At 61.8% G+C, this 57,671-nt stretch carries 46 protein-coding genes and 5 pseudogenes (1 of these 51 running past the window's edge); 32 read left to right on the top strand and 19 right to left on the bottom strand.

All coding sequences use genetic code 11. The features are described from left to right. Together AC1D14_RS19115 and AC1D14_RS19110 are read right to left on the bottom strand one after the other, a co-directional pair. Window positions 1-588 carry the 5' portion of an MBL fold metallo-hydrolase gene (locus tag AC1D14_RS19115; protein WP_476969016.1) on the bottom strand. The gene continues 462 nt to the left of window position 1, outside the view, so the window shows 588 of its 1,050 coding nt (coding positions 1-588); it begins with the start codon at window positions 586-588; its stop codon lies beyond the left edge, outside the window. A 213-nt stretch (window positions 589-801) separates the two neighbouring features. Further along, window positions 802-2,001 carry an acyl-CoA dehydrogenase family protein gene (locus tag AC1D14_RS19110; protein ID WP_476969015.1) on the bottom strand — a complete coding sequence of 400 codons (1,200 nt, stop codon included), beginning with the start codon at window positions 1,999-2,001 and terminating at the stop codon, window positions 802-804. A gap of 459 nt (window positions 2,002-2,460) precedes the next feature. Between AC1D14_RS19110 and AC1D14_RS19105 the strand changes: the two genes are divergently transcribed. The 3 genes from AC1D14_RS19105 to AC1D14_RS19095 are packed head-to-tail and all read left to right on the top strand — an operon-like array spanning window position 2,461 to window position 5,128. After that, a complete protein-coding gene (locus tag AC1D14_RS19105; protein WP_476969014.1) occupies window positions 2,461-2,868 on the top strand; it encodes a hypothetical protein in 408 nt (135 codons plus the stop codon). 11 nt (window positions 2,869-2,879) lie between these two features. Next, window positions 2,880-3,737: an enoyl-CoA hydratase/isomerase family protein gene (locus AC1D14_RS19100; RefSeq protein WP_476969013.1), complete on the top strand. Its 858-nt coding sequence runs from the start codon at window positions 2,880-2,882 to the stop codon at window positions 3,735-3,737. Beyond that, the gene (locus AC1D14_RS19095; RefSeq protein WP_476969012.1) at window positions 3,734-5,128 is read left to right on the top strand and encodes an acetate--CoA ligase family protein; all 1,395 of its coding nucleotides are present in this window, start codon (window positions 3,734-3,736) and stop codon (window positions 5,126-5,128) included. Before AC1D14_RS19100 ends, AC1D14_RS19095 begins: the two co-directional genes overlap by 4 nt. An 83-nt stretch (window positions 5,129-5,211) precedes the next feature. Here AC1D14_RS19095 and AC1D14_RS19090 read toward each other — a convergent pair whose 3' ends face one another. From AC1D14_RS19090 to AC1D14_RS19080, 3 genes are read right to left on the bottom strand one after another with little or no spacing between them, the layout of a single operon-like run. Further along, window positions 5,212-6,177, bottom strand: a complete 966-nt coding sequence (locus AC1D14_RS19090) for a MaoC family dehydratase (RefSeq protein ID WP_476969011.1) — start codon at window positions 6,175-6,177, stop codon at window positions 5,212-5,214. Further along, complete coding sequence (locus AC1D14_RS19085; protein ID WP_476969010.1) at window positions 6,174-7,019, bottom strand: HpcH/HpaI aldolase/citrate lyase family protein; 846 nt, start codon at window positions 7,017-7,019, stop codon at window positions 6,174-6,176. Before AC1D14_RS19085 ends, AC1D14_RS19090 begins: the two co-directional genes overlap by 4 nt. Next, window positions 7,016-8,242 (bottom strand): CoA transferase, encoded by a 1,227-nt coding sequence (locus AC1D14_RS19080; RefSeq protein WP_476969009.1) that lies wholly within the window; start codon window positions 8,240-8,242, stop codon window positions 7,016-7,018. The genes AC1D14_RS19085 and AC1D14_RS19080 overlap by 4 nt, the downstream gene beginning before the upstream one ends. 934 nt (window positions 8,243-9,176) lie before the next feature. Here AC1D14_RS19080 and AC1D14_RS19075 point away from each other — a divergent pair. From AC1D14_RS19075 to AC1D14_RS19045, 7 genes are all read left to right on the top strand, one after another. Further along, on the top strand, window positions 9,177-11,042 hold the full coding sequence (locus AC1D14_RS19075; protein WP_476969008.1) for an AMP-binding protein: 1,866 nt from the start codon (window positions 9,177-9,179) through the stop codon (window positions 11,040-11,042). After that, window positions 11,039-11,191, top strand: coding sequence for a hypothetical protein (locus AC1D14_RS19070; protein WP_476969007.1), 153 nt, complete (start codon window positions 11,039-11,041; stop codon window positions 11,189-11,191). Before AC1D14_RS19075 ends, AC1D14_RS19070 begins: the two co-directional genes overlap by 4 nt. Further along, window positions 11,188-11,955 carry a 3-oxoacyl-ACP reductase FabG gene (gene fabG, locus AC1D14_RS19065; RefSeq protein ID WP_476969006.1) on the top strand — a complete coding sequence of 256 codons (768 nt, stop codon included), beginning with the start codon at window positions 11,188-11,190 and terminating at the stop codon, window positions 11,953-11,955. The genes AC1D14_RS19070 and fabG overlap by 4 nt, the downstream gene beginning before the upstream one ends. A 61-nt stretch (window positions 11,956-12,016) precedes the next feature. Beyond that, window positions 12,017-13,228, top strand: a complete 1,212-nt coding sequence (locus AC1D14_RS19060) for an acetyl-CoA C-acetyltransferase (RefSeq protein WP_476969005.1) — start codon at window positions 12,017-12,019, stop codon at window positions 13,226-13,228. 373 nt (window positions 13,229-13,601) lie between these two features. Then, window positions 13,602-14,531: an HpcH/HpaI aldolase/citrate lyase family protein gene (locus AC1D14_RS19055; RefSeq protein WP_476969004.1), complete on the top strand. Its 930-nt coding sequence runs from the start codon at window positions 13,602-13,604 to the stop codon at window positions 14,529-14,531. Between the two features lie 28 nt (window positions 14,532-14,559). Next, a complete protein-coding gene (locus AC1D14_RS19050) occupies window positions 14,560-15,705 on the top strand; it encodes a CaiB/BaiF CoA transferase family protein (protein WP_476969003.1) in 1,146 nt (381 codons plus the stop codon). A gap of 500 nt (window positions 15,706-16,205) precedes the next feature. After that, a complete protein-coding gene (locus AC1D14_RS19045; protein ID WP_476969002.1) occupies window positions 16,206-17,645 on the top strand; it encodes a CitMHS family transporter in 1,440 nt (479 codons plus the stop codon). A gap of 270 nt (window positions 17,646-17,915) precedes the next feature. On the opposite strand, the gene AC1D14_RS19040 is transcribed toward AC1D14_RS19045, so the two are convergent. From AC1D14_RS19040 to AC1D14_RS19030, 3 genes are all read right to left on the bottom strand, one after another. Beyond that, entirely contained in the window at window positions 17,916-18,239 is a 324-nt protein-coding gene (locus tag AC1D14_RS19040; RefSeq protein WP_476969001.1) for a hypothetical protein, read from the bottom strand. A gap of 26 nt (window positions 18,240-18,265) precedes the next feature. Beyond that, window positions 18,266-19,204 (bottom strand): ISL3 family transposase, encoded by a 939-nt coding sequence (locus tag AC1D14_RS19035; RefSeq protein ID WP_476969000.1) that lies wholly within the window; start codon window positions 19,202-19,204, stop codon window positions 18,266-18,268. Window positions 19,205-19,301: 97 nt separating this feature from the next. Continuing rightward, complete coding sequence (locus AC1D14_RS19030; RefSeq protein ID WP_476968999.1) at window positions 19,302-19,544, bottom strand: hypothetical protein; 243 nt, start codon at window positions 19,542-19,544, stop codon at window positions 19,302-19,304. A gap of 528 nt (window positions 19,545-20,072) precedes the next feature. On the opposite strand from AC1D14_RS19030, the gene AC1D14_RS19025 reads away from it, so the two are divergent. Continuing rightward, the gene (locus AC1D14_RS19025) at window positions 20,073-20,810 is read left to right on the top strand and encodes a GntR family transcriptional regulator (protein ID WP_476968998.1); all 738 of its coding nucleotides are present in this window, start codon (window positions 20,073-20,075) and stop codon (window positions 20,808-20,810) included. A 1,163-nt stretch (window positions 20,811-21,973) separates the two neighbouring features. Further along, window positions 21,974-23,401, top strand: coding sequence for an IS1380 family transposase (locus tag AC1D14_RS19020; protein WP_476968997.1), 1,428 nt, complete (start codon window positions 21,974-21,976; stop codon window positions 23,399-23,401). A gap of 636 nt (window positions 23,402-24,037) precedes the next feature. Here AC1D14_RS19020 and AC1D14_RS19015 read toward each other — a convergent pair. From AC1D14_RS19015 to AC1D14_RS19005, 3 genes are all read right to left on the bottom strand, one after another. Continuing rightward, window positions 24,038-24,919 carry a cytochrome b/b6 domain-containing protein gene (locus AC1D14_RS19015; RefSeq protein WP_476969019.1) on the bottom strand — a complete coding sequence of 294 codons (882 nt, stop codon included), beginning with the start codon at window positions 24,917-24,919 and terminating at the stop codon, window positions 24,038-24,040. 490 nt (window positions 24,920-25,409) lie between these two features. Continuing rightward, window positions 25,410-26,393, bottom strand: coding sequence for an electron transfer flavoprotein subunit alpha/FixB family protein (locus AC1D14_RS19010; protein WP_476968996.1), 984 nt, complete (start codon window positions 26,391-26,393; stop codon window positions 25,410-25,412). A gap of 11 nt (window positions 26,394-26,404) precedes the next feature. Next, window positions 26,405-27,181 carry an electron transfer flavoprotein subunit beta/FixA family protein gene (locus AC1D14_RS19005; protein WP_476968995.1) on the bottom strand — a complete coding sequence of 259 codons (777 nt, stop codon included), beginning with the start codon at window positions 27,179-27,181 and terminating at the stop codon, window positions 26,405-26,407. Between the two features lie 592 nt (window positions 27,182-27,773). On the opposite strand from AC1D14_RS19005, the pseudogene AC1D14_RS19000 reads away from it, so the two are divergent. Continuing rightward, window positions 27,774-28,005: pseudogene (locus AC1D14_RS19000) on the top strand (transposase); the annotation flags it as partial. A gap of 184 nt (window positions 28,006-28,189) precedes the next feature. On the opposite strand, the gene AC1D14_RS18995 reads toward AC1D14_RS19000, so the two are convergent. The 3 genes from AC1D14_RS18995 to AC1D14_RS18985 are packed head-to-tail and all read right to left on the bottom strand — an operon-like array spanning window position 28,190 to window position 31,071. Further along, window positions 28,190-29,773: an MFS transporter gene (locus AC1D14_RS18995; protein ID WP_476968994.1), complete on the bottom strand. Its 1,584-nt coding sequence runs from the start codon at window positions 29,771-29,773 to the stop codon at window positions 28,190-28,192. Between the two features lie 27 nt (window positions 29,774-29,800). Continuing rightward, the gene (locus tag AC1D14_RS18990) at window positions 29,801-30,049 is read right to left on the bottom strand and encodes a hypothetical protein (protein ID WP_476968993.1); all 249 of its coding nucleotides are present in this window, start codon (window positions 30,047-30,049) and stop codon (window positions 29,801-29,803) included. Then, the gene (locus AC1D14_RS18985; RefSeq protein ID WP_476968992.1) at window positions 30,046-31,071 is read right to left on the bottom strand and encodes an alcohol dehydrogenase catalytic domain-containing protein; all 1,026 of its coding nucleotides are present in this window, start codon (window positions 31,069-31,071) and stop codon (window positions 30,046-30,048) included. Before AC1D14_RS18985 ends, AC1D14_RS18990 begins: the two co-directional genes overlap by 4 nt. Window positions 31,072-32,118: 1,047 nt before the next feature. Here AC1D14_RS18985 and AC1D14_RS18980 point away from each other — a divergent pair. The 14 genes and pseudogenes from AC1D14_RS18980 to AC1D14_RS18915 form a co-directional block, all read left to right on the top strand. Beyond that, window positions 32,119-33,215: pseudogene (locus tag AC1D14_RS18980) on the top strand (transposase); the annotation flags it as partial. Window positions 33,216-33,721: 506 nt separating this feature from the next. Further along, on the top strand, window positions 33,722-34,309 hold the full coding sequence (locus AC1D14_RS18975) for a cupin domain-containing protein (RefSeq protein WP_476968991.1): 588 nt from the start codon (window positions 33,722-33,724) through the stop codon (window positions 34,307-34,309). Further along, window positions 34,306-34,731, top strand: coding sequence for a nuclear transport factor 2 family protein (locus AC1D14_RS18970; RefSeq protein WP_476968990.1), 426 nt, complete (start codon window positions 34,306-34,308; stop codon window positions 34,729-34,731). Before AC1D14_RS18975 ends, AC1D14_RS18970 begins: the two co-directional genes overlap by 4 nt. A 440-nt stretch (window positions 34,732-35,171) precedes the next feature. Beyond that, entirely contained in the window at window positions 35,172-36,197 is a 1,026-nt protein-coding gene (locus AC1D14_RS18965) for a zinc-dependent alcohol dehydrogenase family protein (RefSeq protein ID WP_476968989.1), read from the top strand. A gap of 32 nt (window positions 36,198-36,229) precedes the next feature. Continuing rightward, window positions 36,230-37,729, top strand: a complete 1,500-nt coding sequence (locus tag AC1D14_RS18960) for an aldehyde dehydrogenase family protein (RefSeq protein WP_476968988.1) — start codon at window positions 36,230-36,232, stop codon at window positions 37,727-37,729. Between the two features lie 197 nt (window positions 37,730-37,926). After that, entirely contained in the window at window positions 37,927-38,709 is a 783-nt protein-coding gene (locus tag AC1D14_RS18955) for a glucose 1-dehydrogenase (protein WP_476968987.1), read from the top strand. 50 nt (window positions 38,710-38,759) lie between these two features. Continuing rightward, window positions 38,760-39,167 carry an aldehyde dehydrogenase family protein gene (locus AC1D14_RS18950; RefSeq protein WP_476969018.1) on the top strand — a complete coding sequence of 136 codons (408 nt, stop codon included), beginning with the start codon at window positions 38,760-38,762 and terminating at the stop codon, window positions 39,165-39,167. A 616-nt stretch (window positions 39,168-39,783) separates the two neighbouring features. Continuing rightward, the gene (locus AC1D14_RS18945) at window positions 39,784-40,896 is read left to right on the top strand and encodes a substrate-binding domain-containing protein (protein ID WP_476968986.1); all 1,113 of its coding nucleotides are present in this window, start codon (window positions 39,784-39,786) and stop codon (window positions 40,894-40,896) included. A gap of 126 nt (window positions 40,897-41,022) precedes the next feature. After that, window positions 41,023-43,611 carry an ATP-binding cassette domain-containing protein gene (locus tag AC1D14_RS18940; protein ID WP_476968985.1) on the top strand — a complete coding sequence of 863 codons (2,589 nt, stop codon included), beginning with the start codon at window positions 41,023-41,025 and terminating at the stop codon, window positions 43,609-43,611. A 307-nt stretch (window positions 43,612-43,918) separates the two neighbouring features. Further along, window positions 43,919-44,794, top strand: a complete 876-nt coding sequence (locus AC1D14_RS18935) for an ABC transporter permease (protein WP_476968984.1) — start codon at window positions 43,919-43,921, stop codon at window positions 44,792-44,794. A 232-nt stretch (window positions 44,795-45,026) separates the two neighbouring features. Beyond that, window positions 45,027-45,521, top strand: coding sequence for a cupin domain-containing protein (locus tag AC1D14_RS18930; protein ID WP_476968983.1), 495 nt, complete (start codon window positions 45,027-45,029; stop codon window positions 45,519-45,521). Between the two features lie 182 nt (window positions 45,522-45,703). Beyond that, window positions 45,704-46,223 (top strand): annotated as a pseudogene (locus AC1D14_RS18925) (Re/Si-specific NAD(P)(+) transhydrogenase subunit alpha); the annotation flags it as partial. Continuing rightward, window positions 46,223-46,606 (top strand): annotated as a pseudogene (locus AC1D14_RS18920) (NAD(P)(+) transhydrogenase (Re/Si-specific) subunit beta); the annotation flags it as partial. The pseudogenes AC1D14_RS18925 and AC1D14_RS18920, both read left to right, overlap by 1 nt. 707 nt (window positions 46,607-47,313) lie before the next feature. After that, window positions 47,314-48,417, top strand: a complete 1,104-nt coding sequence (locus tag AC1D14_RS18915) for an NADH:flavin oxidoreductase/NADH oxidase (RefSeq protein WP_476968982.1) — start codon at window positions 47,314-47,316, stop codon at window positions 48,415-48,417. A 36-nt stretch (window positions 48,418-48,453) separates the two neighbouring features. Here AC1D14_RS18915 and AC1D14_RS18910 read toward each other — a convergent pair whose 3' ends face one another. From AC1D14_RS18910 to AC1D14_RS18890, 5 genes are all read right to left on the bottom strand, one after another. Then, on the bottom strand, window positions 48,454-48,780 hold the full coding sequence (locus AC1D14_RS18910; RefSeq protein ID WP_476968981.1) for a helix-turn-helix domain-containing protein: 327 nt from the start codon (window positions 48,778-48,780) through the stop codon (window positions 48,454-48,456). 146 nt (window positions 48,781-48,926) lie between these two features. Then, a complete protein-coding gene (locus AC1D14_RS18905; protein WP_476968980.1) occupies window positions 48,927-50,096 on the bottom strand; it encodes an MFS transporter in 1,170 nt (389 codons plus the stop codon). Window positions 50,097-50,392: 296 nt separating this feature from the next. Beyond that, window positions 50,393-51,061, bottom strand: coding sequence for an NAD(P)-binding oxidoreductase (locus AC1D14_RS18900; RefSeq protein ID WP_476968979.1), 669 nt, complete (start codon window positions 51,059-51,061; stop codon window positions 50,393-50,395). A 74-nt stretch (window positions 51,062-51,135) separates the two neighbouring features. Further along, window positions 51,136-52,098, bottom strand: coding sequence for an alpha/beta hydrolase (locus AC1D14_RS18895; protein ID WP_476968978.1), 963 nt, complete (start codon window positions 52,096-52,098; stop codon window positions 51,136-51,138). Window positions 52,099-52,173: 75 nt separating this feature from the next. After that, window positions 52,174-53,190 carry a zinc-dependent alcohol dehydrogenase family protein gene (locus AC1D14_RS18890; RefSeq protein ID WP_476968977.1) on the bottom strand — a complete coding sequence of 339 codons (1,017 nt, stop codon included), beginning with the start codon at window positions 53,188-53,190 and terminating at the stop codon, window positions 52,174-52,176. A 125-nt stretch (window positions 53,191-53,315) separates the two neighbouring features. Between AC1D14_RS18890 and AC1D14_RS18885 the strand changes: the two genes are divergently transcribed. The 5 genes and pseudogenes from AC1D14_RS18885 to AC1D14_RS18865 form a co-directional block, all read left to right on the top strand. Beyond that, window positions 53,316-54,200, top strand: a complete 885-nt coding sequence (locus tag AC1D14_RS18885; protein ID WP_476968976.1) for a helix-turn-helix transcriptional regulator — start codon at window positions 53,316-53,318, stop codon at window positions 54,198-54,200. A 312-nt stretch (window positions 54,201-54,512) separates the two neighbouring features. Then, entirely contained in the window at window positions 54,513-55,445 is a 933-nt protein-coding gene (locus AC1D14_RS18880) for a fumarylacetoacetate hydrolase family protein (RefSeq protein ID WP_476968975.1), read from the top strand. Then, a complete protein-coding gene (locus AC1D14_RS18875) occupies window positions 55,442-56,419 on the top strand; it encodes an MBL fold metallo-hydrolase (RefSeq protein ID WP_476968974.1) in 978 nt (325 codons plus the stop codon). The genes AC1D14_RS18880 and AC1D14_RS18875 overlap by 4 nt, the downstream gene beginning before the upstream one ends. Next, window positions 56,416-57,174 carry an SDR family NAD(P)-dependent oxidoreductase gene (locus AC1D14_RS18870; protein WP_476968973.1) on the top strand — a complete coding sequence of 253 codons (759 nt, stop codon included), beginning with the start codon at window positions 56,416-56,418 and terminating at the stop codon, window positions 57,172-57,174. The genes AC1D14_RS18875 and AC1D14_RS18870 overlap by 4 nt, the downstream gene beginning before the upstream one ends. A gap of 280 nt (window positions 57,175-57,454) precedes the next feature. Next, window positions 57,455-57,671 (top strand): annotated as a pseudogene (locus tag AC1D14_RS18865) (MFS transporter); the annotation flags it as partial.

Genomic DNA, 57,671 nt, shown 5'->3' with positions numbered 1-57,671 from the left:
ATGGCCGGGAGTGCTAACCACGCGCAGATCGAGCCCTTTGGCGGGTACCAGGCCCCCTTCGGAGAGCCGCAGGTCCGGATCCGCGAGGTTCTGCAGATGAACGAGACTGAGGTGGTCCATGGCCACTTCGGTCAGCCTGTCCGTCGGCACACCCCACAACGTCAACTCCGCACGGTGAGTGCGTAGGGCAAGGTGAAGGTCCTTGGATGCGGAGAGCCGGCGCACTTCCCGGTCCCCCAGAGCCACCCACGCCCCCGACGCCGCGCGCAGGCGGGCAGCCAAGCCCAGATGGTCCGAGTGAAAATGAGTGACCACAATGCCCGTCAGGTCCGTTGGCGCGATACCGGCTTGGCGGAGACCGGCGGCAAGATGGTCCAGGCCGACATCGCTGTCCCACCCCGGATCAATCAGGACTGCGTCCCCGTCCCCCAGGAGCAGGTAGCTCAGGGTGTAGCGCATGGGATTGCCGGGGAACGGAACGGGGACGGACCACACCTCCCCGCTGAGCTGCTCTACGGGTGGTAGCACCTTGTTCTGCCACGCTTCTTTTTGGGCGTGACCGGTGAGGGTAATTGACGGCAAGCTCATTAGTTCCTCTCAAGGACCGCAAGACTGGGCGCGGCCCGACCTCATCCGGGTCCGGATGCACTTCTTGGCTTGAAGGCAAAACGGCATCCTGACCTGGACGGTGGTGCGGACATGCGGCCAGTGGAGACGGCGACGGCACTCTTATCAAAACATTAGGGTGAGGTTCTGGAAATGATGCAGCAATGGCTCGCGGACCGGGGTATCTCCGCATGTTCACGCGGTTATTTTGTAGTCCTTGAGGAGGCTGCGGCCGATGATCATCTTTTGAATGTCTGAGGTGCCTTCGCCGATGAGCATGAACGCGGCCTCGCGGTAGAGCCGTTCGATTTCGAATTCTTTGGAGTAGCCATAGCCGCCGTGGATTATGAAGGATGCCTCCACGACTTCCTTGCAGTACTCACTGGCCAGCATTTTGGCCATACCAGCCTCGACGTCGTTGCGCTCCCCGGAATCCTTTTTGCGGGCGGCGCGCACCACCATGGCGTTCGCGGCTTCGACTTTGGTGGCCATCTCGGCCAGGCGGAACAGGATGGCCTGGTGGTCGGCGATCTTCTTGCCGAAGGTCTCGCGTTGCTGCGCATAGGAAATGGCGAGTTCGAACGCCCGATTGGCGATTCCAACGGCGCGGGCGCCGACGTTGACGCGGCCGACCTCGACACCGTCCATCATCTGGTAAAAACCCTTGCCGGGGACGCCGCCCAGTATCTGTCCGGCGGAGATCCGGTGCTGATCGAGGAACATCTCGGTGGTCTCGATGCCCTTGTAGCCCATCTTGTCGATTTTTCCCGGTATCGTGACACCTTGGGCAGTCTGCCCGAACCCGGGCTCTTTCTCCACGAGGAAGGTCGTGAGATTGCGGTAGACACTTTCGGCACCTTCGTCGGTCTTTGTCAACACCGCGACGAGGGTGGACGTGCCGCCGTTGGTCAGCCACATCTTCTGGCCTGTGATCTCGTAAGAGCCGTCGGCCAGCTTCTTGGCCTTGGTCGAGACGGCGGCAACGTCGGAGCCTAGGTCCGGCTCCGACATCGAGAATGCACCGCGAACGTCACCTGTGGCCATACCTGGCAGGTACTTCTGCTTCTGCTCCTCGGTGCCGTGCTGCATGAGCAGGTAGGCGACGATGAAGTGGGTGTTGATGACGCCCGATACGCTCATCCAACCACGAGCGATCTCCTCGACGACAAGCGCATAGGTCAACAGAGATTCGCCGAGTCCGCCATACTCTTCCGGGATCATGAGACCAAAGATGCCGAGATCCTTCAGCCCTTCCACGATCTGGGTCGGGTACTCATCCTTGTGCTCGAGAGCGGTGGCGACCGGGATGATCTCCCGGTCTACGAACTGCCGGACCGTCTTCAGGATCTCCTCCTGCATATCGGTCAGCCCGGCAGTGGTCACGAGACGTCCCATACTGGCTCACGCTCCCTTCTATATGTCAATGCTGTGGGTGGGCCGGGACCGGCCGCCTAGTAGCAATCCTCGGCGCGCCTACCCCCGTTGTTGTCAGGGATACGCATCCCGCTTGCCGGATGCCGGTTTTGGGGCGGAATAGCGAATCCTCTGTCCTTCGTTATTTATATACTATATGTTAAACATTATGAATGGGCCATTCGAAGGAGGACGTAAGAGAGTGAGGCTGCTCTGCGCGCCAATTCTCGGGAGAGCGTCCGAACCCCCTTGCAGCCAAGCTCTGGGCGGCGGGGGAGCGGAAGTCGTTCGGATCGCCCGCACGGCGAGACGCTGGCCCCGGGCGATATGCTGCGCGACAACGCAGGCGGCCAACCCCAGCCGCTCGGGGATACTATGTGCGGTTCTGAAAGCTCGTCAGTCCGGGATACGCCCAGACTCTGCCATGCGGATGGTGTGGCCGTGCTGACGTCCAAGACCCAGGGTCTGCGCGCGGCAGGGCTCTTCAGTGACGAGTCAGGCACGAATATCCTGGCCCCGGGTGCCCCGTACTATGACAGCTACTGCTGTGTGGACGGCAAGTACTTAGCCGTTCGCACCGTCGAACCGGAGGTTTTGCCAGGAATTGAAATCACTTCCCGGCTCGGAGTGGACACCAGCAATTGGCTGCGCAGGATTACCGCGCTGCGCCAGGTCATAAGCGGAGTCCTGGCAGCCCATTCCGTGATGGATGGACGGCGGTCTACGCCGACAGTGGCGCCTAAGTTCCCCTTGCACACCGCAAGTCAACAAACCCCCGTCGACGTCCTGAATGTGCTCTCGGGCTTGGACGGGCAACACGATGCCACCACCCCGGTGCGCACTTATTGAAAGGGACAACCATGATTGATGTGAAAGGGACGACCGTGATCGATGTGAAAGGGACAACCATGCTAGAGAAGTACCAGGCGGAGTTCAAGCGGCTGACCTTTGAGAACCACCAGCCCGGGGTTCTCGAGGTCGTGTTCGACGGTCCCGGCCTGAACGCCGTTGACGAGGCAACCCACCAAGAGATCCCGCGCATCTGGCCGGTCATCGATCAGGACCCTGACGTGCGCGTGGTCCTGGTACGTGGCGCCGGACGTGCATTCTCGGCAGGCGGAAGTTTTGACCTCATCGACAAGCAGATCGAGGATTACGGCACGCGGGTCCGGATCATGCGGGAGTCGCGTGACCTGTTCTACAACATCATCAATTGCAACAAGCCGATTATTTCTGCCATCCACGGCCCCGCCGTCGGTGCCGGTCTGGTGGTAGCCCTCATGGCGGACATCTCAATCGCCGCCAAGGACGCCCGCATCATCGATGGCCACACCAGGCTCGGAGTTGCTGCCGGTGACCACGCCGCCATGGTGTGGCCCCTGCTGTGCGGCATGGCGAAGGCCAAGTACCTTCTGCTGACCTGCCGGGAGATCTCCGGGGAGGCCGCTGAGCGCGCCGGTCTGGTCTCGGTAACTGTGGATAAGGAAGAGTTGCTGGACACTGCGCGGGAAATCGCCAGCGAGCTGAGCGATGGAGCCCAGGAAGCACTCCAGTGGACTAAATACACTCTCAACCAGTGGTACCGGCAGAACGCCCCGATTTTTGACGCCGGACTCGGACTCGAGTTCCTCGGCTTCGGCGGCCAGGATGTTGTCGAGGGCGTTGCTTCCCACCGTGAACGTCGTGCTCCGAAGTTCAACGGGGTTGTCGCCCCATGACCAGTGCCGCAGACCTCTACTTCCGACCGCGCAGCGTCGTCGTCTACGGTGCTTCCTCTGACCCGGACAAGCTTTCCGGGCGGCCCTTGGCGTACCTGCTCAAGTTCGGTTTTCCGGGAAAGGTCTTTGCCGTCAACCCCCACCGTGACCAGGTTCAGGGAGTCGATGCCTACAAAGACATCGCTTCTGTACCCGGGCCGGTAGACCTCGCTGTCATCGTGGTACCTGCCGCCGCTGTTCTGGACGCAGTGCAGCGCTGCGCCGATGCCGGGGTGGGTGCAGCCACCATTTTTGCGTCGGGTTTCGCTGAGACCGGCGAGGCCGGTACGCCCCTCCAGGACGAGATCACCCGCATCGCCCGGGCCAGCGGGATGCGGGTCCTGGGTCCGAACTGTTTGGGCACCTTCTCGGCGCCGGACAAGGCTTTCGCAACTTTCTCCACCGCGTTCGACGACGACAGTGAGCCGCCGGATTCCCCCATCGCGTTGGTTTCGCAATCCGGAGCCGTGGGCACCTTCACATACAGCACCATGAACTCGCTGGGACTCGGGGCTCGCTTTTATGCAAACACCGGCAACGAGTCCGATCTCACGTCAGTGGAGATGCTGGCCGGCCTGGTGGAGAACCCGGATGTGGAGATCCTGATGGGCCACATCGAGGGCGCTAAGGACCTCGACGCGCTAAGTGAACTGGCCAAGTCGGCCAGCGCCAACAACAAGCCACTGTTGCTGCTGAAGTCCGGCAGGACAGCGGCTGGTGCCCGCGCCGTTGCGAAGCACACTGGAAGCATTGCCGGCGACGATGCGGCATTCAACGCAACGCTTGCCCAGCACGGTGCCGTGCGCGTTGAAAGCATGCAGGCGTGGTCTGATGCGGCACTGGCATTCTCTGACGGACGCCGCGCTGCTGGCCGGCGACTTACGATTGTCACGCTGAGTGGCGGCGTGGGCGCTCTGGCGGCGGACCGCGCTGTCGAACTGGGCCTGACCGTGGACCCGTGGACCGAATCCGGTGACCGCGAGGAACTGGCGGCGCAGCTGCCATCCTTCGCGTCCGTAGCCAATCCGATCGATATGACCGGCGCCATGATCAACGATCTTGACCTTCTGGACCGAGCCCTGCGCGTGACAGCGGAGAATGCCGAGACCGATGCGCTGATGCTCGTTCTGGGTAATGCGGACAAGGGGGCCGATGAGATCGTCAAGCGTCTGGTGGCTGGCTACCGGAGTACCGCCAAGCCGTTCGTCGTGGTGTGGACCGGCGGTTCCGGCCGTCCACTTCAGGGATTACTCAACGCCGGCGTGCCGGCTTACGCCGAGGCTGACCGCGCAATGAGCGCGTTGAGCCGTGTGGTCGAGTACAGCCTGCGGCCCATGGCGGCGAGCAACTAGCTTGTCGAACGGTGCGCAAAGCACTGAGGGGGTAGGCCATATATGGCCTACCCCCTCAGTGCTTTACTTTAGCGCCCGCGCAATTATTTGCTGAGCGCGGTCAGCGTCCAGTCGAGTACCGGCTCGGACGCGTGATTGTCACGCTTGGCTGACACGAGCACGCGCAAGGTGACGGCCATGATTCCGCCGGCCTGTCCTTCTTCTACGTCCAGGACTTCGATGGCCGACACCAGCGTGTCGCCTTCGCGGACCGGGCCGGTATGGTCGCAGCTGTGCCAGCCCGCGATGGTGATGAGGTTGGGCAGGGTTCGCGTCAGCTGCGCCAGTGCGAGGCCGATGGTGTGGCCGCCGTAGACCAGGCGCCCGGACGCCTGGCTGAAGCGATCGTGATGAACGTGGGCCAGGTTGAGCGAGAGCCGGGCCAACTCGGTGGCGCCGGAGACGAGATCGCCTGCCTCAAGGACCCACGTGTCGCCCTTGGCGATACCATTCGACGCCGGAAAGCCGGACAGATCCCATGCGGCCACGGCGGCGCTCAGGGAAGCACTGCCCGGGGCGGTCCCAATGGAGCCCAGGTCATCCGCGTGCCCCGTTTGCACGTCCCGTGAGCTGAGGGGCAGCATCGCGCAGCGCCAGAAGTCCAGTACGAGGCGGTCTTCCTGGTCGCGCGTGGTGATTCGCAGCGCTGCCAGGCCGCTCGGTCGGCTGGCATTTTGCCGCAAGCCGACTACTTCGGTCCTGGTGCTAAGGGTGTCTCCGATGGAGGGAAGCCGGTGGAACGCGAGGCCGCGGTAGAACAGGTTCGCGACCACACGGCGGGTCACCAGGGTTGACTGTCCTATTGCCACGTCCCACACGAAGTTCGGGTCCGCGAGTTCCGTGCCGGCCACACGTTTTGCCAGACCGGCATCGAGCGACAACCGGAGCCGGTTGCCGAGGATGGACTGGTGGACCGCGGCCCGCCCAGCGCTCAGCGTCAGGGCCGGGGCGGTGTCAAAGACGTCGCCCACGCTCAGCTCATCAAAGTAGGGCCCTTCGTGGCCGCTCATGAGGCCACCGTCCTGGAAAGCACCCGGCGGGCCTGCACAGCGACAGCTTCGTCGAGCATTCGGCCGCGCCACTCCACAGCACCACGGCCTTCGCTCCTGGCCTGGCCCATGGCGGCAAGAAGTCCCTGTGCTTCTTCGACATCCTTCGGTGCAGGTGTGAAGGCGTCTTGGACCATCTCGGCCTGACGGGGATGGATCACCCATTTGCCATCGAATCCGAGTGATTCGGCAGTTGCGGCTGCCGCCTCCAGCGCTTCGTCGGCGTGGACGGTCAGCAGCGGGCCGTCAACGGCCTGGATGCCGGCGATGCGCGCGGCCAGAATGACGGCGTCCTGCGCAAACTGCCATGAGGCCTCAGTACGGCGGCCCAGCGATGCCCCCAGATCGGCGTAGCCGATGATGAGCGAGACTACCCGAAGTGACGCTGACGCGATGCTACGGACGTTCCCGATGCCAGCTGCAGACTCGATGAGGGCCTGAATCTCGACGGCGCCGCCGCGGCCGTGCTCCTTCTCAAGCCGAGCCAGCTCCCGCTCTACCGCGGCGATATGGTCCGTGCTGTCAACCTTGGGCAGAACGATAGAAGTGATCGCGTCATTCGCGACGACTGCGGCCAGATCGTCCAGCAGCCAAGGGGAATCGGGGGCGTTGACCCGGACGGCGATGGTGCCGCGCTGGCGACGCGCGATTGCACCGAGGGCCGTGCGTGCCTCGTCTTTGCGGGCGGGCGCTACAGCGTCTTCGAGATCGACGACGACCTCGTCGACGTCGAACGCCAATGCTTTGGCCACTTTGGCCGGTTCGCTGGCCGGCACACATAGAACCGAACGTCGTGTTGTCATGTTGCTGCTCCGATCACGTTGTCATCGTGTAGTTTTCCGAGCTCGGCCGGGCTTAGGCCCAAGAGCTGTTCGAGCACTTCGTCAGTGTGCTGGCCCAGGGAAGGCGCGACGGAGGTCGCGCCATATTCGGCGTCGAGACGAATTGCCGAGCGCGCCGAGACCACGCTCCCTATTCCTGGCTGTTCGACGTCGGCCAGTACAGACGGTGCCCCGGTGCGGCGGAACTCCTCAACCACCTCAGTCATGCTGCGGTAGCGGCTCCAGAGTGCATGTCCGTCTGTGAGCGCGTGCCTGACCTGGTCGATGGAGCGGGCTTCGAACCACGGGCGGAGGATAGCCGTTATGGTCTCACGTTGCCGATAGCGGTCGCCCTCCTCGGCGAGGTCTACGCCGAGGGCCTCCTCCAACGCCGCGAAGACCTTCTCGGTTCCGGTAATTTTTCGCAAGGCATCCCACTGCCGGGATGTGAGCGCAACAACCATTACGCGGTGTCCATCCGAGGTTTGGAAGTCAACGCCGTAGCTGCCGTAGAGGTAGTTGCCCACTTTGGGGCGGTCAGCGGCAAGCTCGTCGGCCTCGGCGTACCAGCCCATGTTTGCCAAGCCGGCGAGTGCGACATCACCGAGCGCCACCTCAAGGTACGCGCCTTCACCTGTTCGGTCGCGGTGCCTGAGCGAGGCCAGCAGTGCGGTGGTGGCAGTCATGCCGGTCAGGAGGTCCCAGGCGGGGAGAATATGATTGACGGGCCCCGATACGCCGTCCGGTCCGGTGATGCCCGGAACGCCCACTTCCGGATTGACGGTGTAGTCGACGGCGGGACGCCCATCGGCGTTGCCTCCAATACGCACCTGAATGATGTCTGCCCGGCGCTCGGCGAGCCTCGCGTAGGCGAGCCAGGACCGGCCAACCTGGTTGTCAACGAGCACGCCGCCCTCCGGACCGGGAGCCGCCGCAAGGGCCAGCAGCAGTTCGCGCCCTTCTGGTCTTCGCAGGTCAAGGGTCACGGACAACTTTCCCTTATTGAGGCCGGTCCAAAAGAGGCTGTTCTCGGAACGCTGCGAGACAGGCCATCGCTTGAAGTCCGGGGCGCCRCCGATTGGGTCCACACGTATGACGTTGGCCCCCAGTTGGGCGAGCGTCATACAGCCGGAGGGGCCGGCAACGAAACTCGCACACTCGATCACGCGCAGTCCGGCAAGTGGTTGCTGCGGCTGCTTTGGCATGGGGTGGCCTCCTAAAGGCAATTGGCGATCGGGACGTGGGCTGTTAGACGAGCGAAGACGTCCGAGCCCCATGACAGCGGCCGTGGGCGATGGAGTTAACAATGATGCCCCATCCTGCAGTCACGTCGGAGATGCTTTGAAAACTGCCTGGACGCGGGAGGGGAAGCTCGTTAGGGCAGCACACTGGCGAGTGGGCTGCTTGACGCCCGCAGATAGTCACCAGAATTCCGAGGTCCATAACTCTCCCGTGAGTTGAGACGACACCGCGAAGACCGCGTCAGTGAGAACTCGCGAAGCGGACAATAATATATATGGTACATGATGTATCGACCCCAGGAGAGGATGTCTCCATTTTTTGATTCCTCTCACTGGACACTGGAGGTGCGGGATGCATGCTGCCCAGCAGGAGACCGACGTGGAAAGGCATTCCCTGGGGAGCCCCCCAAGCCTCAAGACCACTCCTTGGACGGTGCTCATCGAGATGCCGGCCCTCGGGCCCGGCTTGCGTCGGTCGCGGCTTCYCCATAATATATATTGTGTACGATCAAAGAAGATTGCGCCCATGAGGAGAATATGATGAGATCACTTCACTCGCTGCTGTCCGTCCCGGGTCGCCACGGCACCTGGGTCAAGAGGGCTATCGCCGCGATTGTTGACGGCCTTCCATTAGACCTTAATGATTCGGCCCCGCTCCGCCTCGAGCAGCAGGGTCGCGAAAAGGTTGCTCGTTTCGCCCACCTCAGAACTGCAGAGAATGCACTCCCACACCATTGCCACTGGAGTGAGCGCATCGCCGAATTCGTACCTGCGGCTGCTTCCTCGGCAAGGGGCTGACGGGGTCGTTATGCGAGGTTCAGCGGAATTTGGCGTTGCGGGGGATGCGGTGTGGGTGCCTGGGAATGAGGTCCGTGATCGTAGCCGCTTGTTGGCCGCGATGACGGACTGGGGATACGACCGTCTCGAAGCACTTCACGAGCGTTCCATCGATGATCCCGAGTGGTTCTGGCGACGCGTCGTCCAGGACCTTCACATTGACTTCAGTACCCCGTTCGAGCGTGTTCGCGATGACAGTGAGGGTAAACCATTTCCGCGCTGGTTCACAGGCGGCCACGTGAACGCGGCTTCACTTTGCGCTCACCGACATGCGATGAGCGCGCTTGCAGGTAAAAAGGCTGTCATTTATGAGGGCGACAGTGGTCAGCACCGCTCGCTGACCTACGCCGAACTCGATATGGAAGTGCGCCGCCTTGCGGGAAATCTGGCTGAGTTCGGCGTGGGCCGCGGAGACCGGGTCGTGCTCTTCATGCCGGTCGTCCCTGAAGCAGCGGTAGCCTTCCTAGCCTGCGCGATGCTAGGCGCTATCTCGGTGCCGGCGTTCTCCGGATACGGCCCGGAGGCGCTCGCGACTCGACTGCGCGATTCTGAGGCTGCGGTCCTCATCACGGCCGACGGTACCACTCGCCGCGGCAAGCGGATTCCCATGAAGGACACCGCGGACGAGGCCCTAGAATCGGCGCCCGGTGTCAGAAACGTTATCGTCGTCCGCCACCTCGGAGACGGCGCAGCGATGACTGCAGGCAGGGATGCTTACTGGGATGAACTCGAGCGCGATCCCGTGCCGGTCGAGATCGCGGACACGGAGTCAAACGATCCGCTTACCATCATTTACACCTCGGGCACGACTGGGGCACCAAAGGGCATCGTTCATTCCCATGCGGGATTTCTGGTCAAGGCTGCAACAGATTTCGCTTACGGTTTCGATATCCATGAAGACGATGTCATCGCGTGGATCACGGACATGGGGTGGATGCTCGGTCCGCTCATGATCATGGGGGGGCTTCAGCTCGGCGCGACAATCGTCATGACAGAAGGAGTACCGGACTATCCGGCTCCGGGAAGGCTCTGGGAGATCGCCGAACGAAATCGCGTGACTTTCCAGGGCATTGCCCCGACCGCTGCCAGGGCAGTGATGGCACGCAATAGCGCGGTAACTGCTGACCTGAGCGCGGTACGCAGCTTCGCGTCTACAGGCGAACCGTGGGACGAACCCACGTGGCAGTGGCTCTTTAAAACAGTGGGAGATGGTAAGCGTCCCATCATCAACTACACCGGCGGCACGGAGACCGGCGGCGGCATTCTGGTCACCTACCCCTTCCTCCCGACGCAGGCTGGGGGGTTCAACGGCCCACTGCTTGGCATGGATGTTGCTGTCCTTGATCAGAACGGCGCAGTTGTCCTCGGCGAAGCCGGCGAACTGTCAATCCTGAATACCTGGCCCGGCATGACCCACGCGTTCTGGGGGGATCGGGACCGTTATCTCGAGACTTACTGGAGTCGCTGGGAGGGTGTCTGGGTCCATGGCGACCTGGCTGGCGTCGAACCCGGTGTCGGTTGGAAACTCTTCGGACGCTCGGATGACACGATCAAAGTCTCCGGCCGCAGGGTCGGCCCGGCCGAGATCGAAGGGGCGCTGTTGAAAGATCCTCGGATTCTTGACGCCGCTGCCATCGGCGCCCCGGACACCCAGCGCGGACAGCACGTGGTGGTATTCGCCGTCGTCCGCGAGGGCGAAGTAGACCGTGAGGACGTCAAGGCTGTTGCCGAACATAACGTCGGCCGGGCATTCGCGCCGCGCCTCCACTTCGTAAACACGGTGCCGAAGACCAAGAACGGCAAGATCATGCGGCGGGCGATTAGAGCCCGGTATTTGGGCACGCCGCCGGGTGATCTTTCCTCACTTGACCCTGCCACCCCGCTTCACGACATCCCCACCAATGAAGAACCAGGAGATCCACGATGACCATCTCCGAAGAGAAGAACTCATTCGGACAGGTGCGGCAACAGCGCTTCTGGCGGGACTCGCAGTTGCAGATCGCGCCGATCTCCCGGGCGATGGTGCTGGACTACGTCTCCGGCACGTTACCCGGACTGTCTAGGACCTACTCATGAGCGCGATCATCGAGGTCGCCGGGCAGCTACTGAAGGGCAAGAGAGCCATCATCACCGGTGGTGGCCAAGGGATTGGTCTTGCCATCGCGGAGAGGTTTCTTGCGCACGGCGCCAGCGTTTTGGTGGCCGACATTGACGGCGAAAAGGCGGCCGATGCGATCGCGCCTCTAGTCCGGGCCGGCGGTGATATCGCTGCGCACGGTTGCGATGTCACGGTCGGGGATGACCAGGCCGCGATGGTCCAGGCGGCCCTTGACCGTTTCGGCAGGATCGACATCCTCATAAACAACGCCGGTGTGACGCGTGATGGTTACATCAGTAAGCTCAGCGAGTTTGATTACGATCTGGTGCTTGATGTCAGCCTGAAGGGCGCCTGGCTGGGAATGCGGGCAGTGGCCCCACTGTTCCGGCAGCAAGGCTCTGGGGCGATCGTGAACATGTCGTCGCTCTCGGGCAAGATCGGTAACCCCGGCCAGACCAACTACAGTGCGGCAAAGGCTGGTCTGATCGGGCTGACGAAGGCCGGTGCCAAGGAATTCGGTCCCTCCGGAGTGAGAGTGAACGCCGTTCAACCGGGTCTGGTCCGCACCCAGATGACGCTCTCGATGAAGCCGGAGATCTACGAAGCCAAGGAAGCGGAAGTGCCCCTTGGCCGGGCAGGGCTACCGGCCGAAGTGGCTGACGCAGTCGTGTTCCTCTCGTCACCGATGGCGTCCTACATCAATGGCGCCGTACTCGAAGTGACCGGCGGCCGCGGAATCTAGCCGCAGGGATTTCCCACGGCATTCTAGTTTTGAAAAAGCAAACAATGAAAGTGAGGACCTCATGCGCGATGCAGTGATTTGTGAGCCGTTACGGACTCCGGTCGGGCGCTATGGCGGGGTATTCAAAGACGTACCCGCCGTGGATCTGGCAGCGACTGTCCTGAAGGAACTCCTCAGCCGGACCGGTATTGAAGGTGGGCACGTCGACGACGTCATCTTTGGCCAGTGCTACCCCAACGGCGAGGCGCCGGCGATCGGACGCGTTGCTGCCCTCGATGCCGGCCTCCCGGTAACGGTGCCGGGGCAGCAGTTGGACCGACGCTGCGGTTCTGGTCTCCAAGCCGTCATCGACGCCGCCATGCGCGTCCAAACCGGCGCGGCGGATCTGGTCATTGCAGGCGGGGCCGAGAGTATGAGCCAGGCTGAGCACTACGCACTCGGCTCGCGGTTCGGGCTGAAAGGTGACTCGACGCCGTTCATGGACCGTATCGCCCGCGGCCGCGTGACTGCCGGCGGGCGTTTCTATCCGGTACCGGGCGGGATGCTGGAGACCGCAGAAAATCTGCGCAGAGAGTATGCAGTAAGCCGTGAGGAGCAGGACTTCCTGGCCTACACCTCACATATGCGAGCTGTCGAGGCACACGAAGAGGGCCGTTTTGCGGATGAAATCGTCCCTGTGAGGGTGTCGGGCCGCAAGGGCGATACCGTCGTCGAACGCGATGAGCATCCGAGGCCGGAAGTCTCTCTTGAGGCGCTGGCGGCACTCAAGCCGGTGCGGCGTGCGATCGATGCTGAATCGACGGTCACAGCCGGTAATTCAAGCGGACAGAACGACGGGGCCGCCGCCTGCGTCGTGACCACACCGGAACGCGCAGCGGAGCTTGGGCTTCGTCCCCTTGCGCGGCTGGTCACCTGGGCGGTGGCAGGGGTCGAACCTTCGCGGATGGGAATCGGACCGGTGCCGGCGACCGGGACTGCGCTTGCCAGGGCTGGTCTACGCCTGAAGGACATGGATCTCATCGAGCTGAACGAGGCATTTGCAGCTCAAGCACTGGCCGTCACCAAAGCGTGGGACTTCGTGGAATCTGACTTCCAGCGATTTAATGTCAATGGATCAGGAATCTCGCTGGGTCACCCCGTGGGCGCTACTGGCGTCCGGATTCTCGCCACCATGTTGCGGGAACTGGAGCGGCGGCAAGGCCGCTACGCTTTGGAAACGATCTGCATCGGCGGCGGACAGGGTATCGCGGCGGTATTCGAAAGGGTACTCTGAATATCGTGCTTTGTATATGACATCATTGAGTTTGTCACATTGACGAGGGGCAAGAACCTTCGTCATCGCGTCTCGAGGTCGACCTTGGAGTCTCTCGATCCTTTCACTTGGTATCGGGTGAGCCAGCGATTTTGCAAGTGGCACCCGGGCATACGTGACGCGAATTGTTCTAACTGGCTAATGACATTCGTCTCCGCCCTGCTGCCATGAGACGCAAGTAGATGATGCACCCATCAACAAATAGTCATGTCCAGTCCGCTCACATCACGGTACCTGCTGGTCTCAGGACATCCTGTGCGTCGGGTCAACCGAGTGGCAGTCGCAATTCACCCAACTCGATGGAAGTTTCAATCTCGATTTGCAAGGGAGTCCAATGATGATCTCAACCGATGCTGGTAGCAACCACAGGCGTCAGCTTTTCAGGTCAGTGCTGTTTATGCCGGCTACAAAGCTTACGTGGATCACCAGCGGCGTCCGCGCTGGAGCAGACGCCCTCATCCTCGACTTGGAAGATGCTGTTGCTGAAGCAGATAAGCCGGCCGCGAGAGAGGCACTGAAAACAATCAAAGCGGGTGATCACGGAGAAGTGCGGCTCCTTGCCCGAATGAACGAGATGCATTCCAGCCATCTTCTCGAAGACATCAAAGCTATCGTTGCTTCACGCTGCACTGGTGTGGTGGTGCCGAAGGCGGAGAGCGTCGACGATCTGAAGATACTGATCAACACAGTAAGACTGTTCGAACAAGACGCGAACCGAGCCCAGCCGCTTGATGTGCACGTCATGCTGGAGAGTGCTGCAGGTATCCGCAACGCCTTCGAACTCGCCAGCTGCGGTGAGCGTGTCAAGAGTCTCATGACAGGCACGATTCCTGACGGAGACGTCGCACGATCGGTCGGCTTCACGCCAACGAGATCTGGTCTCGAGACTCTGTACCTGCTTTCATACGTTCAGCTGGAAGCCCGAGCGGCCGGTTGCGCCACATATGCCATGGTCTCGGCGTCAGTAGGGCATGGTGAAGACGAGATGCAAGAGAAGCTGCAGCAAGCAAGAAACATCGGGTACACCGGTGCAACCTTGATACATCCATCGCATGTGCTGGCTGCAAACACGACCTTCGGCCCCAGCAATGAAGAGATAGAAAGGGCAGAACGTGTCCTCGAAGCTCTCGGACAGGCACATGCAGAGGGCCGCGGCTCAGTTGCACTCGACGGTCAAATGATCGATATCGCACACGGCGTTTCAGCTCGAGCAACACTCGAACGTGCGTCGGAGTACCGACTTACAGTCAGCCCTTTCAGCTAAGAGATTAAGAGAAGAGAAGCAAATGTCTATGGCATTAGATGGAATCCGGGTACTTGAATTCGGGCACGTGATTGCAGGCCCCTTTGCAGCAAGCCTGTTGGGCGATCACGGTGCTGAGGTCATAAAGATTGAGCGTCCAAACCAGGGTGACAGTCTCCGGAAGATGGGCCCCCAAAATGCGCGTGGGCTCTGGTTCGAGGTGAGCGCACGCAATAAGAAGAGTGTAGAAGTCGACTTGGGAAGCCCCGAAGGGGCGGCCTTTGCTCGCGAGCTGGTCGAAAGCGCGGATGTGGTGATTGAAAACTATCGCCCGGGAGTGATGGAACAGTGGGGACTCGGCTGGAATGATGTCCACAGTATCAACCCCAGAGCGGTAATGCTCCGAATCTCCGGATTCGGCCAGACCGGCCCGTACAGCGAGCGTCCCGGGTTCGGCAAGATCAGCGAAGCCTTCAGTGGTGCTACGAACCTCACCGGCTACACGGACGGCCCGCCGGTCCACCCAGGCTACTCCCACGGAGATCTGGTTACCGGTGTATTCGGTGCGTATGGGGTGATGCTTGCCCTCTATGAGCGCAACACATCCGGACTCGGACAGATGATTGACCTGCCTTTGTATGAGGGTCTGTTCAGGATGATCGATTGGCAGGTGCCCTTCCTTGAGGTTCTTGGAATAGATTCCACCCGAAACGGCGCATCGTTCCCGTTTGCCGGTGGCTTCATTACAGAGATACTGCCTACCGTCGACGGCAAGTTCGTGGTTGTATCCGCGGCCACTGGAAAGCATGTAGGCAACGTAGTGGCCTTCCTGCAAGACGGGGGGCACCTTGAGGTTGAGGGCGACGGTGATATCCCGGTGTCCGTGATCAAGGAGGCGCTGGGCGCCTGGCTGGGAACGCAAAATTCCGATGAAGCAGTGGCGAGCCTGAAATCTGTTGGAGTGATCGCGGAAAAGGTGAGCAAACCCAGCGACATCATCAAAGACCCGCATATCGCTGCTCGGAAGAACCTTGTTCCCGTTGAGAGCGAGGAGTACGGAAAGTTCTCCGTGCCGGCTCCCGTGCCGCGCCTTTCAAGGACTCCTGGTGGAGTGCGTTCACTGGGTCCGAAGCTTGGGGCAGACAACAAGCTGCTCAACGCTCCCTATACTCCGAAGGGCACCAAAGGCGCCTAGGGCCTGTCTGTTAATTCCCTTCACTCCGATGGTGATGCCTCGACGGCGGTGACGTTGCTTGAAGACGTTAAACGCCCTTTCCACGACGTTGCGGCGTATGTAGGGTTCGTTGTCCAAACCGACGGACTGCCGCCCTTGCTGCCAACGGCCGCCTCTGCCTCCCGAGCGCTGTCCAGCGTGGCTCCGTCCCCGTAAAGCTCACCGCTGAAGCGGCGGTGACGCTTCCCACCGCTGCCGCGGCGAAGCGCTTAGGCAGATCACGCATGGGATTTAGTCCGGAAAATGATAAATGGTTTCCATCAGCCCGGCTGATGGTCCTGAAACGTACGTCCCGACGCATGGAGGAACCGGCATCAGATCCTCAATCGCGCCCACTGCTCATCAGTCGAAAACGGAAGTACGGGAGGCCTGTTCACCTATTCGAAATTAATGCCGGCCAATTGTAGACAGGGCCTAGAAACCCAATTCGCCCGTTCGGTCCATGAAGAAAGGGGCACGACATGTTAGCACTCTTCGGCGTACTCATGCTTGTCATCATTGTCGCTCTTCTGATATCTAATAAAGCCACTCCCTTCTCAGCTTTTACAGTCATCCCCCTGATGATCGCACTCATTGCCGGTTTCAGCATGGCGGATGTAGGAAAGTACGCAACCGAGGGAGTGCAGAACATTGCTAACACAGCGGCTTTGCAGGTGTTCGGGATCCTATTCTTTACCATTATGTTGCAGGCTGGCGCTTTCGACCCATTTGTGGAACGAATACTGAAGATTGCCGGCAGAAGCCCCCTGAAAGTGGCTCTTGCGACTGTCTTGCTATCGCAGTTAATTGCTTTCGACGGTGACGGCACTGCAACCTATCTGATTGTTATCTCAGCGATGCTTCCCCTATATCGAGGGCTAGGTATGAACCCCCTGGTGCTCGCAACACTTGTAGGTCTGTCCTTCGGCGTTCAGAACATGGTGCCGTGGGGAGGGCCGCTGGCCCGGGCCGCAGCGTCGTTGAACGTGGAAGTAAATAACCTGTGGATTCCGATGCTGCCCGTACAGGCCGCTGGCCTGGCTGCGGTATGGGTGGTTGGCTACGTCTTAGGTAAACATGAGACGAGACGTGTGTCAGGCGCCAGTGAATCTGCCATGTTTACATCTGGCAGCAAGAAGATCTTCGGCGCCACGCGAAATAAGAACATTCTTCGGGCTGCAGGCACTGGCTCATCGCAGTCAGGTGGAGGCACCGCCACTACGGTCACGATCGATCCGATCGTTCCTCCTCGACCTTCAGCGCAGATGCAGACTGAAGGCGATGAAGATTTCACACGACCCCGATTGGTGTGGTTGAATTGCGCGCTGATCGTGGTAGTGATTGGGGTATTGATTGCCGATATAATTCCAGCCCCAATGGTCTTCATGCTCGGAACCATCATCGTTCTGATGATGAATTACCCAAGCGCCAAACTGCAGTTGGAAGTTATCCAGATGCGCGCGAGAGAACCGCTACTGGTCGCGGCAATTCTGTTCAGTGCTGGAATATTTCTCGGTATTCTAAGGGGTTCGGGAATGATGCAGGAGATGGCAACCACCCTTGCATCGTCAGTACCCGATTCGTGGGGTCCATGGCTTCCGATAATCGTTGGCCTCCTGGCAACTCCGTTGACCTTGCTTATCGATGTGAATTCTTACTACTTGGCTGTGCTTCCAATTCTGGCGGAGACCGCGCAGCACTTGGGCCTCTCTCCTGAGTCCGTCGCAATGGCCTCCCTGATCGGCAACTCCACTGTCGGCGCACCCCTGCACATATTCTCCGGATCATTCTGGGTGCTCATTGCCATGACCGGAGTCAAGATCGGCGATCATATACGGTTCTACTTGCCCTGGGGTTGCTTCGTGAGCTTCATTATGCTGATCGCGACTATCGTATTCGGACTTGTCCCGCTTCCATTCTGACGGAACCGGGCAACATCCTCGTTAAGCAATTGCCTTATGGGCGGCTGACTTTCGGCCAAACCGAAAGTCCGCCGCTCTTGGCATCCTGCAGGGAAGTTCCACTCGTCCGCGGAGTTGCGGACGTTGACTTCAGTCCTGCCGTGAGAGGAAGCGCTGCGTTAGCGCTGACTGTGTCATGGACGAGCACCACATGCCACCAGGTGGAAAGTTGCCCCGGAACCACTTGTTCCACCAGCCGCTGATACTACAGTGTGCATGGCCGCACGATGCCTAAAAGGCAGGATCCGCTGCACGACCTGTGCTCGGCAACCTGGAACTCAGGCCGACGCCTGCCCTCCCCGTCTCCGCGGTATCCCTTTGCTCGACGTCGTTTCGGTGGCCGCGACGCGCGCGTCGAATTTGGACGACCAGCAGTTCGCCAGAATGCACGATGTACTGCTGCGTCGCGGCCCGAGATGCCTTCGGGTCTTCCGCCTTCATGCCCTGGAGCACCTCTGCGTGATCGTCCTCGGTGGACGCGGCCAGCGGGACGTACCGGGTGGCCAGCCCAGGAGCCAGCTGATCTTTAGGGGCTTGTATCTCTTCACGGTTCATGGGAAATGGATCCGTGGAAATGAGCGTCACGCCGCCGTCCGGACGGCACTTCTCAAGAGAATAACCGATTTGCAGTTGGCGGCGTTGCGGTAGCCGCGCGCTGTGCGTTTGATGTTCTTGATTGCCGTGTTGTTGGCCCCGATCTTGCCGGTAGTGGCGCCGATAATGATCAGCACCTCGATCCCTTTCCACAATCTGCAGACGGTGCGGTAGCGCCTGCTGGTCTCCGGCCGTGCGGCTGCCTTCACCACTTCCGCGAGTACCTTCTTGGCCGCGGCGGGGTCCTCCAAGGAGCCGGTGTGGAGCAGGGCCCGGAGCTGTTCCTTGACTTTCCACACGGCCTGGAGGGTGCCGGTTGGATCGTCCAGGGCGAAGACTTCCTCGAGGCGGAGGGCGGCCCGGCAGCTGAGGGTGTCGCCGCCCCGGAGGAGCAACATGCGGTGGGCCCAGGCCCTGTCGCTGGCCCGTCCGCGCCGGCCCTTGACCTGTTGGGAGAGGTTCTGACGGGTCTCGGTCATGACCTGGTTGGCCAGCGAGATCAGGTGGAAATGATCAACGGCGACAGCGGTGCGGGGAAGCCACATCCGCAACGCTTTACGGAACGCCGCCGAGGGATCGATCGCGACGACGTGCACGGCCAGGTGCCATCCCAGTGGCCGGGCGAATAACCAGTCCCCAACGCCCTTGTGATCGCGGCCGTCAACGACTCCGAGGACCTGACCGGTGTCCAGATCAACGATGGTTGTCATCCACGGCTCGAACCGTGTCCACGCCTTTGTCGACGGGTCCTGGAAGTAGCGCACGGACCGGAGACGTTGTTCATCAACGCCCAGCATCCGAGGGCTGAGCCTGTCCACGTGGGGTAGGCACGCCTCGGTCACCGTCGCCCGGACCATCCACAAGGACACGGCGAAGCCGGAAGCTGTTTCCGACACCGCCCGGCCGGAGCGGATGACGGCGTCCACGAGCTGGTCCCGCAGTCGGCTCGTCGAGCGGGCGCAACGCGGGACTTGGGGCGTGGATTCAAAGAACGAGAGCAGGTCGGCACGCCAGTTTTTCGCATTACCAGCGGTACTTGGACCAAAGAACGTCCACCGGACCGGCGACGGGAATATCGCGGAGTCGTTGAAGGCGCTCTTTCCGCCGGGATGCGATGACACCGCAGTTTGGGCAGCTGGGCGGCTGGTCGGTTTCGATGATGACCTGCCGGCGGCCGGCGGTGATGGTGGTGGAAATGACGTGGTAGTCGGGCAGGTTGAAGAGGATGATGGCAGCATCGGCTGCGACCCCGGTAGGCTCGATCAAGGCTCGTGCTCCTGTTCCAGGTTGAAGGCTAGACACACTCATCCCAGCAGGGCCGGGCACCCTTGTCTTCAACGACACGAACTCAATTCCCCACCAACCGCGATGAGCCTCTTTAGGGAGCCGGCGAGCAGCTTGATCTCACGGTGGAAGGAAGGTTCTTCTCTTCGGGTCGGTCGTGAGCGGTGCTGGCTGCGCCGCGATCAACTCGTGGTGCGGTGCCTCGAGCTCGGTCACGTCCTGCTCTGTTGCCCGGGCTGAAAGTCCCCGCCAACAAGGGCCTGGACCTGGAAAACGTCCTGACGTCTTGGCCCGTCAGTGTGCCCACAACAAATCCGCGCCGCTTCCAGGAGGCCCTCCACGCGCGCGACCTGCAGCGCCTTGTGCGCCGGTGTGGTGGAAGTGGCCCGGGTCTCGCTAATGGCTTGCCCGCATTCCAGGAACTCCCGCAGCTCAAGAATCTGCGCTAGGAAACTTCCTCCCTCCACCGCGTGGCTTGGAGCGCGCCCTCAAGCGGATATACTATGTGATATGTCTTCCCTGCAGTCGTTAACTACGAAAACTCCCGATGAGGCGTTCACGTTTCCACGACAGCGTACGCCGAAACGTCGCCAACTGCCTGAAGAGGTGGCCTCTTACGTCAGGGAGCTGATTGTGTCTGGCGCAGTGAAGCAGGGTGATTTCCTGCGCATGGAGCGCATTGCGGAGGCGGTCGGCGTGAGCAATACCCCCGTCCGCGAGGGGCTGCTCCTATTGAGTAGCGAGGGCTTCGTTGAACTTGTCCCGCGCCGTGGATTCGTCGTAGCGACATTCTCTCCTCAGGATGTCCGCGACCTTTTCTGGGCGCAAGCAGCGATCGGTGGCCAGCTCGCTGCGCGCGCCGCCGAGAGGATCACTCCGGAAGCCTTGGCGCGGCTCGACGCGATAAACGAAAAGTACGCGCAGTCGGCACTTCGGGATGATGAGGAAGCGATGACTGAGCTGGGCCACCTCTTCCACAGGGAAATTCACCTTGCCGCGGGGTCGCCGCGACTTGCGTTGTTGCTCGGTTCCGTTGTGAAGCAGTTACCAAACCGCTTCTATGCGGCCATTGAAGGCCATCTTCTTGACGGGTTGGAAAAGCACCCTCTCATCACAGAGGCGCTTAGGGTCGGTGATGCGGAAAGTGCCCGCAGCCTCACAGAGCAGCACATGGGTGGGGCGGCCGATCGCCTGATCGACATGCTCGCAGAGCGTGGGCGCTGGTCCGACCAGCCCGCCACCCCGTAGAAATCGGGCCAACACTCCGCGGTCGAGGCCATTGCCCCTAGAGGGGAGGCTGGGGGAGTTGGTCCCGAAGACCGCGTTGGGACCCGACGCGCCCCGACTGGCGCTCCTTCGTCGTCAGCCGCCTGGGAATCAACGATGTTCCTGGACTGGGAACTCTGCCAGCTCAAGCCATGGACTGATGATCAGGCCGGTGGGCGGGAGCCGACGTCTCCGATAAGCGGTCCTTCGCCCCGAAGCCGGAGTTGGCGATCACGATGATCGCCCTTGCCTGGAGGCGGACATGCCCGCTCGGTGGGTGACCGGGCGCGTCCGAGGCGAGCGTTACAGGCTGCCCAAAGTTCCGGGAATGCCTCCGGCGGCTCGACGCTGGTGAACCTTTCCTGCCAGCACATACCGCATGGAGGAGCAAATAAAATCGAGGCGGAAGGCGGTCGTGTCCAGTAACTGGCGTCGGCGGCCGAGGCCAGCGGCGTCCACCCCCAGGCGGCAGTCTCGTCGATCATTTCCAGCGCTTGGGGTCTTATTGGCCGGTGACGGATAGCGTCCGGGATTCTGGCTTTGGCCGGTCCGTGCTTGGATGCGGGCGGCATCTTCGTTGGTTTCGGCGCACGTGTCGTGCCTTTACTCCGGGAGTTAGAGGCGCCTGTTCAGCGGGTAGGACGCGGCGTTGGTGGTCGCTTGACGGTGACCGCGTCTGGCAGTTGCCGATCTTGCCAAGGTGCTCGAGTACTGGCGAGCCACGCACGAGGACACAATCCTGTCTCTCTTGAAGCCGGTGTAGTCGATCACCCACGCCTTCGGCTAATGGTTTCCGTGGCAATGCCGACCAGCTGCCGCCGGATCGGTTCACCTTCCCCAGCGACGAGGAGAGAATTGCTGCAGTTCCTGGTAATCCACGCCGCGGCGTTCGCTCAGGGCTGCATCGACTGCTGCCGCCCGACGGAGCCCTCCAACTCTGCCCGAACCGCCGCCAACTTATCCTGCTCCTCCGCCGCTGCCCGTACTTCCGGCAATGCGTACCAACCTAACCAGGCACTACTAGCCCCGGCTTTTCATGAGTCGGTGTTCCCGAATGCGTGTTTAAACAGAGGAAGGGTGCTCTGAACTGGGAAAATAGTGGTTGTCGAGACCGTTATTCTGCCGAGCGAAGGAGCACCCTTCCGGTGCCTAATCTTAGCCGCACTTTCCACTCCCTGCCGGTCACTTTCACCGGCCAGTCGCTGGTCTCCCACGCCGGCACGAAGGTCCTGACGGAATTCCTTGACGCCCTGGGCTTCGGCGGGCTCTGCGAGGACAGGCTGGGTCAGTTCGTTCCCGCCGGCGCCCGGCACCGTCCCGGCCGGCTGATCGGTTCGCTGGCCGTGATGCTGACCGCAGGGGGCGAGCATGTCAGCGATCTGGACATACTCCGTGCCTCACCGGAGGTTTTCGGACAGCTGCCCTCGAACGCGACCGTGTCACGGTTCTTTGAACGCACCGTGGCCAACCCCGAACTGTTCGGCTACGGCTTCGAAACGCTCACCCGCCAACTGCGGTCCAGGGCCTGGGACGCGGCGGGGACCCGGAACCCGGAACTGCGGGCCACGCCCGCGGACCCGCTCATCATTGACCTGGATGCCACCCTCGTGACCTCCCACTCGGACAAGGAGAATGTGGCCGGCACGTACAAGGGCGGCTACGGATTCGCGCCGTTTATTGCCAGCGCCGATTACGGCACGGACCACGGCACCGGAGAAGTCCTTGCCTGCCTGCTGCGCCCGGGCAACGCCGGCGCCAACAGCGCCGATGACCACATCCGGGTCTTCGAAACCGCCACCGCCCAACTTCCTGGGTCCTTCCACGACGCTATGGGCAGGCTCGACGGGAAAAGGATCCTGGTCCGCACCGACAGTGCCGGGGCCTCGCGGAAGTTCCTCTGGTACCTGCACGCCGCCAGTGCCCAGTTCTCCGTCTCTTACCCCGTCCCGGCCGCCAAGGCCCACATGATCGACTGGATCAACGACAAAACCAACTGGCAACCGGCCCTGGACCAGCACGGTGCCGAACGCAACGACGCGTGGGTCATCAACGCCACCGACATCATCCCCCTGACGGACTACTCGCCCGGGACCAACATCTATCTGCGCGCCGAGCCCCTGCACCCCGGCGCACAGCCAACCCTGCTGGACCTGGACGGGCACCGGATCACCGCGTTCCTGACCAACTCACCGCGCTGGCACGGCCCGTTCCTGGACGCACGGCACCGGGCCCGCGGCAGGTGCGAGAACCGGATCAAGACCCTGAAAAACACCGGCCTTGGCAAGCTCCCGTTCTTTGATTTCGCGGCGAACCAGGCCTGGGCCAACATCGCCGTCCTGGCCGGCAACCTCGTCTCCTGGTTGCAGCTCACCGCACTTCCGGATGGCCACCACGCCAGGAACTGGGACATCAAAGCCTGGCGCTACCGGCTCTTCGCGACCRCCGGGAAAATCATCACGCGCGCCAGACGCAAGCACCTGCTGCTTCCAGAGAAGACGCCCGAGCGGGCACTCATTGCCTGGATCCTGGAAGCCGTCACACACCTGCGCGCCCGACGGCCCGTCCCCATTTGAGAACCAGCCGCCAGGTCCTGACCCGACGGACAGAAACCACCCAGCATCACACCGGCCGTGGAACCGGCGCCCGCCCCGGGCGAACAACGGGCCATCCCGCACGCCCCTGACCAAACCAATCGAACAAGCCCGTCAGAATCGCGACCCGGACGAAGGTTCAGACAACCGGCGAAAAATCGGGGCTAGTTACGCTGCTGCTGTGGAGCGACGTGGCCGACGAACTCATCGGCCAGAGGACCAGCGGCTGGGAATGTCGCTGGGTGCCCTTGGCTTCCGCTTCCGTTGGGCGTGTACTCCGTCTCTGGAGGTTCCGGATGCGTCCACGCGTATCGGGTGAACACCTGAAAGCCGTCCGCCCGGGCCAGCATCTTCCGGGAATCCGCCCCTTCGGCGGCAATCCATAGGATTGAGTCGTCCGGCATGACGGCTTCGACCGTTCCGGTTCTCACCGGCCGACCGTTGAGCCGGATCTCGACCCGTTGACCGAGGCTACGCTTCCAGTCGGTCTGCAAATGAAGGCTCATGAATCCGCTCCTGTCTGAGCATCCCGTCCATGACCTCCATAGCCACGGCTTCCCGCTTGGCCACCGGGCCTCTTTCTGGTGTCTTTTGCGGCCATGCTGACGACTTCGTTCCTCAACGCCCGACTTTGCCCGTGAGCTGGGCGATCGGTGCCAGCACGAGTGGCCGTGCGGCGAACACTGCGCCCGCCATCACGAGGAGGGAGGCGAAGAAGATCCAGAACCCTGCCCAACTTCCTGAGTCCTGAGCCGCATACATGTGGTTCAGGTTGCGCAACGCACCGGTGGCGAGTACCAGCGTCACATGCGCGACGACGAACAGCACGAAATAGAGCATGACAGGGAAATGGATGGCGCGTGCCAACTCGATCGGATAAGCCTTATTGAGCCGCGTTGCACGGATTGGCCACGCACCGGACATGCGGATGCCGCTGATGGCTGCCAGGGGCGCGGCCACGAAGATGGTGAGGAAGTAAGCGAGCAGCTGCAGGCTGTTGTAGTTGACCCACCCGTTCTCCGTTGGCCAGTCCAGGGAAAGGTACTGCAGAGCGGCAGAGACGGCGTTGGGGATGACCTCCCAGGACGTGGGAACAACACGCACCCACTGGCCGGTTGCGAACAGCAGGACGATGAAGACTACGCCGTTGATGACCCACAGGGCGTCGAACGTTAGGTGCGCCCATAGGGTCAGGCTGATCTTCTTCGGCGGGTTCTTGGTCTTCAGGAGTCCTTTATTGTTGCGCTCCCACATCGCGGGCGGCCGCTTCTGGGTGCGCACCTGCCATCCTGTCCGGATGATCAGGACGATGAAGAACGCGTTGAGGAAGTGCTGCCAGCCCAGCCACGCAGGCAATCCGACGGGCGCCCCCTCGGGAAGGTGCGTTTCACCCGGATAGGTACTGAGGAAGTCCTTCATGAACTCCAGCGAGACGAACCAGCGTGCGCCCAGAACAGTCACCGCCACAACTGCAAAAAGGCCAAGGACACCAAGGGTGATAGTCCGGCGCTTCTTGGCCGAAGAAGGGTCCTTCTGCACCGGCGGTGGGGTCGGCACCGTCGTTTGGATCCGATCAGTTAGGGCCGGCTCTGCGACGGATTTCTCCGCCGCGACCGTTCCCGCGGACACGGCGGGCCCTTCGGCCTTCGCCACTGCCGGGGCGCCGCCAGCCCGTGGAAGACCGGATCGTCGCCCGGTGCCGGGCGACGTCGTCGTACTCGAATCGGTTGCCGCTGGTGCAGCGGCCCCCTCCACGGAAGCTGCCGATGCCGCCTGGTCGGCGGTTCTCGGTAAGCCAGCGCGCCTACCCGGGCGGGCTACCGGAGCCGCCGGGACTGCAACGACCTCCGGCTGTAAACCTGTGCCCAATGGGGGAGCCACCTCGTTGGCTACCTTCCCGGCCGGTTCCTGCGCTGGTTCGCCTGGCCGCCGTGGCAGCCCACGACGGACCGTTGTGGGCCGACTCATGCTCCCGTCTTCGCTCACGCCGCTACGCCTTCCGCGCCTCGAGGGCCGAAATCAACTGCGGCACCACGGTGAACAGGTCGCCCACAATTCCGAAGTCGGCAATATCGAAGATAGGGGCATCTGCGTCCTTGTTGATCGCAACGATCGTCTTGGCCGTCTGCATGCCCGCCCGGTGCTGGATCGCCCCGGAAATGCCCAGCGCAACATAAAGCTGCGGTGACACCGACACTCCGGTCTGGCCCACCTGATGGGTCTGGGGAATGTACCCCGCGTCGACGGCAGCGCGGGAGGCGCCAACAGCCGCACCCAGCACATCAGCAAGCTCTCCCACCAGCGCAAACTTCTCATCCGAACCCAGGCCGCGCCCACCGGACACAACCTTCCCCGCACCGCGGAGTTCAGGCCTGGTTGAGTTTGAGGTGCTGGCTTCGAAGCCTGTGACCGTAGCGGCGCGCGCGCCGGAAGGAACGACGTCGAGCGTCGAGACCTTCGCTTCGCGGGCTTCGGCGCGGGCGTCGATAGCGCCCTGCCGCACGGTGATGACAGGAGTGCCGACGCTGACTGCGGCGTCAATGTTGTAGGCGCCTCCGTACACAGAGTGCTTGGCGACAATGCCTTCCTCGTCACGCTCAATACCGACGGCGTCCACGTTCAAGCCGGAGCGGGTGCGCGCCGCAAAACGGCCAGCCACGTCGCGGCCGTCGACCGAATTGGAGATCAGCACCGCGTCAGGCTCCACCAATTCGCTGGCAGTAGTGAGGGCGTCGAGTACCGGACGCGTGAGCATGCTCGCCGCGCGGCTAACCTCAGACACCAACACCTGGGCGGCGCCCCACTTGCCCAAGGCCGCCGCGGCAGCGCTGCCCTGACCGGGGCCGGTGACCACGAGGGCGACAGGACTTCCCACCGAAGCTGCGGCGCCCAGCAAGCCGGCGGCACTCGAGCTGACGTTCCCAGCGGGATCGACGTCGGCCACCACCAGAATCGAATTATTTGCGAACTCCATGATATTCCTCCCTAGGCCAGTCGGTTCGTGACGAGAAACTCGACCAGTTGATCGGCAGCATCGCCCTCGTCAATGATCTTCACCCCAGCCTGACGCGCGGGGCGCTCGGTGACGGCGATCAGGATCGATCGTCCAGCTGAATCGTCGGCCGGGTCAACCCCGAGTTCGGCGAGTGAGAGCGTCTCCAACGGCTTCTTCTTCGAAGCCATGATGCCCTTGAAATTTGGGAACCTTGCTGTTGGCAGTGCCTCGGTCACGGAAATGACGACGGGTAGATCGGCCCGCACGGAAGCCACACCAGACTCGGTTACACGCTGCCCGCTCACTGCTGACTCTTCGATGGATACCGAATTAAGTCCCGTTAAGTGGGGTACGTCCAGCAGTTCCGCTATCATCGCGGGAAGAACCCCACCGGACCCGTCTGTGGAGAGGTTGCCGGCGACCACGAGGTCGAACTGCTGGCGCCTCAGCGCCGCGGCGAGCACCTCTGCGGTGAGGCTAAGGTCAGCGCCGAGCAGGGCGTCGTCGACGACGTGCACTGCGTTGGCCGCGCCCATTGCCAGACCCTTGCGCAACGTCGAAACCACCGTCTCCGGCCCCATCGACACAACGGTGACCTCCGTTCCGGGGCGCCCGTCGGCGTGCGAGAGCGCAACCTCCAGCGCGCGTTCGCCGATTTCGTCTGGCACGGCGTCGGTCGCGCCCCGATCAGCCAGTCCCGTTTGCAGGTCGAGCTTGCGCTCCCCGTACGTGTCCGGAACTTCTTTTAGCAAGACAGCGATTCTCATCGGTCCCACACTCTCCTATCGCACGTTCATTACGCTTCGAGCAATGGCGTTTGCCATGGCAACCCGCTGATTCAATTTCGTCGGCATGCCCCGAAGCTGCTCCTCGATGGGCCGTGACTGTTGGCGGCACTGACAGGCCGAGAGTCACCACCGGCATCCTTTAGCTGAGCAATGACTGGGACTAAATATATTATGCACAGTTTGGGGAAAGATTGTCCAGCGTGGTTCGTTTCGTCGCGACCCCTCTCGTCCCGCTAGCGGACTACTCGTCCTAGGAGCAAAGTGGCGCTGGCAGGCAGGGCCACCATGCAAGGGCCGACCAGCTTCCAGTGCCATTCGGAGCAAGCTCAACGCAGCGTCAACACGATGCTCAACGAGCTCTTGCGCTCCTTCCGGCAGGGATGTTCTCGTGCCCCGAAGGGACGGTGCGGGGGAGCGGGGTTATAGCGCCGCTTGCAAACGCCCTGCGGACGTCCTTACTGAGGGGTTCTAATGTGCCACAGGTAGCCACACCTTTGCCGCGGTGTCACATTAGGACGCTCTGGATGAAATGGTTCGGAGCAATCAGCGCCGCGAATTGTCGCGTGGTCCCCACGAAGGCAGAGTTCGTAACGAGGCGGCATTCGCCAACTCTGGCTGGAGTGAACCCAATCCCAGCCTCTTCCCGGAACACGGTCAGGCATCGGCTGAACCGGGGCGGCGACAGGGCGCTGAACAGCGCACTGCACATGGTCGCGATAAGCAGAATGACCCATGATGCCGAAACCCGTCAGTACGTGGAAAAACGACGCGCTGAAGGTCGTACAGACAAGGAAATGCGCCGCTGATTCGACCGCTACATGGCCCGCCGCATCTACCGGACACTCAACACCTCATCCGAAAAAACGAACGCGACTTGAGAGACATAGAAGAGTCCATCGAGGCCGCACCTCACCTCAAAGGTTAGCCCTTGCCAGCCGCGTCCTCAACCTCTCAGGGCAAAGCAACTAGCGTAAATTGGTCGCCGCCCTAATTGCTGGTTCGCGGAACGTCCGTGTGGAGAGTACGCGTCCGGAACATGTAAAAGGCGGCGGGAGGCAACCGCGACAGGTCCGCGGCCTCCTGTTCGAGCCCCAGGTCGAAGGCGGTCAACCGTCGATCCCGCATATGTTCGAACTCGGCCCACGAACGCACCATGAACTCTTCGACGAAGAGGTCATTTTCAATCCCTTGCCTCAGCAACTGCCAGCGAAGCGCCCCTGAACGCAGCCGCACTCGTCGCAGGTGGTGCATTAGCTCGAGGAACCGCACATGGGAACTGTCGGGAATGTGGTATTGAATGCGCACCTGGACCTGTTCGATGGCCTCGATTGGTCGCACAGGTAGATCAAGGCCTTCCAAGCCGCTGGCCCTGGAGCGGTCGATGTCGTCGAGGTCTTTCAGGGGAAGCCACAGCGTGAGACATGAGCCGAGTAGCAGGAAGAATCCTGCCGTACTGAGGGCCCACGGGACTGTAGTGACCGTGGCCATGGAGCCGAATATTAGTGCGCCAATTGCCTGCCCGCCGTAGACACCGGTGAGCAGTACGCCAACGCCTCGAGCCCTTACCCAAGCGGGGAGGTAGACCTGAATTCCGGCCTGAAAACTGGCCAGCGCCACTGTCCAGGACCAACCCGAGAGGAAGACCGCTGCCGCCAGCGTGGCCAGGCTTGGCGCGACGGCGCTGCCCAGCACCGCGAGGCCGGCGGTGAGAAAACCGATTCCGCCGATCGCGTTCGCTGACGCGACTCTGCGCATGCGAGATTGACTGATCGCACCAAGTACCGCCCCCACGCCCTGCCCGGCAAGGAGCAGCCCAAAATCGGTTGAATCGGCACCCAAGCGAGTGGCAGCGACAGGAAGCAGACTCAGAAGCGCGGCTATGCCAAGAGTGAACCATGTTCCGCGCACTACAAGCTTGAGCACTTGCGGCGAGTGCCGGACAAACCTTGCGCCGCTCCTCAAAGCAGAGACAAAACGCTCTCCTTCATCGTGGTGGGGGACCCGACCCGCGCTTGAGGCCATGACGGCAATCAGGAGTAAGGTCATGGGCAAGGCGCTGAGAACCGCCCCGCCGACCCCGACCGCGGCGATAACAAAGCCTCCAATTGCGGGACCAATGATCCGCGCGGAGTTGGTTGCTACGGCAAGTAGGGCCGCCGCGTGGGCGACGGAATGCCGCGGCACAATATCGGGGACCATAGACTGCACTGCCGTGAAGGTCAGGACCATGCAGGACGCCAACGCCGCAAGCAGTAAAAGGAGAGCGATCGGATTGAGCGCCTCGGTCAGTATAAGAACGCCGAGCAGCGCCTCGACGAGAAGGACGCCGCCCTGAACAACCAAGACGAGGCGAGGGCGGTCGGCGTTGTCGGCGACCACGCCCGCCGGGATGGCGAGCAGTGCCATGGGAAGCATCATGGCGACTTGAACGAGTGGAACGACTTGAGGTCCTCCGGGGACGCCCAGCAGATACCACTGGGCTGCGAGGGCGACGAGCCACTGGGCCATGAACGCCGCAGCGACTCCGCCCCAGATATAAGAGAACGCCCGGATTCTGAGGGTGGTAAGCATCACGGCTCCCGCTTCGTCTGTCTTCGTTCAGAAATTCCTAGCGCAGGACCAGACATTGCGCCGCCTCCCCTTGTTCTCGTAAATCTCCTGAAACTTTGGGACAGGCTCGTGGCTCCCGAGTTCCATCTCCCTCACGTGCAAGTTTGCGTCTCGCCGATCAACGGCGTTCTGGCGCCGGCGGGCTATGACAAGAACGGAAAATCCTTCGGCCGCCAACTTCTGCGCCAGCACCCCTATACCCCACCTGTTTTGTTCGGGGACCACATCTTCGCTCATGCGACGCCCATGGGCCAACTAAGTGTCGGCGCCGTTCCTCGCCATTTCAAGGCAGCCCCTAAAGCACGACGGCAGGCCGTGCTGGAGCCCGTCCATCCAGATACCGTGAACCAGATTCGATTGTTCCTGATTGATGTGCCGCCATCCCGCTCGCGTTTTCGACCCGTAATCAGGAATCGGCGAGCCCGAAACAGGTCATTCGAAGTGCACGAAGAAGAGGCCTTCAGGGTGACCTCGGCGAAGCTGTTCGATCGCCGCGGCACCTCCTCGAACGTGATGGACGTCGTCTTGGCTTTGAGTGCTCGAGCGGCCATCATTTTCAGCACCACCTCGTTATCCCGGACGTCGCCGCCGCAGGAACCGAGGAGGTCGATTTCCTGGAGTGTGAGGTCACTGACGTTGATCTGGGCATGCTCGACGCCGAGGCCAACCTGGACGACCTTCCCGCGCCGCCGGACCGCCGCCACAGCCTCAGAGGTGGTGCTTCCAAATCCAGCAAAGTCCACGACCGCATCGCGCTGGGGGCCTCCCCATGCCGTCCCCGTTCCACACCCCACCGCGGCACTGGCCTCGAACGACAGTGCATCGTCAAGCCTGATGATGGTGGCGGCTGGAACGCGCATCAGCGGAGCGTGAGCTCCGTGCTCATGGATGCCGAACGCACGCATGGAGACCCGGCACATATGCGGCCAATCAGATCGGCACAGGTCACACGTGGTGCAGCCCCGAAAATGATGCACCATGACCCGGTCGCCCACCGCGGCTACAGCGGGATCAACCCCGATTCCGACAGTGTGGATCACGCCGGCCGGCTCGTGGCCAGCGATCCACGTCCCGGTGGTGTTCTCGGTGCCCGGCCGGCTGCGGTAGGTGTGCAAGTGGCTGCCACACATCCCCGAGGCCCGGATCTTCACCAAGACATCACCCGGTCCTGCCTGGGATCTGGGAACTCCCGGACCTCGACGTTGCACCGACCCAAAAAGACTGCACCGAGCATTGCTTTTCCTATCAAGGTTTGCCATGGGGCTGTGGCTGTGGAGCTAGCGAGGGCGGCGCAGCATTCTCCTTCTGTTCCTATTTACGTCCACCAGTACGATATGTCGAGGAACGGCCTGCGTCAAGAATCCAAGAAGCTCAACTTGGCACTTACGAAGGCGTACCCCAGGGCTCGTGTAGAGTCGCCTCGATGGCCTGAATCGGGCGAGCCTGAGGGCCGGTAGGCGTTTCTGGTGGTGGCTCTGGTGGCTCTGGTGGCTTTGGCGGCCTTCTTGATGTTTGCGATCCAGTAGAGGGCTAATGGAGGCGTTTCGCAGGGAGGCAAGAGCCCCGTGGGCCGTGAACCGGTGCGGCCATGGCTGCGACTACCGCTGGCGGTCCCTGACGCGCCAGCAGTCCGTACCGGATGCCCCGGCGTTTCCTGGACCCGGGCCGTCCCCGCATCGCACGGGGCGTCACGGCCGGCTTCGCCATCTCACGGCGATGTGGGCCCAAATTAGCTGCGAGAGGTAGGCCCAGCAAGGCAATAACTAGCTCCTACCTCACCCATTTGGCTGGGCTCTCCATGAGTGCCCCTGTACGGGAGTGAGAACCGGCAGATTGAACAGGGTAGCGCGCCCAATCATCTTCCACCCACGGAGATTCCCGAGGAGAGCTTTCAGAGGATGATCGACCTTGGCGCCGTCGTTCTCGACCTGCGGGCAGCCTCTTCTGTGATTTTCGTGTGCTGATCGGATCGGGTGGGTACCTTTCCGGACATCGGCTTGGTCTCGATCGCCGCGCCCTTCGGGCTGGCGCGAGGAAACCAACTCGCTTCAGTTGTCGAAGCACACCCGGCAAAAATTCGCTTCACGGGCTTCGCGCTTTCACTCGGACTTGCCGCCGCGCTAATCGGCGGCCCGACCCGCTAATTGCAACGTGGCTCGTCAGCAACACCGGGAGCTATTCCGCACCGGCCTGGTTTCTGATGGCGGTAGCGGCACCTTCGCTGGTCGGAGCCCTTTTTTATGCGCGACGATCCCTCTCACACCGACGGCCCCGGCCGGTCGGGGACTCAATTCGCCGTGGCCAACCCGCAGCTGTTCAGCTACGGTTTTGAAACCCTCACCCGGGAACTGCGCACCCGGGCCTGGAACGCCGCCGGAAACCGGAATCCGGCCCTGTCCGCGACGGCCGCGGACACACTCATCATCGGCCTCGACGCGACCCTCGTGACCTCGCTCTCGGACAAGGAAAACGTCGCCGGAACCTACAAGTCCGGCTACGGATTCGCCCCCATCGCCAGCGTCGATTACGGGTCCGGCAACGGGTCCGGGGAAATCCTCACGGCCGTGCTGCAGCCCGGCCACGCCGGAGCGAACAGCGCCGAGGACCACATCCGGGTCTTCCACACTGCCGCAGTCCAACTGCCCGAGAGCGTTTTCAACCCCACCGGATCTGTGGCCGGGGAGAAGGTCCTGGTCCACGCCGACAGCGCCGGGGCGTCACGGAAGTTCCTTGGGCACCTGCATAGCCTGGGCGTGCAGTTCTCCACCAGCTTCACCCTGCCGTTCGGCAAGGCCCACGTGATCGACTGGATCAGTGACAAGGAGTACTGGCAGCCGGCGCTCGACCAGTCGGGCAACGACCGGACCGATACGTGGGTCATCAACGCCACCGACGTCATCCCGCTCACCGACTACCCGCCGGGCACCAAACTGTTCCCGCGCGCCGAGCCGCTGTACCCCGGCGCGCAGCCGACCTGCTCGATACCGACGGGCACCGGATCACCGCGCTGTTGACCAACTCCCCGCGCTTGGCACGGCCCGTTCCTGGACGCCAGACACCGTGCCCGCGGCGGGTGCGAGAACAGGATCAAAACCCTGAAAAATACCGGCCTGGGCAAGCTGCCCTTCTTCGACTTCGCCGGGAACCAGGCCTGGGCAAACATGGCAGCCCTCGCCTTCAACCACGTCTCCTGGGTCCAGCTCACCGCCCTCGCGGACGGCCATCACGCCAAAGCCTGGGACATCAAACGCTGGCGCTACCGGCTCTTCGCGACCGCCGGGAAAATCATCACCCGCGCCCGCCGCCACCAGCTCCTGCTCCCCGAATCAGCCCCCGAAAAGGACCTCCTGAAACTGCTCCTGGCCACACAAACCACCTCAAACAGTTGCCCTCCCCAGGCTGAAGAGACCCTCAGCCCTGTCCCGACGAACAGACCCGCCACCGGAAGTGGAACCAGCGCCCCCGAAGCGAACTCAAGGGCCACGCCCCACTGCCCGAAAACAGAAAACAACCGCCGGCCACCCCGCGGCCCTAATCAAGCATCATCACCGGCCATCATGAAAAATCGGGGTTAGCCGATGGCACGCGACGACGCTGGACCGTCGAGGCGCTGGGCCGTTGTGATCCACGACGGGCATAGCCCTCATCCCATGTAACTCAAGGAAACCACGCTGCTACGCGGAGGTTCTCAATTGACGCAACGAGTCGGGCCACGCGGCGGTTTTCAGTGGTCAATGCGGCAACCTTGACGCCAACATAAAAGATTGTATATAGTGCTTTTGAGACCCGAGTCACACGGTTGGGCACTTCTGCTCGATTGTGGCGAGACAGTCTGAACTCGCGAAGCTGAAGCTGAATATGTAGATCTGCACCTCGGCAACGTTGCCGGGAGAAGCCAAAGAAGGAGTAATGATGGTAGGAGAGCACCTAGATTATCGGGCACGCCGGGTCGTCACAGGTTTGGATGCAGACGGACGGTCCACCTTTGTCGTCGACGAGGAGACGCCCCACGTTGCCGGCACGCCCGCGTTCGCCGTCAACGCGGTGTGGCAAATGCCGACCTTGCCGGCTCCCACGTCGGATTACGACAGCCTGCAGGGCGAAGTCCGCACCCAGCCACCCTCGGGCGGACTCAACTACTTCATCTCGGTCTTTCCGCCGGATGCAGACTTCCCGATCAGGGCGACTTATGAAGAGTTGGAGTCAGTTGCAAGCGGTGACTTCCAACTTCGTTCCGAGAGCCCCGTGCCAGGAATGCATTCAACAGAGACGATTGACATCGTGACGGTGATCAGCGGCGAAATCTATGCCATCGTGGAAACGGGGGAGACGCTCCTACGAGCCGGCGACACGATAGTCCAGCGAGGGACGAATCATGCTTGGAGCAACCGAACCGCCAAGCCGTGCGTGATCTCGGCGGTGCATATAGACGCGATCAGACCCGCGGAACGGCCAGGGGTCGATGTCGAGGCGGCAGACTTGGCGGTTACCCAATGACTACCGATCGGACGGTAAAGGCGTGGAGCGCCGAGGACGACGCCGCCATTCGGGCGCTACACGCTCGATACATTTTGGCGGCCGACGAATCGCGCGCGCGAGAGTGGGCAGAATGCTTTACATCTGATGGAGTCTTCGCCGATCCCAAGTGGGGAACTTACGAGACGAGAGGTGTCCTCGAAGAGTTCGTCGGTGGCTATCACCAGAGCCTGAAGGAAACGGGGACTATACCGCGCCACATAGTCACAAACATCAATTTCGAGGTTGACGGGGATACAGCAAAGGGTTCTTGCTACCTCATCATCTACATGACGACCAACGGGGTTACGGAGCTGAAGACGATCGGCGGCTATCGGGACACCGTGAGTAACGTCGATGGGCAGTGGCTTTTCGCGCGTCGCGAGGTGTTCTACGACAACTGAATCGTGGGTCCCGGGGTCGCAGTTTTAGGAGCTTGCAAGGTTGAGGAAGCCCTAGCGGGCACGTTCGGCGGTGGCTCCGGGTGCAAGTCTCCTGTTCCGATGGGTTGTAAAGGGGCGTTGGGCCAGGCTCGGTAGCAGCTGACGACGTCGTCATCCCGGCGCCCGCCGTGTTCGCCGAGGAGGGCAGGCCCCACGTCGAGTGTGGGGTGCTGTCCCGGTTGCGATTGTAGTGGTGCAGCCATGTCGGAAAGCCGCAACAGGTCCGATGTTCAAGGTGCAGGGCCCGGGCCGTAGGCCCATTTGTCGGAGCATGCCGGCCCGAGGACTGTCACGGGGCTAATGGAGGGGCGTTTCTGCGCCTATTCCCCGTTGTCCAGTGCCATCGCATTCTCACGGCGCCGTCGGTTCCGTACACCGTCTGACCATAAAGGAGCATTAATATGAAAGCTGTTGTATTCCTGGGGGAAGATAAGCTCGACGTCCGCGCATATCCCGACCCGGTGCCGGGGCCGGATGAAGTGGTCATCCGAATGAAGGCCTCGGGCATGTGCGGCAGCGACCTCCATCACTTACACGGCCCGCTGCGTACCGGATCTGAGCTGGTCATCGAAGGACATGAACCGTGTGGAGTTGTCGAGCTCGTCGGTAACGCCGTGCGGCCCAGCGAGGCCAAGGTCGGAGACCGGGTGATGGTCCACCACTACGACGGGTGCCGGACCTGCCAGTACTGCCGCTCAGGCTTTACGCAGCATTGCCCGAGTGCGCGCACGATATATGGCGGGGACGGCGACGGCGGGCACGCGGACTTCATGAAGGTTCCCGCGCACGCGCTCATCAAATTGCCAGACTCTCTCTCGTTCAAAACAGGGGCGGCTATCTCCTGTGGCACCGGGACGGCGTTCGGAGCAATCAAGCGGGTAGGGCTGGCTGCCGACGAGACCGTGGCTATTTTCGGGCAGGGGCCCGTGGGTCTGAGCGCGACCATGCTGGCTAAAGCCTTTGGCGCCCGGGTTATTGCCGTCGATGTCGAGCCCTCGCGGCTGGAGATGGCCAAGCACTTCGGCGCCGACTACGTCATCAACTCAAGGGAGCAGGACCCCGTGGCCGCCGTTCGTGAACTGACGCGCAACGGCGAAGGCGCAGACAAGTCCATCGAATGCAGCGCCAACGACACAGTGCGCAGTCACGCGGTTCATTCACTCCGGCCTTGGGGAACCGCGTGCATGGTCGGAGTCTTCGGCAAGATTGAGTTGGACAGCGAGGAACTCATCCAGCTGCGGAAGACCGTCGTGGGATCGCTCACCTTCAGCAAGAACCAGCAGGAGGAATGCGCTCTCTTCGTGGCCGAGCGCGGTCTGGACGTTGAGTCCCTTTTCACAAACGAGTTCCGTCTTGACGAGGCGGAGCGTGCCTACGAGCTTTTCGATCAACGCCAGATCGGCAAGGGCGTCTTCATTTTCGATTAGCGGAATGTCATCGGTCAGGTGAAAGGAAAACAATGACCACATCCCAGCACGACTTCGCTCTACGCGAGCAAGCCAACAGTTTTTTGTCCCGCGACGTGCACCATCTCGTCATCGACGGGCAGAGCGTCCCGGCCGCGTCCGGGAAGACGATGACGACCGTCAGTCCGTCGACCGGTGAGGTCCTGGGGCGGCTGGCTTCCGGCGATCAGTCCGATGTCGATCGCGCGGTTCAGGCTGCACGCAAGGCGTTCAAAGGTCCGTGGAGCACCTGGAGTCCGTACGAGCGCCAGGGTTTGCTGACCAGGGTCGCCCAGGTCATGGACGACAGATTCGAGGAGCTGGTCCAGATCGAGGCGATGGACATGGGCGCCCCGGTCTCAAGGCTGCGCAACACAAAAGCCTCGCTGATGAAGATGCTGGCATTTTTCGCTTCCCAGGCAATGAACATCTCCGGCGAGACGCTGATGAATGGGATCCCAGGCAACGTCAGCACGATGACGTTGAAGGCCCCGGTAGGGGTCATTGGCGGAATCATTCCCTGGAACGCTCCATTAAACAGTCAGTTTTGGATCATCGGTGCGGTTTTGGCCAGTGGGTGCACCGCTGTACTGAAGCCGGCGTCGGAGGCTTCTTTGTCGGTGCTGCGGGTGGCCGAGATCCTCCTCGAAGCCGGCGTGCCGCCGGGGGTCATCAATGTCGTCACCGGCCCCGGAAGGAAAGCCGGGAATGCATTGGCGGCCCACCCTGACGTGGACCGCATCGCTTTCACCGGATCAACTGAGACCGGCCGCAGCATCATCGAGGCGTCCACCGTAAACATCAAAAAACTGCAGCTGGAACTGGGCGGCAAGTCAGCGGATATCGTGTGCGCGGACGCGGACCTGGACAAGGCGGTGCCGGGAGCTGCGATGGGGGTTTTCGCCAACTCCGGCCAGATCTGTTTCGCCGGCACCCGGGTGCTCGTCCAGAGGCCCATCGTCGAGGAGTTCACCGAGCGGCTGCTGGCGTTCATGGACACCCTGCGGGTCGGACACAGCCTGGACGACGCTGCCACCATGGGCCCGGTTATTTCACAAACTCAGTTGGACAATGTGCTGTCCTACATCGATATCGGCCGAGCCGAAGGGGCCGAACTGCTCTGCGGTGGCCAACGCCTTGGGGGCGAACTCGGGAACGGCTACTTCATGCAGCCGACCGTCTTCGGCGGCGTGACCAATGAGATGCGCATCGCCCGCGAAGAGATCTTCGGCCCGGTTCTGTCGATACTCCCGTTCGACGACGTGGACGATGCCATCGCTATCGCCAATGACAGCGACTATGGACTCGGCGGAGCAGTCTGGTCACAAAGCCTCTCCACTGCTCTTCGGGTGGTCCACGGCGTGCACACAGGCACGATGTGGGTGAACTGTTACGGCTACATCGATCCGCTAGTTGGATTCAGTGGAACGAAGCTCAGCGGGTATGGCGCCAAAGGCACCGCTGCACATATGGACACTTACTTGTACACCAAGAGTGTCTACGTGCAACTGTGAACGGCTAGACGAAGTGATGTGTGAGCAAAAAAATGCCGGCCAGTATCGGCAGGCGCCGTATGAAGCTCGGATGAAAAGACCACTCGATGCAAGACCTGGGTCGGCGGTTGCCGCTTCGTAATCAAGGCATGCGTGCCGGTTGGCACACCGTGAAACTTACAAATGAAAATCACTCCACTGAAGATATGGATAAGCACATGACAGATTCATCGCACTCCAATTTTTCCAACAAGGTCGCATTCGTCACCGGCGCGGGCAGCGGGATTGGGCGCGCAACTGCTCTGGCCTTTGCTCGTAAAGGAGCCAGCGTAGCCATCGCCGACGTGTCCGAGAAGGGTCTGGCCGAGACCGCAGACGCCCTGGCGGCGATAGGTGGTAAGTCGCTGTCGCTCACATGCGATGTGACCGTCGAATCCGATGTCAAGGATGCCGTCGCCAAGGTTGTCGCGGAATTTGGCCGCATTGATTCGGCCTTCAACAACGCAGGCATCGAGCACATGGGTGCGCCGGTTCATGAGTTGGATATGGATCTGTTCGACCGCGTCGTATCCGTGAACCTGCGCAGCGTGTTCCTGTGCATGAAATATGAACTCGCCGAGATGGTGAAGCAGGGCAGCGGCACGATCGTCAACACCTCCTCGGCAGCCGGGATCGTCGGCTATAAGGGCTTGTCGCCATACGCAGCCTCGAAATTCGGCGTAGTCGGCCTGACGAAGACCGCGGCACTGGACTATGCCAATCAGAACATCCGGATCAACGCGATCTGTCCGGGCATCATCGATACCCCGATGATCTCGCGCTACACCCAAGATACCGATGAGGGCCGCGCGCCCTTCATCGCGCAAGAGCCTATCGGGCGCATGGGCAGGCCTGAGGAGCTCGCGGCGGCGGTGCTCTGGCTGTGCTCGGAAGAGAGCAGCTTCACCGTTGGTCATGCCATGGTGGTCGATGGGGCACAGTCCGTGGGAATTTGGAGCTGAGGTGATAAACGGCAGGTACTACCCGGCGATTGGCCTTGATATCGGGGGGAATGGATTTATGTGGTATAGCCATCGCCAACAGCCTGCCGGTCGGCCTCGCCGCCTACGCCTTCACCAACTCGCTGGAGGAAGCTGAGCGTATCGGCAGGGTCTTGGAATGTGGTGTTCTGTCGATCAATCATTTCGGCGTGCCCGATGGTGACACGCCGTTTGGGGGGGGGGGTAAAGGAGAGTGGCTTCGGACGAGAGGGCGGACCGACCAGCCTGGATGCCTATCTGACCAGCAAGAACATTCTTCAACGCACGACCCGCGTCTAAGGGATCTCATGGCCCAACGACGAGCCGCTCCGATCTTAGCCAGTCCTCGCCCAGTATTCCGCATGCACAGCGTTCGACAGCTTCTCGCAATCCGCCGTCAGAGGCGCGAAGCGCAACATTTTTTAACACGAACGACATGATCCATGCCGCAAATGAATGGAGTCGGCATCGCGTGTCGCCGTCGAGCGCTAGCAAAGAGTCGGTGGTGCGGAAGGATCCACGATCCTCGCCTCCGGTGACGAGACCCTCTACTTCAGCATGGCGACCTTTGAGTTCTGGAAAGAACTCAGCAACGGCCGCTTCCATCCGTCGAAGAACACAGTGTGCAACCACGTCTACTTCGCGCGGAGTGATCTGCCCCGAACGCTGAGCGGGGGATGCGGGTCATCTTGAACAGATCTGTGGTGACCGCGCCTGGCCTGGCCGAACGTGCACCGCTGAAGCTGGCCATCATCAACCCGGACGAAGGCGTATGTGGCGCGCCTGTTCCAAAGCAGCAGTAACACGACAAGTCCAAGATCCGCCAGTTCTGTACCACAAGTTCCCCATCTCTAAAGAAGGAGAAGATCGTCAATGAAGACATCGTTCCATAGCCGGAGGCGAGGTGGCCAGTGGCCGCTAATCGCAGCCATTATGCTCACACTGTCGGTTACAGCATGTTCCAGCACCACAGGCGGGGGCTCGAGCAGCACTGCTGGGCCGGCGGGCTCCGCGAGCAACACCGCTGCGCCCGCTGCGCCTGTGGATCAGGCAGCTGTGGCTGCAACTGTCAAAAAGGCCTTTCTCGGCGACGTTGACCCGGCGTCTCTCGACCCGGTAGTGCTGAAGGCGTTGACCATTGCCTCCGTTCCCCTGACGCCCGAGCAGGAGGCTCTGCTGAATAAGTGCATGACCCAGCGTAGCTGCGAAACGGGAAACAGTCCCGGCAACCTGACGGTGGGAATCAACGCCGACTTCACGAACAACCCGTATTGGAACATCCGTCGCGCAGAGGCACTGGCGCAGGCTATTGCCACGCCGGAGATCGGAAAGATCATCTACACGGGCGCCCCTGACGGCAACATCTCCCAAGTCCTGGCGAACCTGAAGAGCCTCATCGCCCAGAGAGTCGACATTATCGTCGAGGACCCGGCCTTTGGCGCCGCAATTCTGCCCGCCGCTCAGCAGGCGAAGCAAGCAGGGATCGCATTCGTTACGGCTAACTCGCCCATCCCAGATGGGGACACCAGCTCGGTGACCACGCAGATCCCGTTCCCCCTATGCGACTCAGGGACCAACGCGGTCAAGTCCATTTCCTCTCGTATCGGAAAAGACAAGGGCTACGCCTTCTATACGGGCGTCCCAGGCAACGCCTACCAGGCGTCCTGGTGGCCCTGCGCGGAGGCGGAGCTCAAGAACACGAACAGCACGAAGGCGCTTGAGGGCTTTACCCAGTGGACCTCGCAGGGCACTGCGGCGGCCGCTGACGCGCTGGTCGCGTCCGGCAAGGACGTCGACGCGCTGCTCTCCGACGACTACATCGACCTCTTTGTCAAGCCCTACATCGACGACAACAAGAACCCGCCGGTGACCTTCAGTAATACGCCGCATTACTCGACATTTGGGCTACTCAAGCAGGCCAAGGACAAGGGCCTGACCGCAGACTCATTCGCGGCCAACGGCCACGTCTGGTTCGTACGAATGGGGATCACCGCCGGAGTGGCCGCCAAGACCGGCCAGACCGTCCCTCAGGTCATCAAGGTCCCGAACCCAGTGACGTCGATGGCGGACCTGACCTACCTGGATGAGCCGGGCATGCCCGCAAACGCGCCGGTCCCGACGCTCCTCACGGTGGCGCAGGCACAGAAAGCGATCGCTGCGAACGGCTGATTCCACCTCCCCTTTGGTCGGGCCGTGCCGCAAAGCGCGGTCCGACCAGAGGAAGGTGATTCGGCGCACTGGGTTGAGATGTTCACAAAACGGAGCTGGAGCAAAGGAAGGGGGCGAGCCAGCAACATGGTCGTAAAGGAAGCAGGTGCAACAAGCATCATGGTCGCAAAAGAAGCAGGTGCAACCAGCAACATGGTCGCAAAAGAAGCAGGTGCAACCAGCAACATGGTCGCGCGAGGGGGACAAGCCGTCGCGTTGACGCAGGTGTCCAAGTCGTTCCCCGGTGTGAGGGCACTGGCTGATGTTAACTTCGACTGCCTGCCCGGTGAGGTTCACGCCCTAGTGGGCGAGAATGGGTCAGGCAAGTCGACGCTAATCAAGGTTGCCGCCGGGGTGTTGACCCCGGACTCGGGCCAAGTTCACATCGCCGGTGAACTGCTCACGGCACGGGCAGGAGTCAATCACGCGCGCCGGCTCGGGCTGTTCACAGCCTACCAAGACACTTCGCTCGTGCCCGAACTCACGGTGGCAGAGAACATCGCACTATCCTTTGACACGGTAGGTCAACCGCGACCGACGGACCTGCGAAAGAGCCTGGTAGAGTACGAGCTACCGTTCGGTCCGTCGGAAACTGTGTCGAGCCTGGGACCAGGTGCGCGTCAGTTGCTCGAGGTGGCCCGGGCGATGCTCCATGACCCAAAAGTTCTGCTCCTCGACGAGCCGACCGCAGCTTTGGACATGCGCCTAGCAGCTCACTTGGGCGAGCTGATCAAGCGGTCCCGGGACAAGGGCGTTGGCATCGTCTACGTCAGCCATCGCCTCGAGGAGGTCCGGAACCTCGCTGATCGACTCACCGTGCTGCGCGACGGTGTAATCCAAGGCAGCTACGGTTCCCGCCAGTGGGATATCGACGAGATCGTGGAGCTTATGGTCGGTGCGCCAACCAAGCTTGAGTTTCCGCAGCGTTCCGGACGTCCTGCCGGTGCACTGCGACTTGAGGTGAAGAACCTAGCAGGAGCCAGTTTCGGCCCGGCGTCCCTCAACGTTCGGGCTGGCGAAATTGTCGGAGTCGCTGGCGCTGAGGGCAACGGTCAGCGTGCGCTGTTGCGCGGTATCACCGGCATCGAAAGCGCGACCGGCGAGGTAAAGCTCGACGGTGAGTCGTTGGGCAGGGTCAACCCGAGGTCCGCCTTGGAGGCCGGGATCAGCTTCCAGAGCGGTGACCGCGCGGCTGAGTCCATCTATCCCCGGATCTCGGTGATGGACAATGTCACCGTGCAGTCAGGGTCTGCCAGTGGGCCTCTGGGACTAGCGCTGCCTCGCCGTTTGCTCGCAATGTTCACCCGGGCCACAAGCGAGCTCGGTATCGTTAGTGCCTCGCCATACCAGCCGATCGGGGCACTCTCCGGTGGAAACCAGCAGAAGGCGGTTTTGGCGCGATCGATCCTACGCCGTCCCAAGGTTTTGGTTGTCGACGAGCCCACGCAGGGTGTGGACGCACGCGCCCGCATGGATATCTATCGGGTGCTTGCCGATGCAGCGGAGGAGGGGATCGGCGTTCTCGTCAACTCATCGGACTCGTCCGAGCTCGCCGGAATCTGCGACCGCGTCTACGTCATGTCGCGGGGTAGGGTCGTGCACGAACTCGTCTCACCTACGACAGAGACGGAGATTGTCCACAAATTCGTCAGCGCAGCGGGTGTCGAATCCGACAGCCCGGCCCTTGCAGGTCGAAGCTCACCGTTTAGACGACTGCTCCTTGGCGGGCGGACTCAGATGCCGGTCGCCGTGCTGCTCATACTTTCCACACTGCTAGCTCTATTTGCCGGCCAAACCTCCGACGTCTTCTGGACTGGACCAAATCTCGCCAATCTCCTTCTCCTCAGCCTCCCTCTCGCTTTTGTCGCCATTGGTCAGCAGTTCAGCATGCTGACGGGGGGCTTCGACATCTCCGTTGGCTCAACGATGAGTCTCAGTGTTGTGCTGATATCGATAACGCTCCCCAACGTGGAGGGCCCGCAGCTGGCCCTGACGCTTGTCGCGCTGCTACTCCTATCCTTAGCGGTTGGCCTCTTCAACGCATTCCTAGTCACCAAACTCAACATCAGCCCAATCGTCGGGACCATTGCGACCCTCAGCATCGTGCAAGGCACTGCTATCGTGCTCCGTCCTCAACCAAGCGGCGTGATCGCCTTGGAACTCGGTGAGTGGTTCAGCCTGGGCGTGGCCTTTATCCCCACAGCATTTGTGATCGTGCTTGGCGTGGCAGTAGCACTCGAGCTGTGGCTGTATCGCACACGGGCTGGCCTCGGCGTGCGCGCTACTGGCTTTGACGCTGAGTCGAGCGGCAGAGTAGGACTCAAAGTGGGAGTTGTCAGAACGGTCGGACTGATCGGGTGCGCCCTGGGTGCCGTAATCGCCGGTGTTTGCCTTGCTTCCCAAACCGGCATTGGCGCCAATGACGTCGGCGCGGGCTACGCGCTCCCATGTTTCACGGCAGTCTTCCTCGGCGGCGCGGTACTGACAGGCGGACGAGGGTCATTTATTGGCGCGATGCTGGGCGCTGTTTTTTTGGCTCTCGTGGAGAACGTAACGCCACTCATCGATTTGCCGGACGGACTCCGGCCGGTCTTGTTCGGCTTGATTCTGCTGCTGGCCGTCACCGCCTACGGGGCGGCCGAGCACGGACGCGCCGGAAAGCGAGCTGCCGTATGAACCGATGGAACACGCCAACATTTGGCAACCGGGAATTCCCCGATAAGGGCGACAGCCATCACATCAGTTACGCGGCCCCGCTCACCGCGCCCTTGCAAGAGGGACGTCGCGAGACGAACACCCGCACGCGCCCAGACCAGCAAACACCACAGCCCAGGAGCGAACGATGACCAGTTCTTCCATCACTACGGACCTGAAGTATCGGTATCCCTCGCGCTACAGGGCGGCCTGGGGTGCAATGCTGCTACTAGTCGCTGCCGCCCTGTTCGTCGCTCCCGCCGCGATTCGTGGAACCTCGATTCAACTCGTGAGCGCACTAGCGGGCATCCTGGCGCTCGCGGCCCTGGGCCAGATGCTGATCGTCATGCTCGGCTCGATTGATCTATCCATCCCGTCGATCGTTGCCGCGGCCGCGGGCATAACCGTGCACTACGCCGACTCGAACACCACGGCCGTCGTCGTGGGTGCCCTGGGAGTAGCCGTTGCGATCAGCTTGGTCAATGGACTCCTAATCTCAGTTCTCGGGCTCAACGCCGTTGTCGTGACACTCGCAACGTTCGGTATCGTCAGCGGCGCGATCGTTATCTGGACAGGTGTGGCGTTTTCCAATAGCGGCGCAGCACCCGCAGTCCTCCAAGAGGTCACGGGGCTTAACTTGTTTGGCATCAACATCTGCTTAATCATCGCAATCCTGGTCGGTGTGTTGCTTTATGTCGTCCTGACGCGCACCCGTGCTGGTCGCCGTGTGGCGCGCGTTGGTGACAATCGCCGCGCCGCTCGAGCCCATGGCATTGGCGTCCGCAGGATCGAGCTGTCGACGTTCGCTGGCGCAGGGCTGCTATACGGAATGGCAGGAGTACTGGTGGCTGGGTTCATCGCAACGCCGGACATCTCCGTGGGCACGCCATACCAGCTCGCCTCCATCACCGTTGTCGCCATTGCGGGCGCGGCGTTCACCGGGGGTCCAGCAAGTATCGCGAGCGTGCTGTGCGCCAGCGTCTTCCTGACCCTGCTCGATCAGATCCTGACAATCATGGGCCTCTCGGCCGGCCCCCGAGTAATCGCTCAGGGCGTCGCACTGGCCCTCGCCATCGCAGTGCTCACCCTCGGGGAGTTCGCAATCACCAGCGTGCGACGAGTCCTGCGCCGGCCAGGCGGCGGTGAAGCAACTCTCGCTCGCTGACCCAGCCGGAGCGCGGTTTACAACAGGCTCGAGCGTTTCGACGCAACAAGACTTTCGAGACGAGGATCATCCATGAAGAAACCGATTTTCGCATATGCGCACCAATCAGCTTCATTCGATGGCGCGTCACCGATTGACCACGGGCCAGGGAAAGCGGCCATCGTCCTCGGCACCTGACCGCATCGGCACGAGTGCCCAACAGAATGTGAACGCCACCAGAAAGGACTACTCCATGCAACTTGAGAACCCTGACCTGTCCCTCTTTGCTCGTCGTGTAATCGTGGGCGTCAACGGCACCGCGGCGTCGACGGTCGTAGCCGACGAGCGAAACCTGCCCCGCACTCAGCTCCCCAATGGGATCCTGCTGCAGGAGCTGTGGCAACAGCGGAATATCCCCGCTGAGCCAAACGACCGCCCGGACCCCGAGTGGACACTGGGGCCTGCCGCCCCGGCGGAAGGAGCCGTCGTTCGGATCCTCACGGTACCGGCCGCGAACGGCCTCAAGCTCGCAGAACCGGATATGCACACTGACCCCTCCCTACACGTGATCACGATGCTCGCGGGGGAACTGATCGTCATACTAGAGGACGGTGAGGTGACGCTCGGCGTCGGAGATTCGATCATATTGCGGGACAGCATGCATGATCTCCGAAACGTGCAACCCCGACCGGCAACGTTCGTGAACACCTCCTTCCCTCTCGCCAGGAGTGAGTCAGGTGACCACTGAGGTCTTCTTATCCGCCCAGCGGTCAGTGCGCGGTAACGCTCAAACGGTCCAAGTTGGCATGGCGTAGAGAGGTGGCACGTCCACGTTTTGCTGAGTAGTTCTTCGAAGAAATGAATCGATACCTGGTGAACCGGGTAGTGGGGTTTTGCCGGATCCGGTTACAGGGATGAAGGTGAGTAGACGTGACACGAATTGGCATTGTGGCCGAGTTGGGTCGCGAGGCGAGGGTGGCGGCAACGCCTGTCACCGTGGGGAAGTTGTTGGATTTGGGCTAGGAGGTTGTGGTCGAGAAGGGCGCGGGGGAGGCCGCATCGTTCCGTGACGATGCGTATGCCGAGGCGGTGCGGTGATTGTTGGGGCCGATGAGGCGGGGGCTGCGAGGTGGTGTTGCGGATCAATCCGCCCACTGAGGAGGAGATCGGCCGTCTGGCGGAGGGTGCGACGCTGATTGGGTCCCTGAGTCCGGGCCTACGTCCGGAGTTGGTGGAGGCTTAGGCGGCGCGGCCGGTCACGGCTTTGGCGTTGGACTCGGTGCCACGGATTTCGCGGGCGCAGTCGATGGATGTGCTCAGTTCGATGGCGAACATTGCCGGGTACCGGGCAGTGATTGAGGCAGCGCACGAGTTCGGCCGGTTTTTCACGGGACAGGTGACGGCTGCGGGCAAGGTCCCGCCGGCGAAAGTGCTGGTCGCCGGTGCCGGTGCGGTGTGAACGTCCGCTTCGGCATCCACCCCGTCGCCGGGCGCCTGCCCGGGCATATGAACGTGCTCCTCGCCGAAGCCAAAGTCCCGTACGACATCGTCCTGGAAATGGATGAAATCAACGAAGACCTCGGCGACACCTCGGTGGTCCTGGTGATCGGGGCGAATGACACCGTCAACCCCTCAGCGGCCGAAGACCCGGGAAGCCCCATCGCCGGGATGCCCGTGCTTCGGGTTTGGGAAGCCGAGAACGTGGTCGTGTTCAAACGCTCCATGGCCGCCGGCTATGCAGGAGTCCAAAACCCCCTGTTCTTCCGCGACAACTCCCAGATGCTCTTCGGCGACGCCAAACAACGTGTGGAGGACATCCTCCGCGCGTTCTAACGAAAAGAAGAGACCATCGAGACGGAAAGTTCTTCGTAATGGTCCTAGTGACACGGCATTGCGCTCAAGTGTGCCGGATCGGGCTGACCGTGCGGTGGAGTCACCTCACTCCGACAAGCCATCGAAATCGGTGAAATTTCCGCGTCCGCTTGGGGGGTCTCTTTACTAGCGCCATGAGTTCTCGTTTCACTACAGGCACGAGCTGTTGGCGCAGCACGTCACGGGCTGATGCTCCTTGGCGGGTCGTAGCCCGGATCTCCCATCGAGCTGGGGTCTCTTAAACACCTGTCTAATCCAAGGAGTAAAAATGACCAGAACGAACGCCCAGGTGCCGAACATTACAGCGACAGATAGGAACGCCTTAAACGCCTCCTACACCAAGCGGAACGGCAGACACTTTCCTCGCGATAGTGCGATGAGGCTCAAAACTGGTTTTCCCAAAGAAGAGCAGCAATTTGAGGGTTCTCACACGTCTGCCTTGGTGCGGGCCCGTTCAGCCCAGTATGTTTCCCCGGTGGCGCTTGATGAGGTTTTTCTGCCTTCACCTTGGAACCTGCAGATCATTTTGGGACGTAGACCGCATTCACCGTCCCCGCGGTGCGCCCGTGCTCACTTCTCAACCTGCCGAAATGAGGCAGATCCGCGCCAAGGTGACTGTCAATTCACACGCGGGAACAGCCGCGGTGGCGGCACAGTTAAGGCTTCACATGAGTAGGCTTTTCGAACCGGTAACCCTGACAACCCCGGACGGCACCGGACTGCAGCTGCGTAACCGCACGGTGTTGGCACCGATGTGCCAGTATTCGGTGAGTGCACGCGACGGAGTGCCGAACGACTGGCATCTGGTGCATCTCGGAGCTAGGGCCGCCGGAGGCTTTGGGCTCGTCGTCGCCGAGGCAACCGCGGTAGTGCCCGAGGGCCGGATCTCCGACCGCGACGCCGGGCTGTGGAACGATGCGCAGCGCGACGCGTGGAAGCCCGTGGTGGATTTCGCACACGCGCAGGGGGCCGCGATCGGCGTCCAGCTGGCTCACGCAGGTGGCAAGGCTTCAACCTACCCTTGGTTGCCCGAACAAGTAGAGGGTTCCGTCCCACTAGAAGCCGGCGGCTGGCTGACAGTGGGCCCGTCGTTGACGGGCATCTTCGGGTTGGAGCCGCCGCAGGCCATGGACATCGACGGCATTCACGCGTCCGTCCGGGCTTGGGCGGATGCCGCACGCCGAGCGGACGAAGCGGGGTTCGACGTCGTCCAGATCCACGGTGCCCACGGCTACCTCATCCACCAGTTCCTCTCTCCGTTGACCAACCACCGTGAGGACGCTTACGGGGGCAGCTACGAGAACCGCACCCGGTATGCGCGCGAGGTCATCGCGGCGGTGCGTGCTGTCTGGCCGGACTGCAAACCTCTGGCGATCCGTCTTTCCGGAGACGACTGGGTCGCGGGCGGGTGGCGGCTGGCTGACACCGTCCGTTTTGTCCGCGAGGCGCGCGAGCTCGGCGTCACCGCATTCGACCTCTCCAGCGCCGGCATCGGGGCGTACCGTGGCCCCTCCGGCCCCGGCTTCCAGGTACCGCTCGCCTCTGCAGTGCGCGAGGCGCTGGAGGGCACAGATTCGTTCGTCACCGCCGTCGGACTACTGACCGACCCGGCGCAGGCGGAACACGTAGTAGTCACCGGGCAGGCCGACGGAGTGAGTGTTGGCCGTGCTGCCCTGAAGGACGCGCACTGGCCGGCGAACGCTGCGAAGGCCCTTGGAGTCGCCCGTGACGGGAACCCACGCGCGGAGCAGTACTGGCGTGCCGCCTGGTAGCGGCCCATAGTCCGCCACGGTGGCCACGGGCGACCGTCACCGCCTTGATGCCCGTCGGACGGCCTCTCGCGTTATGATCCATCCGAGGGCGCTGTGCCGGCGATGGGCTTTATACCATAGACTCTTCGAACGCGACCTCAACGACGACATTGTGATGGCATGGTTTGCCGCCGGAATGGTTGTTGTGGGGCGCGCGAGGGAGAATAGATGCTCGCGTTCGACGTCGCTGAGCTTTAGCGCGCGGGCGATGGCATTCAGCACGCTGTTGGAAGCCCCGCGAATCTTGCCGCGTCCGAGTTTGGTGTAGTAATCGACGCTCACGCCAGCGAGTACTGCAACCTCCTCGCGTCGTAACCCGGACATGCGCCGCTCCCGCCCCCGTCGGCAGACCGCCTTGAGAAGGGGTGAGGGCTGCGCGCCGTGAGTCCAGAAACTGGTGGATCCCGTCTTTCATGCTCACCGCTTTCCTGCTGGTTGGCTTGTCAGCCCACTCACCGTCCTCACCTCAGCTATGCCGGAATGCTCTGGCGTTCCGCTGTCTTGGCTGGCTGCCGGAACAGGGGCGTGCGCGATACGGCGATGAGCGCGACAGCGACGGCGGCGAATATCCATCCACTGTGAACGGCTCCCGGCATGCCGTTCAGGGTGATGAAGGTCGCTCCAATGGTGCTTCCTGCCAGAACGCCGACATTGCCAGCTGACGCGAAAAGGCTCGTGACAAACTCCGGTGCTTCGGGTGCCGATGAGATTGTCCAGACCTGGCTTACCACCATCCCTGCAGAGTGTGCGGCACCCCACACGAGGCAGACGGGGAACAAAGCGGCGAACGAGGCAGAGCCAAAGATTAGGAGAACCCCGTAAGCGATGGAGAGCACGACGGGGTAGAGCAGCGCGGTCAGCAGTAGGTTACGGGCCAGGAGGCGGCCAGCCAGGAGGTTTCCGACCACGCCACCGGCCCCGAAGATCACCAGAAGGACGCTCACCGCTTGTCCGTCGAGACCCGCGACGCGCTCAAGATACTCAGCCGCAAACCCGTACACCGAGAGCATCGCCCCGAAGACAAACACCGCTTGGATCAGTGCGAGCCAAAGTACGGGATTCTTCAAGACGCGCACGGTGCTGCCGAACGATGCCCGCTTCGATGAATCGGAGCGGGGAACCATGAAACAAACGCCAATCGCTGCGGCGAAATTCGCGATCGCGGCGAGGTAGAACGCTGATTCATAAGAAAGTGTCGCGGCGATCCAGGCCGTGAGCGGAACACCGAGCACCATTCCCAGGCTGGTCCCGACAAAAGCGATCGCGGTGGCTTGGGCCGCACGCTGCGGCGGGAACAGCGAGCGAACCGTCGCGAACGCGACCGAGAAGAACACTGCGTGGAGCAATGCACCAGGAATGCGGATCGCAAGAAGCGCCTCGAAGCTGGGGGCGTGCGCCGACGCCAGACTACACAAACTGAAAACCAGCAAAGAGACCGCCAGCAGCATGCGCCGGTCAAAGCGCCCCACGAACAGAACGATGACAGGCCCGAACACCGCGACAATCAGAGCGAACGAGCCCAACAGCCAACTGGCCTGCATGATCGAGATGTCATAACGCGCAATGATCGCCGGCAGGATGCCGACCACCCCGAACTCGATGAGATAGAGGCCGAAAAGTCCAAACGTGATGAAGAACAACGCGGCGTTGCTTCTTAAGGAACTGCGTGAAGAATTAATCGAAGTCATAAATCAGAGGTCTCTCGCTCAATGGGTTTCGTGCACGTTCGGATGTTCCTGGGCGTGGCTTCGTCATCGTCACCGCGCCCGTTTTGTAGTGATGCAAGCGAAATTTCGTTTCGCTTGCATCACTACGAAACCGGAGATCGCCCGATACTGGGAGGGCGCGATGGACCCCCTCACGGAACCACGGGCCCGGAAGGATATGAGGCTGCGGGTGGGTCGCGGTTAGGCGCCCTCTCCCCGCTGACGGCGGTTTACCGGCGGGGGCCCACGGAGCCGGCAATTGCGGTTACTGCCTCGGAGATTGGAGTCTGTCCGTCGGTGACCTCAACGATTGTGCGGCTGAAGCTACTGTCAGGGAGTGCTGTGGCGATGAACTGCACGAGGTTGTCGCGCCGGATATTGGCTTCCGGGAGTGCGAGACCGGCCGTGATTCGTCCGTCACCGGGCTCGTCGAGCAGGTGGCCTGGGCGGACGATGATCCAGTCGAGGTCGGTGCGGGTGAGGTAGCCGTCGGCGGCCTTCTTCACGCGGAGGTAGTGCTCGAAACCTTCACCAAGACCGGAGGTGCGTTCGGAGTCAGGGAATGCGGAGACGAGGACGAATCGTGAAGCACCAGCCGCGGCGGCGGCGTCGGCAGCCTTCTCGAGCCCCTTGCCGTCGATGAGGGTGGTCTGGTCCTTTCCGGTGCCGTGGGCGCCGGCGGAGAACACCACGGCGTCATGGCCGGCGATCTTGGCGGCGAGTTGATCAACCGTGTCGTGGACCAGGTCACCGGTGACGGGTACGGCGCCCGTGTTCGCGATGGCATTTTGTTGATCAGGGTTCCGGTGCATGCCGCTGACGGTGTGGCCTTGCTCGATGAGGACCGATGCAAGTCGCTTTCCGACTCCTCCGGCTGCTCCTATCAGGAATACTCTCATGGTGTGGCTTTCTGGTTGGGGGCTTGCAGGTGCGGGGCCTCCGCCAGGAGACCCCGCACCTATTCTTTGGATGCTTAGACGAGGTGGTTGGCGAAGAAGGCTTCGAGCTTGTCCAAGGGGATGAGGTCGGTCTTGTCGTAGAGGTCAACATGGCCGGCGCCGGGGACGATGTGCATCTCCTTGGGCTCGGACGCCGCCTGGTAGGCGTCTTCACTGAAGTATCGCGAATGCGCGTTCTCACCGAAGACGAATAGCAACGGCCGCGGCGAGATGGTGTCGATGTGACCGAGTAGCGGCAGGTTCATAAACGCCGGAGTGCTGGTCGCAGTGAACGCGGTGATCGCGTTCGGGTGGTAGCCGCGGGGCGTGGAGTAGTACTCGTAGAACTCCCGGCTGATCGGGTTGGTGTCCTCGCCGACCTCTTCCGGGGCGCCGCGGGGGGTCAGTGTCGCGTGACCGTTTTCGAAGTCGGCCCACCGCTGCTGCCCGATCTGGTCCAAAAGGTCGTCGCGGTCCTCGTCGGTCATTGAGTCGCCGAATCCGTTGCGCTGCATCCGGCTGATGTCGTACATGCTCACGGTAGCGACGGCTTTGATGCGGCGGTCGATCTGAGCGGCGGCGATCGCGAAGCTGCCGCTTCCGCAGACACCGATCGCGCCGATCCGCTTCCGGTCCACGAATGGACGGGTGCCAAGGTAGTCGACGCCGGCACTAAAGTCTTCGGCGAACAGCTCAGGGGAGGACAAGTGGCGGGGGCTGCCGCCGCTGAAGCCGTTGTAGGAGGGGTCGAAGGCGATGGCGACGAAGCCGCGGCCGGCCATCTGGCTGGCGTGCACGCCTGCAGCCTGCTCCTTCACCCCGCCGTAGGGAGGGCCGACCACGATGGCCGGGTAAGTCTGGTCCGGATCGAAGCCTGTGGGGAGGTAGATATCGGCGGAGAGGTCGATTCCGTATCGGTTCGGGTAGGTGACGGTTTCGCGGGTCACGCCGGGCGCGAGCTCGAATGTGTAGGTGTTTGCGGTTTGCAGCTCAGTCAATGTGTTGCTCCTTGGTGATGGAAAATTGCTGGCCGCCGTTGCGGAATTGGACTCCGGCGACGGCAGTGTTGTGGGTTAGATGGTGAGCAGCACCTTGGTGGCGCGGCGTTCGTCCATGGCTTTGTAGCCCTCGGGGGCTTGATCCAGGGGCAGGGTGAGGTCGAAGACCTTGCCGGGGTTGATCTTGCGGTCCCAGATCAGCTGGATCAGATCGGGCAGGAAGCGGCGTACGGGGGCGGGTCCGCCTTCGAGGTGCACTCCGGTGAAGAAGAGGTCAAGGCCGTTGAGCTCGACTTCGTGGCCGACGCCGACGTAGCCGATGCGTGCGCCGGCACGTGCGGAGTGGATCGCCTGCCACATCGATTCCTGGGTTCCCACGGCTTCAACAACGCCGTGGGCTCCGTATCCGCCGGTCATCTCCTTGACCTTCGCGGCGCCCTCGGCTCCGCGTTCTTCGACGATATCGGTGGCACCGAACTCGCGGGCAAGCGCCTGCCGCTCCGGGTGCCGGCTGAAGGCGATGACACGCTCGGCGCCGAGCTCCTTGGCGGCGAGGATCGCCAATAGTCCGACAGCGCCGTCCCCAACCACGGCGAGTGTCTTGCCCGGCCCCGCCTCAGCTGCGACTGCTGCGTACCAGCCGGTGCCGAGCACGTCGGACGCTGCCAGCAGGGACGGCAGCAGATCTGGGTCTGGTACTCCGGGAGTGAGGACGAGAGTGCCGTCGGCGTGGGGAATGCGGGCGAGTTCGGACTGGGTGCCGGTCATGAATACCCGGTGGATGCATCCGGACTGGTAGCCGGCCTGGCAGTTCTCGCACGTGTTATCGGACGCGACGAAGGAGCCGACCACGAAGTCACCGACCTTGACGTTCTTGACCTCGTCACCGATCTGCTCGACCACGCCCACGTACTCGTGGCCCATATGGGCCGGTCCGTCCAGCTTGTCGATTCCCCGGTACGGCCAAAGATCCGAACCGCAGATACACGATGCGGAGAGCCGGATCACCGCATCGGTGGGCTCGATGATCTTTGCGTCCTCGAGTTCTTCGACGCGAACGTCACCGGGGGCGTACATGACAACACCACGCATAATTGTTTTCCTCCTAAATCGGGTATAAACCAGTCAAGCTCCATTTCCGCGGGCGTGGGAGTCACTGTTGAGGGGTGTACCGAGAGGGAACCCCTCGTTCGGCCGCGCCCATCTACCCTTGAAGCATGGATAACAGGTCTGAAGTGCGTGAGTTCCTGATGTCTCGACGTGCGCGACTCACGCCAGACGAAGCGGGACTGCCCGCAGGGCCGAATCGTCGAGTGAGCGGACTGAGGCGCAGCGAAGTCGCTATGCTCGCCGACGTCAGCGTGGAGTACTACGCCAAACTCGAGCGCGGTTCGATCGCCGGTGCCTCCGCGTCCGTGCTCGAATCCCTTGCTCGTGCCCTCCGCCTCGACGACACCGAGCGTGCGCACTTGTTCGACCTTGCCCGGGCTGCCGATGGCGTCCCCGCCTCCGGGAGGCCCCGCAAACGCGCCACAACCACATCCGGGGCGCGGCTGAGCCTGCAATGGGTGCTGGAAGCAATAACGGAGGGTGTCGCATTCGTCCGTGACCCGTACCAGAACCTTCTCGCGGCCAACGCGTTGGGCCGCGCCTTCTACTCGCCCGTGATGGGCGCTGGCGGCCGCATCCCGAACCTCGCGCGGTTCCAGTTCCTCGACCCCGCCTCGCACGACTTCTACCCGGACTGGGACCTGTTCAGCGAGATGTGCGTCGGCATCATGCGCACGGAAGCCGGCCGCGACCCTCACGACCGCGCAATGCAAGATCTCGTGGGAGAACTGTCGACACGCAGCGAGACATTCCGTGGTCTATGGGGCGCACATAACGTGCGGACCCATGGCTCCGGGACAAAACGATTTTGCCACCCTGTCGCCGGTGAACTTGTCCTGGCCTACGAGGAACTCGCGATCACCGCCGAGCCGGGCCTGGTGCTCATGGTTTACACCGCAGAGCCCGGTTCCCCATCAGCGGAACGACTTCGCCTCCTCGCGAGCTGGGGCGCACGCGAGAACACCGCCGCCGAACGGCACCGCACCGCCTGACCGTTCCCCGAGTCTCACCCTCACCCACACCGAGGGGGGTTATTGCTGCGAGGCACGTTGCTCGTTTCATTCTTCGGGGCCGTAGTTACACATTGTGCCCCTCTTGCCCTCCAATTCCCACGGGCCTTTCAAGCCTTCAGCTTGGTTTCAGCATGCCTGCAGCGTAGCGGTTAGGCACTCACATCGGATCACAGTGAATAGGCCTTGAACCCCTGTTGGAAGTCAATGTGCGACCGGACCTACTGTTGTCGTGATGGCAGTCACATCGGTGGTCCGCCAACAAAACACACACTTTAGTTAAGGAGCAAAACCTTGAAGCTCGCAACATTTGTCCACACAGGGGAGAAGCGGGTTGGCGTGGTTGACTTGGAAAATCGCCTGGTCCTGGATGTCCAGCGGGCCAACGTCCGCCAATATGGGCACTCTTCAGCAGACCTCGCTGACATGTTAGCTGTCATAGACTCCGGTACTTCAGGCATAAAGAAGATCGAGGGACTGGCTGCTTCTGCCCACCCCGAGGACCACTTCAAGCTCGACGAGGTGGAGCTGGCTGCCCCTCTTCCGAGGCCCCGACAAATTCGAGACTTTCTCCTTTTCGAGAAGCACATTGTCAACGGACTTGTTGAGAAATCCAGGATCATGGGCAAGGAAGCCAGAGTGGCTCCCGAGTGGTACGAATTGCCCACCTATTACAGGGGCAATCCGTCGACAGTAATCGGCCATGAAGCCGAGATTCAGCGACCGGTCTACACCGAGTTGCTCGACTTCGAGCTTGAATTGGGATGCATCATCGGTCAGCCCGGCCGGGACATTGCCGTCGCTGATGCGACCAATCACATTTTTGGTTACACCATTTTTAACGACGTGTCCGCTCGTGACATGCAGTTCCGGGTGGCCCCGGTGGGAATGGGACCGGGGAAAGGGAAAGACTTTGACACCAGCAACGTCCTGGGGCCGTGGATCGTCACCGCGGACGAAGTGGGGGACCCCTACAACCTCACCATGACGGCTCGCGTAAACGGCGAGGTATGGGGCAGCGGCACCAGCGGTGACATGCAGTTCAACTGGTCGGAGGTGATCGCTTTCATCTCACAGTCTGAAACCCTCGAAGCCGGCGAAGTCCTTGGCTCAGGAACTGTCGGCACCGGCTGTGGACTCGAGCAAGGCCGGTACCTCGAAAACGGCGATGTTGTAGAACTCGAAGTTGAGCGTATCGGCACTCTGCGGAACAGGATCGCACTATGAACGTCCCTCCCGATGGCAACAACCTCATCGACCTCGGGGCAGGCAACTTCGCCTACTTCCAGAAAGGCGGCTCGTGGGGGTGGAGCAACGCCGGTCTCGTTACGTCTGAGGGTGAGTCCCTCCTGGTCGACACACTCTTCGACCTACCAAACACCCAGACGATGCTTGATCAGTTAAAGGCTGCTACTCGTGCCGCCGAGCGCATCGAGACGCTCGTTAACACGCACCATGATGGTGACCACGTGAACGGCAATCAGCTTCTTCCCGGGGCTCGAATCATCTCCTCGAAGGCAGCCACAGACGCCATGGCCGCCAGAGCATCAACCAAGGGCATCAAGGACCTGCTCGGCTCTGCAGAAGACCTAGGGACTTTCGGGGACTTCCTTCAGGACAACTTCGCTGATTTCGACTTCTCGGGAATAAAGCCCGTGCTGCCGACAGAAACTTTTGTTGGCGAGACTGCGGTCTCTGTCGGCGCCAAGCAGGTTCGGCTGGTCCAAGTGGGACCAGCGCACACGCAGGGCGACGTGCTCGCCTACGTCCCGGAGGACAATGTGGTCTTTGCCGGCGATATCCTTTTCAATCGGTCCCACCCCGTGGTGTGGGCGGGTCCGCCGTCCCGGTGGATTGATGCTTGCGACCTCATCCTGAGCTGGGATGCGGAGTACATCGTCCCGGGACACGGCCCATTGGCAACCAACGATGACGTCAGAGCCCACAAGAACTACTTCGAGACGTTACTTGAAATCGGTGCCGAGCTGAGGAATAAGGGGCTCACATCGCTGGAGGCAGCCCACGAAGTCAAACAGCGGAACCTGTGGCCGGACCTCGGGGAATGGGAACGCCTCGTCGTCAACCTCGCTGCCGTCTATCAGCAACTGGGTTCTGCGCCCACCTATGCCAAGCACATGGACGCTTTCGCTGCCATGGCTAATTTTCGATCTGCCTACTCTGCCCTACAGGAGACGCCATGAACCTCAACGGAAAAATCGTTGTCCTCACCGGGACCACCGGCGGGATCGGCACTGTCACCGCACGCACCTATTGCGAAAATGGAGCGATAGTCATCGGCACTGACCTCGATGCAGAGGCCGGCGCGAAGCTCGAAGCAGAATTGACCGCCGACGGCTACAACTTCAGTTTCATCAGCGGCGACATCACCCAGGCATCAACAGCCCGGAATATCGCCCAGATCGCCAGTGACCGCCACGGTCGTGTGGACGTTCTCCATAACAACGCAGGCGTATTCGTGACCAACTCAGTGCAAGAAACCACTGACGAACAATGGGATCTGGTCCTCAACGTATCCCTCCGCGGCACCTTCCTGATGACGCGCGAGCTCGCGCCTCTCATGCCACGGGGAGGGTCCATCATCAACATGGGCTCAACCTTGGGTCTGGTCGGTGCTGCCGGACGGGCAGCCTACTGCGCCGCGAAAGGCGCCATCATCAACTTCACCCGGGCTTCGGCCCTTGACTTGGCCCCGAACGTGCGGGTCAACGCCATTTGCCCCGGCGCCGTTGACACGGCCATGCCGCGCAGCATCCTTGCGGCCATGACTGAGCAGGACGCACAAGACTACTGGACGCACCTGGAGCAGGCCCATCCACTGGGCAGGGTCGCCCGAGCCGAAGAAATCGCCTCAGTAGCGCTCTTCCTGGCAAGCGACGCGTCCTCGTTCATCACAGGCACAGCCCTCCCGGTCGATGGAGGATTTACGGCCAAATGACCAAGGGCTGGTCCTTCACAGGCAGCCTGGCGCTTCGTGACCCACGTATTACCGCTAGGGCAGCGAACTCCCAGCGTCAGCACGTATGCGTTGCAACTCGTTCCCAACTGGGAATTCGCGAGTCCTGATGCGGTGAGGGCGGCTCATTTCCCCGGCCTTTCAGGACTCAAGTTTCGTTCACCCATCAGCTGCCGCAAAGAAGCGGAAGCAATGCCTCAAGGAGGGCACATTGAATAGCAGCGACCGCAAAGAAGCGGAAGAATTGCCTGTAGGAGGGCACATGGACAACACACCAGTTTTGACCCCGGCTGACCGGCGGCGCGCGATCAGCGCCGGAGCCATCGGTAATTTCATCGAGTGGTTCGACTTCATTGCGTACGGCTCAGTGGCAGTGTTTCTTGCGCCACTCTTCTTCCCATCGACAGACCCATTGACGTCTCTGCTCTCGGTGTTCGCCGCGTTTGCGGTCGCTTTCGTGGCCCGGCCGCTGGGCGGGG

It is taken from the genome of Arthrobacter sp. P1_B11, assembly GCF_056406715.1.
This window is presented reverse-complemented; position numbering and strand designations above follow the sequence as displayed.

Coding starts and splice junctions, on each gene's coding strand:
- AC1D14_RS19045 (WP_476969002.1), top strand. CDS start 16,206: ATGTTAGCACTCTTCGGCGTACTCATGCTTGTCATCATTGTCGCTCTT.
- AC1D14_RS18960 (WP_476968988.1), top strand. CDS start 36,230: ATGACCACATCCCAGCACGACTTCGCTCTACGCGAGCAAGCCAACAGT.
- AC1D14_RS19055 (WP_476969004.1), top strand. CDS start 13,602: ATGATGATCTCAACCGATGCTGGTAGCAACCACAGGCGTCAGCTTTTC.
- AC1D14_RS18965 (WP_476968989.1), top strand. CDS start 35,172: ATGAAAGCTGTTGTATTCCTGGGGGAAGATAAGCTCGACGTCCGCGCA.
- AC1D14_RS18875 (WP_476968974.1), top strand. CDS start 55,442: ATGAACGTCCCTCCCGATGGCAACAACCTCATCGACCTCGGGGCAGGC.
- AC1D14_RS18985 (WP_476968992.1), bottom strand. CDS start 31,071: ATGGCAAACCTTGATAGGAAAAGCAATGCTCGGTGCAGTCTTTTTGGG.
- fabG (WP_476969006.1), top strand. CDS start 11,188: ATGAGCGCGATCATCGAGGTCGCCGGGCAGCTACTGAAGGGCAAGAGA.
- AC1D14_RS18910 (WP_476968981.1), bottom strand. CDS start 48,780: ATGTCCGGGTTACGACGCGAGGAGGTTGCAGTACTCGCTGGCGTGAGC.
- AC1D14_RS19110 (WP_476969015.1), bottom strand. CDS start 2,001: ATGGGACGTCTCGTGACCACTGCCGGGCTGACCGATATGCAGGAGGAG.
- AC1D14_RS19040 (WP_476969001.1), bottom strand. CDS start 18,239: ATGAACCGTGAAGAGATACAAGCCCCTAAAGATCAGCTGGCTCCTGGG.
- AC1D14_RS18950 (WP_476969018.1), top strand. CDS start 38,760: ATGGATTTATGTGGTATAGCCATCGCCAACAGCCTGCCGGTCGGCCTC.
- AC1D14_RS19085 (WP_476969010.1), bottom strand. CDS start 7,019: ATGACAACACGACGTTCGGTTCTATGTGTGCCGGCCAGCGAACCGGCC.
- AC1D14_RS18955 (WP_476968987.1), top strand. CDS start 37,927: ATGACAGATTCATCGCACTCCAATTTTTCCAACAAGGTCGCATTCGTC.
- AC1D14_RS18940 (WP_476968985.1), top strand. CDS start 41,023: ATGGTCGTAAAGGAAGCAGGTGCAACAAGCATCATGGTCGCAAAAGAA.
- AC1D14_RS18890 (WP_476968977.1), bottom strand. CDS start 53,190: ATGCGTGGTGTTGTCATGTACGCCCCCGGTGACGTTCGCGTCGAAGAA.
- AC1D14_RS19095 (WP_476969012.1), top strand. CDS start 3,734: ATGACCAGTGCCGCAGACCTCTACTTCCGACCGCGCAGCGTCGTCGTC.
- AC1D14_RS19060 (WP_476969005.1), top strand. CDS start 12,017: ATGCGCGATGCAGTGATTTGTGAGCCGTTACGGACTCCGGTCGGGCGC.
- AC1D14_RS19075 (WP_476969008.1), top strand. CDS start 9,177: ATGACGGACTGGGGATACGACCGTCTCGAAGCACTTCACGAGCGTTCC.
- AC1D14_RS18900 (WP_476968979.1), bottom strand. CDS start 51,061: ATGAGAGTATTCCTGATAGGAGCAGCCGGAGGAGTCGGAAAGCGACTT.
- AC1D14_RS19005 (WP_476968995.1), bottom strand. CDS start 27,181: ATGAGAATCGCTGTCTTGCTAAAAGAAGTTCCGGACACGTACGGGGAG.
- AC1D14_RS18915 (WP_476968982.1), top strand. CDS start 47,314: ATGAGTAGGCTTTTCGAACCGGTAACCCTGACAACCCCGGACGGCACC.
- AC1D14_RS18995 (WP_476968994.1), bottom strand. CDS start 29,773: ATGCTTACCACCCTCAGAATCCGGGCGTTCTCTTATATCTGGGGCGGA.
- AC1D14_RS18930 (WP_476968983.1), top strand. CDS start 45,027: ATGCAACTTGAGAACCCTGACCTGTCCCTCTTTGCTCGTCGTGTAATC.
- AC1D14_RS19010 (WP_476968996.1), bottom strand. CDS start 26,393: ATGGAGTTCGCAAATAATTCGATTCTGGTGGTGGCCGACGTCGATCCC.
- AC1D14_RS18975 (WP_476968991.1), top strand. CDS start 33,722: ATGATGGTAGGAGAGCACCTAGATTATCGGGCACGCCGGGTCGTCACA.
- AC1D14_RS19090 (WP_476969011.1), bottom strand. CDS start 6,177: ATGAGCGGCCACGAAGGGCCCTACTTTGATGAGCTGAGCGTGGGCGAC.
- AC1D14_RS18885 (WP_476968976.1), top strand. CDS start 53,316: ATGGATAACAGGTCTGAAGTGCGTGAGTTCCTGATGTCTCGACGTGCG.
- AC1D14_RS19070 (WP_476969007.1), top strand. CDS start 11,039: ATGACCATCTCCGAAGAGAAGAACTCATTCGGACAGGTGCGGCAACAG.
- AC1D14_RS18990 (WP_476968993.1), bottom strand. CDS start 30,049: ATGAGCGAAGATGTGGTCCCCGAACAAAACAGGTGGGGTATAGGGGTG.
- AC1D14_RS18870 (WP_476968973.1), top strand. CDS start 56,416: ATGAACCTCAACGGAAAAATCGTTGTCCTCACCGGGACCACCGGCGGG.
- AC1D14_RS19050 (WP_476969003.1), top strand. CDS start 14,560: ATGGCATTAGATGGAATCCGGGTACTTGAATTCGGGCACGTGATTGCA.
- AC1D14_RS18970 (WP_476968990.1), top strand. CDS start 34,306: ATGACTACCGATCGGACGGTAAAGGCGTGGAGCGCCGAGGACGACGCC.
- AC1D14_RS19100 (WP_476969013.1), top strand. CDS start 2,880: ATGATTGATGTGAAAGGGACGACCGTGATCGATGTGAAAGGGACAACC.
- AC1D14_RS19025 (WP_476968998.1), top strand. CDS start 20,073: ATGTCTTCCCTGCAGTCGTTAACTACGAAAACTCCCGATGAGGCGTTC.